Origin of the sequence: Pseudomonas sp. ANT_H12B (genome assembly GCF_008369325.1) — a bacterium.
In the GTDB taxonomy this organism is placed as follows: domain Bacteria; phylum Pseudomonadota; class Gammaproteobacteria; order Pseudomonadales; family Pseudomonadaceae; genus Aquipseudomonas.
In genome coordinates, this window is the sequence record NZ_VOBI01000029.1 from 1 (window position 1) to 45,170 (window position 45,170).

Genomic DNA, 45,170 nt, shown 5'->3' on the forward strand with positions numbered 1-45,170 from the left:
ACACCTCTTTTACACCGCTTTCGACCGAGAAGATCGAATCGTTAAAAGAGCCAAACAACCTCGCTCTTTCAACTCCTTCTGGGCTTCGATGACCTGAAGCAACTCGCTGTCGAAAACTGCGTAACTCATTGTTTACCAAGGAGTTTTCCGTTTCGACTGCGCCGGAAGTGGGGCGAATTATAGACTTCCAGAATCTGCCGTCAACCCTTAATTACGCCTTTCTATCAATAACTTGCAGAAAGCCGGAAAGCAGGCCGATTCCCTCTTATATAGGAGAGCAAAATCACTCCTGCTATATAGAAGGAGCCTTCAGAGCACCCCAGCCTCTTTGAAAGCAGCCACCGCATCAGGATCCAGACCCAATACCCGTTGCAGGACCTCCAACGTATGCTCACCCAATAAAGGAGGTGCATTGCGGTACTCCACAGGTGTCTCCGACAGACGAATCGGACTTGCCACCTGCGGCACCATTCCAGCCAAGGCATGGGGCAACTCGATCGCCAACCCACGCGCCTTGACCTGAGGATCCGCAAACATCTGAGCCAGATCATTGATCGGCCCGCATGGCACACCAGCCTGCTCCAACTGTGTCACCCACTCGGCAGTCGTCTTGAATACCGTCGCCTGGCGAATCAACGGAACCAGCACCGCCCGGTTTGCCACCCGCAGCTTGTTGGTTGCAAATCGCGGATCATCCGCCCACTGGGGCTGACCAGCCACTTCAGCAAACTTGCGAAACTGCCCGTCATTACCCACGGTGAGGATGAAGTCTCCATCCGCCGTAGGAAAGTCCTGATAAGGCACGATATTCGGATGAGCATTACCCAGGCGCTTCGGAGCATTGCCCGTAGTCAGATAGTTCATCGCCTGATTGGCCAGACAAGCCACTTGAACATCCAGCAGTGCCATATCGATATGCTGACCGCCACCGTCATGATCCCGATGCGCAAGCGCCGCAAGGATCGCCACGGTCGAATAGAGCCCGGTCAAGATGTCCGTCAGCGCCACGCCGACTTTCACCGGCCCTGCGCCTTCGTCGCCTTCAGGTCGCCCAGTCAGACTCATCAAGCCGCCAAGCCCCTGGATCATGAAGTCATAACCCGCACGCTTGGCGTAAGGACCGGTCTGACCAAACCCGGTGATCGAGCAATAGATCAGATTCGGATTGATTGCCTTCAGTGACCCGTAGTCCAGTCCGTAAGCCGCCAGACCACCGACCTTGAAATTCTCAATCAGGATGTCCGACTTGGCCGCCAAATCACGTACCAGCTTCTGCCCCTCCGGGCGCGTGAAGTCGATGGTCACCGATTGCTTGTTGCGATTGGCCGACAAGTAGTAGGCCGCCTCGCTGGTATTCTCGCCATAGGCGTCTTTAAGGAAGGGAGGCCCCCAGGCGCGCGTGTCATCGCCATTACCCGGGCGCTCGACCTTGATCACTTCAGCGCCAAGGTCCGCCAGGATCTGCCCGGCCCAAGGCCCGGCCAGCACTCGCGATAAATCCAGTACCCGTAGATGCGAAAGCGCGCCCATGGCCGTTCTCCTATTAATAGAACGCCTGGATGCCGGTCTGCGCGCGACCGAGGATCAGCGCGTGGACGTCATGCGTACCTTCATAAGTATTCACCACTTCCAGATTGACCAGGTGGCGAGCGACACCGAATTCATCGGAGATGCCGTTGCCACCCAACATGTCGCGAGCCATGCGTGCAATGTCCAGAGACTTGCCGCAGGAGTTGCGCTTCATCATCGAAGTAATCTCGACGGCAGCCGTGCCTTCATCCTTCATACGACCCAGACGCAGGCAGCCTTGCAGCGCCATGGTGATTTCAGTCTGCATGTCGGCCAGTTTCTTCTGGATCAGCTGAGTGGCCGCCAATGGGCGACCGAACTGCTTGCGATCCAGGGTGTACTGGCGAGCGGTATGCCAGCAGAACTCGGCAGCACCCAGTGCCCCCCAGGAAATGCCATAACGTGCGGAGTTGAGGCAGGTGAACGGGCCTTTCAGACCCCGCACATCAGGGAAAATGTTTTCTTCAGGGACAAACACGTTGTCCATGACGATCTCGCCAGTGATCGACGCTCGCAGGCCGACCTTGCCGTGAATCGCCGGAGCGCTCAGACCTTTCCAGCCTTTCTCCAGAACGAATCCGCGAATGTCGCCCGCATCGTCTTTACCCCAAACCACGAACACATCGGCGATCGGGCTGTTGGTGATCCACATTTTGCTGCCGGTGAGGCTGTAGCCGCCTTCCACTTTGCGTGCACGAGTAATCATCGCGCCCGGGTCGGAACCATGGTCAGGCTCGGTCAGACCAAAGCAACCGATCCATTCGCCCGAGGCCAGTTTCGGCAAGTATTTCTGCTTCTGGGCTTCGGTACCGAATTCGTTGATCGGCACCATGACCAGCGACGACTGCACGCTCATCATCGAGCGATAACCGGAGTCGACACGCTCAACTTCACGGGCGATCAGACCGTAACTGACATAGTTGAGGCCGCTGCCACCGTACTGCTCAGGGATAGTGGCGCCCAACAGGCCCACTTCACCCATTTCGCGGAAGATCGCAGGATCTGTCTTCTCATGGCGGAAAGCTTCGAGAACACGCGGCGCGAGCTTCTGCTGAGCGAACTGCGCAGCAGTGTCACGAATCATGCGTTCTTCTTCGGTGAGCTGTTGATCCAGCAGCAGGGGATCGATCCAGTTGAAGCTAGCTTTACCGCCCATGAGTGAGTCCTCTCGAATCGGGTCAAATAACGTGGGTTGATCCTAGGCCGGGTTCGGCGTCGCGGCAAACGAGGATTTTGCATACTGTTGTGCTAATTTCTCACTCCGAAACGTCATGAAACTGGTTTTACGCAATGCATTAGTGAGGTTGACGTACATGCGCAGGAAGATACCCAGCACAACCGCCTTGATCAGCTTCGAAGCCGCAGCACGCCACGAGAGCTTTACCAAGGCGGCTCACGAACTTTCGTTGACCCAAGGGGCTATTTGCCGACAGATCGCCAGCCTTGAGGAGTTCCTCGGCGTGGAACTGTTCCGACGCTCGCGCCGCGGGGTCAAATTGACGGAAGCCGGACTTTCCTACAGCCGTCGGGTAGCCACGCAGCTTGATGCGGTTGAGCGGGACACCTTGTCTGTGATGGGCCAGCAGGGCGCCAACGTCATCGAACTTGCCGTGGTTCCGACCTTCGGCACTCAATGGCTGCTGCCACGGCTCAAGGACTTCCAGCAAAAACACCCGGAAGTGACGGTTAACCTCACCAACCGTACGCGACCCTTCCTCTTTGCCGACACCGACTTCGATGCTGCTATCTACTTCGGTGACGCGGACTGGTCAGGTACCGAATCCCACAGACTGATGGGCGAAAATCCGATGCCGGTGTGCAGCCCCAGCCTACTGGGGAAAAAGACGCATCTGACGCCCGGTGAAATCGCCGAACTATCCCTCCTACAACAGACCACCCGCCCTTATGCCTGGCGCCAATGGTTCAACTCCCAGAACCTTAATATTCCGCGAGACATGACAGGACCGCGCTACGAGCTATTCTCCATGCTTGCCCAAGCGGCCATGCACGACATGGGTATTGCACTGATTCCGCCGTTTTTGATTCAACGTGAACTGGCCGAGAGGCGCCTGGTGATCGCCAATCCCCAAGCACTCTCCAGCATCAAGGCGTATTACCTGATGATTCCCGAGCGAAAGGTCGAATCGGCGTCTTTAAAGGCATTTCGCGATTGGTTGGTCAATCAGGCACAAAGCTACAACCTAGAAGGATAAAGGCTTTGACCAACTATCTGACCTCGTAGTCAGAAAAACCAAAGACCTACAGATATAAATATTTGTCGCATTTTGCAAACTGTACGAAAAAGCAGTACAAACGTCCCAGAAGTGCCTGACTACGTGGCCTTGAGCCTTCATTTGCAGGAGATATCTCCTCATTCACGGTAGCGATGTGCAAATTTGTTCAATTTCCACCTGACCCCTTACAAGACACAGCCTGCAAGGGATTGAACCGGCCAGTTGCGACATTCGGTCACGGGGTGACTTGTAGTTAATTTTCCGTCACCCGTCATAATCCCTTGAAGGGCACTAAGTTCGCCTGCAAAATGCCGCGCCCCGCCCTGATTTGGCGGGATCGTGCTGATCGGCCGCCCCAGTTGCACCATCCGAAGTGCCTGGGTTTACTCAATAAGATCACGCAGGAGATTTGACGTGCACATTGGTGTTCCTCTCGAAACCCAGACGGGTGAAACACGGGTTGCTGCAACCCCGGAAACCATCAAGAAGCTGATCGGCCAGGGTCATAAGGTCACTGTGCAAAGCGGCGCCGGCATTAATGCCAGCGTTGTCGACAGTGCCTATGAAGCGGCAGGCGCAACCATTGGCAGCGCCAACGATGCGTTTGGTGCCGAGCTGATTCTCAAGGTGGTCGCACCCAGCGACAGCGAGCTGGCTCTGATCAAGAGCGGCGCCGTTGTAGTGGGCATGCTCAACCCGTTCAGCAATGAAACCATTGCCAAGCTGGCTGAGTGCGGTATTACCGCGTTTGCGCTGGAAGCCGCACCGCGCACCTCCCGCGCCCAGAGCCTGGACGTGCTGTCGTCACAGGCGAACATCGCCGGCTATAAAGCTGTGCTGCTGGCCGCGCACCACTATCCGCGCTTCATGCCAATGCTGATGACCGCCGCGGGTACCGTGAAAGCGGCGCGTGTGCTGATTCTTGGCGCCGGCGTAGCCGGTTTGCAGGCGATCGCCACGGCGAAACGTCTGGGGGCAGTTATCGAAGCATCTGACGTACGTCCTGCGGTAAAAGAGCAGATTGAGTCCCTCGGCGCCAAGTTCGTCGACGTACCGTACGAAACCGATGAAGAGCGCGAATGCGCCGTCGGTGTCGGCGGTTACGCGCGACCAATGCCAGCCAGCTGGATGCAACGTCAGGCCTTGGCCGTGCACGAACGCGCCAAGCAGGCCGACATTGTCATCACCACTGCACTGATTCCGGGCCGCAAGGCGCCGACGTTGTTAAGCGCGGAAACCGTGGCGCAGATGAAACCAGGCTCGGTGGTCATCGACCTCGCGGCAGCCCAGGGCGGCAACTGCCCGCTGACCGTGGCTGATCAGGTCGTCGTCGAAAATGGCGTGACCATCTGCGGCCCGACCAATCTGGCCGGCGCAGTCGCTGCAGATGCGTCGGCACTGTACGCCCGCAACCTGCTGGACTTCCTGAAGCTGGTCTTCAACAAAGAAGGCCAGTTCGAAGTGAACCTAGAAGACGACATCGTCGCCGCGTGCCTGATGTGCCGCGACGGCCAAGTCATCCGCAAAAACGCCTAAGCAGGGATTCAGACGATGGAAGAGCTTATCTCCCCCGGTATCTACAACCTGATCATCTTCGTGCTGGCGATTTATGTCGGTTATCACGTGGTCTGGAACGTTACACCTGCACTGCACACGCCGTTGATGGCGGTGACCAACGCGATCTCGGCAATCGTGATCGTCGGCGCCATGCTGGCGGCGGCTTTGACCGTGACGCCACTGGGCAAGACCATGGGCACCCTGGCGGTGGCTCTGGCGGCAGTGAACGTATTTGGTGGCTTCCTGGTTACCCGCAGGATGCTTGAGATGTTCAAGAAAAAAGCCCCGAAAGCCGTAAAAGAAGAGGCGCCTAAGTAATGAGCATGAACCTTGTAACGACGCTCTACTTGATCGCGTCGATCTGCTTCATCCAGGCTCTCAAGGGCCTGTCGCACCCGACCACGTCGCGGCGCGGCAACGTATACGGCATGCTCGGCATGGCGTTGGCGATCCTCACCACCGTCGGCCTCATCTATAAGCTGGGCGCTGAGCTGGCCACGGCTGGCATTGGCTACGTCATCGTCGGTCTGTTGGTTGGCGGCACCGCCGGTTCGATCATGGCCAAGCGTGTCGAAATGACCAAGATGCCAGAACTGGTCGCCTTCATGCACAGCATGATCGGGATGGCTGCGGTGTTTATTGCCATCGCTGCTGTCGTTGAGCCGCAATCGCTGGGTATCGTCAAGCAACTGGGCGACGCGATTCCAGCGGGCAACCGTCTGGAGCTGTTCCTCGGCGCTGCGATCGGTGCGATCACCTTCTCCGGTTCGGTGATCGCTTTCGGCAAGCTCTCGGGCAAGTACAAGTTTCGCCTCTTCCAGGGCGCACCGGTACAGTTCGGCGGCCAGCACAAACTGAACCTGGTGTTGGGTCTGGCGACGCTGGCTCTGGGTATCACTTTCATGCTGACCGGCAACCTCAGCGCCTTCGCCCTAATGCTGGCCCTGGCCTTCGTGCTGGGTGTGCTGATCATCATCCCGATCGGCGGTGCCGACATGCCGGTGGTTGTGTCGATGCTCAACAGCTACTCCGGCTGGGCAGCGGCAGGTATCGGTTTCTCGCTGAACAACTCGATGCTGATCATCGCGGGCTCCCTGGTGGGTTCGTCCGGTGCGATCCTCTCGTACATCATGTGCAAGGCGATGAACCGTTCGTTCTTCAACGTATTGCTCGGTGGTTTCGGCAACACAACAGACGCGGCAGGCCCTGCTGGCTCGAAAGAAGCCCGTCCGGTGAAATCCGGTTCGGCTGACGATGCGACGTTCCTGCTGACCAACGCCGACACCGTGATCATTGTTCCGGGTTATGGCCTGGCGGTGGCACGCGCCCAACACTCACTGATGGAGCTGGCGGAGAAGCTGACTCACCGGGGAGTCACTGTGAAGTTTGCGATCCACCCGGTCGCCGGTCGGATGCCAGGGCACATGAACGTCCTGCTGGCCGAAGCCGAAGTGCCTTACGAGCAAGTGTTCGAGATGGATGACATCAACTCCGAGTTCGGCCAGGCCGACGTGGTGCTGGTGCTCGGCGCCAACGACGTGGTCAACCCGGCCGCGAAGAACGACCCGAAATCGCCGATTGCCGGCATGCCGATCCTCGAGGCTTATAAAGCCAAGACCGTGATCGTCAACAAGCGCTCGATGGCCAGTGGCTATGCCGGTCTGGACAACGAACTGTTCTACCTGGACAAAACCATGATGGTCTTCGGGGACGCCAAGAAAGTTATCGAAGACATGGTCAAAGCCATCGAGTAAAACCTGCTCCAGCGCAATACCCAAAACCTCAGCCTTTAGTAGGCTGGGGTTTTTTATTGTCAGTCAAAACCCGACCAAAGGCTCTAAATCAGGGGTCTGCATTCGACCATGGTAGCGGGAGGAATTTTTTTGAAATCACTAGACTGCGTACCTTGCTTCCGTTGCCCGAGATAACAATCCATGTACCGTGATCGTATTCGCTTGCCTTCGTTGTTGGATAAGGTGATGAGCGCCGCTGACGCTGCCGCTCTGATTGAGGACGGCATGACCGTCGGCATGAGCGGTTTCACCCGCGCCGGCGAAGCCAAAGCCGTGCCCCACGCATTGGCCGAACGCGCCAAAATCACCCCGCTGAAAATCACCCTGATGACCGGCGCAAGCCTGGGCAACGACCTTGATAAACAACTCACCGAAGCCGGCGTACTGTCGCGGCGCATGCCGTTCCAGGTCGACAGCACCCTGCGCAAGGCGATTAACGCTGGCGAAGTCATGTTCATCGACCAGCATTTGTCGGAAACCGTGGAGTCGCTGCGCAACCAGCAACTCAAGCTGCCGGACATCGCGGTTATCGAAGCTGTAGCGATCACCGAGCAGGGCCACATCGTACCGACCACCTCGGTAGGCAACTCGGCCAGTTTCGCGATTTTCGCCAAACAGGTGATCGTCGAGATCAACCTGGCGCACAACCCGAATCTTGAAGGGCTGCACGACATCTATATCCCGACTTACCGCCCGACCCGCACACCGATTCCACTGGTGAAGGTCGATGATCGCATCGGCAGCAGTGCCATCCCGATCCCGCCGGAAAAGATCGTCGCGATCGTGATTACCAATCAATCCGACTCGCCGTCCACCGTGTTGCCGCCGGACGTTGATACTCAGGCCATCGCCGATCACCTGATCGACTTCTTCAAGCAGGAAGTGGCCGCCGGGCGCATGACCAACAAGCTCGGTCCGCTGCAAGCCGGTATCGGTACCATCGCCAACTCGGTGATGTGCGGCCTGATCGATTCGCCCTTCGAAGACCTGACGATGTACTCCGAGGTGCTTCAGGATTCGACCTTCGACCTGATCGACGCCGGCAAGCTGAGCTTTGCTTCTGGCAGTTCAATCACTTTGTCGAGCCGTCGCAATACCGATGTTTTTGGCAACCTTGAGCATTACAAGGACAAACTGGTGCTGCGCCCTCAGGAAATTACCAACCATCCCGAAGTGGTCCGCCGCCTGGGCATCATCGGCATCAACACCGCGCTAGAGTTCGACCTGTACGGCAACGTCAATTCCACCCACGTCTGCGGCACGCGGATGATGAACGGTATCGGAGGGTCGGGCGACTTTGCGCGCAATGCGCATTTGGCGGTTTTCGTGACCAAGTCGATCGCCAAGGGCGGCGCGATCTCCAGCGTGGTGCCGATGGTCAGCCATGTCGACCACACCGAGCATGATGTGGACATCCTCGTCACCGAGATCGGTCTGGCCGACCTGCGTGGTCTGGCGCCGCGAGAGCGGGCTCGAGTCATCATCGACAACTGCGTGCACCCGGACTATCGCCAAGCCCTGGATGACTACTTCACCGCCGCTTGCGCAATTGGCGGACACACACCGCATATCCTGCGTGATGCCTTGAGTTGGCACATCAACCTGGAGGAGACCGGGCGAATGATCGCGGTGTAATTGGTACAGATAGCAGCTGACGCAAACACAGTTTCGTCAGCTTGCTATTGCCAGACCCAAACCTGAACAAAACTGTACTGCTGTACCGGTCGTCTCCTACCGTAATCTCCTACTCCTTTAACCAAATTGATCAAAATTGCACCGTATTAGTGCGAACAAGTACAGTTGCCTCAATTTCGACCAGTACACCACCATTTAACAGTTAACTGGTCCCTCACAATACAGGTGAACTGTATCTACAGAGACTAGCCAAACGAGAGGATCATTGGCATCAGTTAAACCACTACCTAATCCCGCCACAAGCGGAAGGATGTCAACCATGGAACGTACACTCAGTTCCGAGCTGTTTTTCGAAGACAACGCTGTTAAAACCCAGGCTTCCACGCCTTTTCGCGTTCTCGCCAACCTGATGTTGTGGCAGCGCCGCATCTCCAGCCGCCATCAACTGGCTCGCCTGGATTCGCGTCTGCTGGCTGACGCCGGGATTAGCGAAGCACAACGCTACGAAGAGCTGAGCAAGCCGTTCTGGCGCTAAGTAGCGTCGCTGGCTCTGACCTGCAGGGTCCACCGCCAGCAACCCGAATTGAACAAACAAAACCCGTCGTGGGAAACCACGACGGGTTTTGTCGTTGTGGGCCAGAAAATTCTGGCACACAGAACAGATAGCGATAGACCGTTACAGTTTCTTTTAAATCAAAACTGAACCAGTACAATTTTAGACGGTGTGCGTGTTTTAGCAGGGCGGACGAGATCACTATTAAATCCCGACCTGCAAAAAAATGGCTGCTCCCATGAATCAATTACGGGATCTCTCTGTTACTACCCCACAAGCGAAACCGCGTTTGCGCTGGTTTCGTGAACTGTCAAGAAGTCTGGCCACCAGCCAGGAGAGGGCCAGAACCCGGCGATTACTGGGTCAACTCAATGAGCACCAGCTCTCAGACCTGAGCATCAGTCTCGCCGATCGTCTCAACGAATTGGATAAACCGTTCTGGCGCTAGCTTCGTGCTTTAACAGTCGGGCCTGTTCGAACCGATACACTCAGGCCTAATATCCAGATAGAACGTGGCGCACGCTGCGTGACTGGCGTCTGATTCTCCAGACACGCGCCACCTCTCAATCGGTTTTTCCAAAGGAGTTACACCATGTCCCGTCTTCGTCTTCGTCTGCTCAGCGCTGCAGCCCTGCTTGCCGTGGCTGCCAATTCCCACGCCTCCAGCTTCATCGTGACCACTGATGCCGTCGTCGGCGCACTGAAGGCCACATCCGATGCGACCTCCGATGTCACTTCTTCCTTTCGCGATGACAAGATCGTGCGGGCTGCCCGTGACGACGCCGCCAGCTTCGTTGCCAGCGAAGGTTCCATCCGTGGTGTGAAACTGGAAAGTGCCCTCGACCACATTCGCCACCAGGCACCTCAGTTGAACGCGACTGATGCACAACTCGCGCAAGCCATACTGACTATCTAAGCGTCACCACTGACGCGGGACACGCCAGCCGTGTCCCAATGTTTCGGCGCTGGCTCTAGACCGAGCGTTGCGCTAGCCTTGCGACTCGCCTTCAGCTTTCGAGTCTCATGCGTTTTCTTTCAAATCTGTTGATCTCTCCGCTTTTCGTGACAGCCTGCTGGGTGGGCTCGGTCCATGCCTATGACGCCTTTAATCTGTCTACACAAGGCATCGTGGCTACCGGCTACGCCACAAGCATGGTGACCTCCGCGCCCTTCGACCGTAAGCTGCTAGTCGCGGCACGAGATGACGCTGCGGCGTTCATCGCCAGTGACGGCCAACTGAGAGGAGCGCAGCTGGAGTCAGCCCTGGTTTATCTACGCCAGGCACGGCCAAAACTTCATGCAAGTGACCTTGAACTGGCGCAGGCAATTCTCGTCCAATAGTTATCCTTGTTCTTGCGGAGTCGTTCCATGCGTAGCCCACTGATTGCTGCCGCCCTTGGTCTGCTGTTGTTGGCTGACGTGGCCCAGGCGCACACCCTGGTCGCCACCAGTAACATCATCATCAATGCCACCCAGCGCACACTTGATTTCACTTCCGATACCACCACATCCATCCGTGATTCGAAGATCATCCGTGAAGCCCACGATGATGCGGCGAGTTTCGTTGCCAGTGATGGCGACATTCGTGGCGCTCACCTGGAAGCTGCCTTCAATACATTGCGCATCCGCGTGCCGGAAGCTCGCGACGCCAGTGATCAGGTACTCGCCGAAGCCATCCTCGCACTGTGAGGTTGCTAATCGCCTGGCTGCTGGCCGGAATTGTGTTGCTGCTTGGCAACACGGCTCAGGCTGGCCTGCAACTAAAGCTCAAGACTGAAGGCCTGAGCCCCGCGCAGCAGCAAGCCAGTCAGGCGCTGCTCGATGAAGCGATACAGTTGCTGCCGCCGCGATTTATCGAGAAGCTCGACCGACGCATCGACGTCGGCTGGACCGACGACATGCCGAGCAACGCCTATGGCCAGGCGTCATTGGTGTCGGAACTTGATCTGAACCGTAATCTGCTCGCCAGCCTCACCGACGGCACAGCCGCGACCAAGAAGACTTATCGCCCCCACGGCACCGTGCGCCGGGAAATGCTTGCCACGGTGTTGCACGAACTCACCCACATCTATGACCGCTCGCGTCTTTGGCCAAACGCTGAGCGCACGCTGATTCAGCGCTGCACCCAACGCAATAGCAGCTCGGGGTTGATCGGCATTCCGGATCAATGCCGCGGCCAGACCGAACGCCGTTTTACTCTCAGCGATGACCCGCGCCTGCTGGACCTTGCCGGCTGGCCGCAATACGTTGGCCGACGTGGCGAACGTGAACAGTACAATCGGCAAGTCGCCCGCAGCCCGGACATTTACGAGACGAGCAGTCCCAAGGAATTCGTCGCGGTCAACATGGAGTATTTCCTCCTCGACCCAAGCTATGCCTGCCGCCGCCCTGCGCTGTACCGCTACTACAAAGAACATTTCGGCTGGGCGCCTGCTGCCAAAGACGCGTGCGGCAAATCCTTCGCGTTCCTCAATGCCGGCAACGACTTTGCCAAAACGCCCTTGGGGCAGATCGATCCGGAACGGGTTTATGCCGTCGACTATCTGCTGGCCGAAGCCAACCAGAACTGGGTCAGCCGCTGGGGTCACAGCATGTTGCGGCTGGTAATCTGTGCACCCGGCCGACCACGTGGGCCGGATTGCCGCCTGGATCTGGAGCAGCATCTGGTGTTGTCCTACCGCGCCTTCGTTGGTGACGTACAGCTGTCGAGCTGGGATGGTCTGGTGGGTAAATATCCGTCACGCCTGTTTGTCCTTCCGCTCGCTCAGGTGATCGATGAATACACCAAGACTGAACTGCGCAGCCTGGCTTCGGTACCACTGAACCTGTCACACAGCGAAATCGAAGACGTGGTGGAACACGCCGCCGAAATGCACTGGAGTTACGACGGCAACTACTTCTTCCTGTCCAACAACTGCGCTGTAGAAGGCCTGAAATTACTGCGCAGCAGCACCAACAATGCGCAGTTGGTCGGGCTGGACAGCATCATGCCCAACGGTTTGCTGGAAGTGCTCAAGGGGCGCGGACTGGCGGACACCAGCGTGCTGGACGATCCCCGCGAAGCGTTGCGCCTGGGCTATCGCTTCGACTCCTTCCGCGATCGCTATCAAGCGATGTTCGAAGTGCTGAAAAAGCACTTGCCGATCAAACAGGAAAAGGTCGAAGACTGGCTGTCATTGAAAGCTGAAGAGCGCCGAAAATGGATTGACCAGGCTGATTTGCGCACCAGCGCGGCGTTGCTGCTGCTGGAGCAGGCTAGCTTCCGTCAACAGTTGGTGTTGGCCCAGGACGAAGTGAAACAGCGCTATCTGGGCGCTCGGGAATTGAAAAACGGCGGCATGGACAAGGCTAATGCAACCTTGCAACAGATTCTAGCCAATAGCGGCTTCCTCAGCCGTCCGGCGGAGTTGCTCGGCACCGGTGGTTATGGACTGCCGCAGCCGAATGAATGGCAGCGTCTGGAGTCGGAAACCAGCCTGCGGCAGAAACAGCTTCAGGCATTGACCGGGGATCTGGACAAGGAAGTGAGAGCACTGCTCGAACCGAGCCGGGCGGCCGAGATGGCCGCCAATGAAGCCAACCTGAAGCAGGTCGGCGAGCATCTGAGAAAATTGCACAAGGCCGCGGGCGGGTTGGAATTGCCGTAAACAAAAGGCTTCGCGGCTGATCCGCGAAGCCTTTAATGCCTAGGCGTTAATCAAAGCACTCCTTCGAGAACGTCGTAAACGATTCCGGTGCCTACGGCGATCAGCACAATATCGCCACCTGCACGGCGCTATTCGTAACCCGGGTAATACGGCAGCCGGCCCAGCGCGCGGTTGTCCAGGCGCTCGCCGTAATAGCCGTGAGGCAACGGCCGTCCACGAACCAGATGAACACCTGGAGGTGGCGAAGCACCGCGTACGAAGTAGCCCTGGTTATCGTGAATAGTCTGACGCACAGGGCCAAAGTCCCGTGGCGGTGGCCAGCCGCGATGATTGTTCTGCGGACCACGGTGATCATCGCCACGATTGTTACCGTGGTTATCGTAATGCCCCTGCTGCGGGCCGCCGCGGTCGTGATCATCGCGCTGATCGGCGCTGGCGTGCAGCATGGGAGTAGCACTGAGCATCAGCGCACCCAGACTGGCAATCAGACGTTTCGGCATTTTCATCAGGTCTTCGCTCACTGCACATACAGCAAAAAGGGCTTCAGAACGTAGTCCTGAAGCCCTCGGTCTTGCTGTTTAGTCTGTGTTGCGAGGCTCTGATTCCTCTGTATCAGGAACTTTACCTTCAGCTGACGCGGGCTTTACGCACGCCGTCGGCCAGTGCTGCGCAGAGGCTGAGCACGCCATCAACAGCCTGGTCTGGTGTCGAAGCGTTAGCGATGTGATCGATCAGTGCCGACCCCACCACAACACCGTCTGCCAGACGAGCAATCGACGCCGCTTGTTCCGGGGTACGAATGCCGAAACCGATGCTGATCGGCAAATCGGTATGGCGACGTAAACGGGCGACGGCTTCTTCGACGTGTTCCAGAGTCGCCGCGCCCGCACCGGTCACACCGGCAACAGACACGTAGTAGACGAAGCCGGAGCTGCCGTTCAAAACGGTCGGCAGGCGCACATCATCGGTGGTCGGTGTGGTCAGACGGATAAAATCGAGGCCTGCTGCCTGGGCCGGGTCGCACAGCTCGCCGTTATGCTCGGGTGGCAGGTCGACCACGATCAAACCGTCAACGCCGGCCTCTTTGGCGTCGGCAATGAAACGCGGCACGCCATACATGTGAATCGGGTTGAAGTAACCCATCAGCACCAGCGGCGTCTCGGTATTGCCTTCACGGAACTCGCGAACCATTTGCAGGGTTTTCGCCAGGTTCTGCTTGGCGCCAAGGGCGCGGATGTTGGCCAACTGGATGGCCGGGCCATCGGCCATTGGATCGGTGAAGGGCATGCCCAACTCGATTACATCGGCGCCAGCGCCTGGCAAGCCTTTAAGGATTGCCAGGGAAGTGTCATAGCTCGGGTCGCCAGCGGTCACGAAGGTCACCAGAGCGGCACGATTCTGTTCCTTGAGTTCGGCAAAACGCGTTTGCAGGCGGCTCATCAGTGTTTCTCCTGCTTCGATTGTTCCATGTGGTGCATCACGGTTTGCATGTCTTTGTCGCCACGGCCGGACAGGTTCACCACCATCAAGTGATCTTTGGGCAGGGTCGGTGCGCGCTTGAACACTTCGGCCAGGGCGTGGGCGCTTTCCAGTGCAGGAATAATTCCTTCCAGGCGGCAGCATTTGTGGAACGCGTCGAGGGCTTCGTCGTCGGTCACCGAGGTGTACTGAACGCGACCGATGTCATGCAACCAGGCGTGTTCCGGGCCGATACCTGGATAGTCGAGACCGGCGGAAATCGAATGGGCGTCAATGATCTGGCCATCGTCGTCCTGCAACAGGAAGGTGCGGTTGCCGTGCAGCACGCCGGGTACGCCGCCGTTCAGGCTGGCAGCGTGCTTGCCGGTTTCGATACCGTAACCGGCCGCTTCAACACCGATGATCTCGACACTTTTGTCATCGAGGAACGGGTGGAACAGGCCCATGGCATTGGAACCACCACCGATGCATGCCACCAAGCTATCCGGCAGTCGGCCTTCCTGGGCTTGCAGTTGGTCACGGGTTTCTTTGCCGATGACGGCCTGGAAGTCGCGGACCATCGCAGGATAAGGGTGCGGACCGGCCACTGTGCCGATCAGGTAGAAGGTGCTGTCGACGTTGGTCACCCAATCGCGCAGGGCTTCGTTCATCGCATCTTTGAGGGTGCCGGTACCGGCCACGACCGGGATCACTTCAGCGCCCAACAGCTTCATGCGAAACACGTTCGCCTGCTGACGTTCGATGTCGGTGGTGCCCATGTAGATCACGCAATCGAGCCCGAAACGCGCAGCCACGGTGGCGGTCGCCACGCCGTGCATGCCGGCGCCGGTCTCGGCGATGATGCGTTTCTTGCCCATGCGCCGCGCCAGCAGGATCTGGCCGATGCAGTTGTTGATCTTGTGCGCGCCGGTATGGTTCAGCTCTTCGCGCTTGAGGTAAATCTTCGCACCACCGCAGAATTCGGTCAGACGTTCGGCGTAATACAGAGGGCTTGGACGTCCGACGTAGTCGCGCTGGAAGTAGGCCAATTCTTCTTTGAACGCCGGATCTTCCTTGGCCAGTTCGTATTCACGGGCCAGGTCGAGGATCAACGGCATCAGGGTTTCGGCGACGTAGCGGCCGCCGAACGCGCCGAACAGGCCGTTGGCGTCGGGGCCGTTGCGCAGATTAGTCTGGGTCATGGGTCGCTCCAGTAGGATTCGTGAGATGACAATGGGGCTTACTCTACCCCTGACGCCCTGGACTGAAAACCGATAAGATCGCTGCAACCTGTCAGGAAAACTCACAGATATCATGCGCCACGACCTACCCCCGCTGAACGCCCTTCGAGCCTTCGAAGCCACTGCCCGCCTGAACAGCGTCAGTCAGGCCGCCGAACAGCTGTACGTCACCCATGGTGCGGTGAGCCGGCAACTGAAGGTGCTCGAAGAACATCTGGGCGTGAGCTTGTTCATCAAGGATGGACGCGGCCTTAAACTCACAGATGCCGGCATTCGATTGCGGGATGTCAGCGGCGAGGCGTTCGAGCGCTTACGCACGGTTTGCGCAGAGTTGACCCAAAGTATTGCCGACGCGCCATTTGTACTCGGCTGCTCAGGCAGCTTGCTGGCACGCTGGTTCATACCGCGCTTGGGACGGCTGAATACCGACCTGCCAGACCTGCGCTTGCATCTCTCGGCCGGGGAAGGCGATCTCGATCCGCGTCGGCCGGGGCTCGACGCCTTGCTGGTGTTTGCGGAACCGCCTTGGCCAGCGGACATGCAAGTCTACGAATTGGCCAGCGAACGGATCGGCCCGGTCATGAGCCCGCGATTCGCCGGCCACGAAAGGTTGCTGGACGCACCGGCAAGCGCGCTATTAAGCGAGCCATTGCTACACACCACGTCGCGCCCGCAGGCCTGGCCGAGTTGGGCACAGCAAAGCGGACTGGACGCCAAGGCGTTGAAGTACGGTCAGGGTTTCGAGCATTTGTATTATTTGCTGGAGGCGGCAGTGGCCGGCTTGGGTGTGGCGATTGCCCCAGAACCGCTGGTGGCCGAGGACTTGAAGGCCGGTCGCCTCGTTGCGCCCTGGGGTTTCAGTGAAACCCCGGCGCAACTGGCGTTGTGGCTACCCAAGCGCGCCGCGGACGGGCGGGCTCGGCAACTGGCGCAATGGCTCAAAAACGAGCTGCGCCAGTCGGATTAGTCACCCCGTTTGAATAGCAGGTAGGCCGCGAGAAGACCCAACGCACCAACAGCGACACCGGCTGTAGTCCAAGGGTGTTCCTGGGCGTAGTCGCGAGTCGCGATCCCGGTTTCACGGGTTTTTACTTTAACTTCTTCGTAAGCATCGCTGAGCAAATGGCGCGAGTGTTTCAGCGCGTTCTCGGCGTTGCTTTTCAAGGCTTTCAGGGTTTTACGCGACTCGTCCGAAGCATCGTCCTTAAGGTTTTCCAAAGATTTCAGCAGACTCTCGATCTCGGCTTCCATGCTTTGCAATGAGGCTTTACGTAAAGAGGTGTTGGCCATGGTGGCTCTCCTGCATTGATTGAGTTGCGTGTGTTGGTTGGGACTTCAGGGGTTCGAGAAAGTGCAGTAAATCTGAACCTCGACCTCGCAATGGCCATCACAAGTAATACGAAAAATCACTGCTAGGCTGTATTTCACACCCTGAGGAGAACGCCCATGTCTGACCATCACACCTACAAGAAAGTCGAGCTGGTCGGCTCGTCCGCCAGCAGCATTGAAGACGCCATCAACAACGCTCTGGCCGAAGCCAATAAAAGCATCAAGCACCTGGAATGGTTTGAAGTGACCGAAACCCGCGGGCACATCAAGGACGGCAAGGCTGCACATTTCCAGGTGACGCTCAAGGTCGGGTTCAGGATTGCCACCAGCTGAGTTTGCGGTAGTCTTCTGAACTTGCGCGCTGGCCGAGCGCCATAGGGAATGGCAAAACGCCACATCACCACATCCGGCTGATCGCTGGGTGCCCCTATTGATCCGACCAGGGAATGCGACCGATGAAGAATTTTATTTTGGCGGTAGGCTTGATGAGCCTTGCAGGTATAGCCTTTGCTCACGGCAAGCCATGCGAGGAGCTGAAAGCCGATATCGCCGCGAAGCTGGATGCCAAAGGTATTTCCAATTATTCACTGGAAATCGTAGATAAAGGCACTGCTGCTGACGGGAAAGTCGTCGGTACCTGTGAAAAAGGCACCAAGCAAATCGTCTACAAGCAGGGATGACCTCCCTCGAAAATGAAAAAGCCGACGCAATGACGTCGGCTTTTTTGCGCTCGTTTTTTGAATGTCAGCCCTTCATGACCTGCGCCAGCAGTTCATAGGAATGCACGCGATCGGCATGTTCGTACAGGTCGCAGGTGAAAATCAGCTCGTCTGCCTGGGTCTGCTCGATCAGCACTTCCAGTTTGGCGCGGATTTTCTGCGGACTGCCGACCATGGCCAAGCCAAGGAAATCGCCGACCGCCTCTTTCTCATGCGGCAGCCACAAGCCGTCCATGGTTTTCACCGGAGGACGTTGCACCAGGCTCTGGCCACGCATCAGGGCAAGAATCCGTTGGTAGACCGAAGTTGCCAGATAATCGGCCTGCTCGTCAGTGTCGGCGGCCACCAGCGGCACGCCGAGCATGACGTAGGGCTTATCCAGTACCGCGGAAGGCTTGAAGTGATTGCGATAGACGCGAATGGCCTCATGCATGAAGCGCGGTGCGAAATGTGAAGCGAAGGCGTAGGGCAAACCGCGCTCACCGGCCAGTTGTGCACTGAACAGGCTGGAGCCCAGCAGCCAGACCGGGACCTGGGTGCCGGTGCCCGGCATCGCGATGATCCGTTGATCGGGCGTGCGCGGGCCGAGGTAGCGCATCAGTTCGGCCACATCTTCCGGGAACTCGTCGGCACTGCCGGAGCGTTCACGGCGCAGCGCACGAGCGGTCATCTGATCGGAACCGGGGGCGCGCCCCAGTCCCAGATCAATCCGCCCCGGATAAAGGCTTTCGAGGGTGCCGAACTGCTCGGCGATCACCAGCGGCGCGTGGTTGGGTAGCATTACGCCCCCCGAACCGACTCGAATGGTCGAGGTGCCGCCGGCCAGGTAGCCCAGCAGTACCGAGGTTGCCGAACTGGCAATGCCGTCCATGTTGTGGTGCTCGGCAACCCAAAAGCGGTTGTAGCCGAGTTTTTCGACGTGCTGCGCCAGGTCCAGAGAGTTGCGCAGGGACTGGGCCGCGCTGCCGTTCTCCCTTACGGGCACCAGATCGAGGGTCGAGAATTTGATATCGGACAGTCGTTTCATAAACCTGCTCCTCCAATTGGGTACGCAGGTTTTTTCTCGCAAACGAAAACCTGCCGAATCTATAAGCGTGTTTCATGCAATGAGGGCATATACCCGAGTTTCAATAGCAAAGGCAAAATTCCTACCGAATTTGAAGAAAGATCAGATGAGGTGAACTTTGCAGCGCGGTCTATCCTCAGAACCCTAGCAACCGAAAACTACGAAGGCGCGACGCTTCGCGCCGGATCTTGAGGAGGCAGACATGGCTATCACGAAGAAAGCATCGGCTCATTGGGAAGGTGATCTGAAAACCGGCATCGGCTCGATTTCCACGGAAACCGGTGTCCTCAGAGAAGCGCCCTACGGCTTCAAGGCCCGTTTCGAAGGCGGCAAGGGCACCAATCCGGAAGAGCTGATCGGCGCGGCCCATGCGGGTTGTTTCTCCATGGCGTTTTCAATGATTCTCGGCGATGCCGGCCTCACGGCTGACAGCATCGATACCAATGCCGAAGTCACCCTGGACCAGGTGGAAGGCGGTTTTGCGATCACGGCGGTGAAATTGATCCTCAAGGCGAAAATCCCTGGGGCGACACAAGCGCAGTTCGAAGAACTGAGCAATAAAGCCAAAGAAGGCTGCCCGGTTTCCAAAGTGCTGAATGCGAAGATCAGCCTGGATGCGACGTTGGTCAGCTGATATCGGGTTGTGGCGCCACCCGATAAAAGATCGCAGCTCTCGATGGCTGCGATCTTTTTTGACCTGAAACAAAACCTGGCTGGCGGAACTGTGGTCGAATAAATGACGGCAGCAAAAACGCATTACCGTGCGCGCTGCCTCAAAGGAGCTTCAACCATGAAACGTTTTGCCTTGGCGATTATCTGTTGCGCGCTTACCACGTCGGTCCTGGCGGCACCGAAATCCTGCGAAGAACTCAAAGCCGAGATTGAAGCCAAGATCCAGGCCAATAACGTCTCGTCCTACACCCTGGAGATCGTCACCAATGATGAAGTGCACGATCAGAATATGGTCGTTGGCTCGTGCGAAAACGGCACCAAGAAAATCATCTATCAGAAAAACGACCGCTGATTCGCTTCACATGACGCAATAGACCTGCCGATCTTCGGCAACGATTTCACGCTTGGCGTTGTAAAGCCGGGCGCTAGGGGTGAACGCCATAGAACGGGCTTCCAGCCGATAACGCTGGCCGGCTTCGAAATGATCGTACTTGATGGTCAGGTAGCATAACCGCTCCGAGGGGTCGGTCATCAGGCCCGAGCCCCCACCCGCCACTTCAAAGTCGAATCGAACGATCAGCTCATGGCTACCGGGGGTGACCTGGAAGTAACGCCCGTCGCGCATTCGCTGGTTGTCCAGTCGTTCAGCCATCAGCAATTTATCGCCGGGGAATGGCGTAGAGAAGTCGACCCAGGCCATCTGCGGATTGACCGCCGGCAACGGGGTCTGGCAGCCGGAAACGGCGATTGCAGCCAGTAACAGCACTAACCTGCGCATGATGAAATCCCTAAGGGATGGGCTTTCAGCATAGCGCCGATCAGGTGCGTTGGCAGCCTGCCGGTGTGCCTTGGCCAATCACTTTTCGCTGTTGGTCATAAAGCTTTGCCCACGGCCGAAAGCCGATATTCCCCGCTTGCAGCTGATACCGCTCGCCGGCGTTGAAATCTTTGAATTTCACGTTCATCTGACAGTCACGCCAAAGCGGTTCGGCGTCGGGGCCGATGTTGGTCGGTGCGACCGGGAATTGGTAACGAACCGTCAGTTCATGACTGCCAGGCTGAACCTCGAAATAGCGCTTGTCGGTAGAGGCCTTGTCATCGACTTCCAGCGCTTGCAGCGCGGTGTCTTCCTGCTTCGAATCCAGATCGATCCATGCTTGCGCCGGATCAGGATTGGGCATTCCAATTCCAGCACAGCCGGCCAGCATCAGCAGGCCTCCCGTCAGCATCAACTTGCGCATAGCGGAGCTCCAGTCAGGCGGGATAGTCTTGCGGGCAGACTTTCCAGGGATGATTCATTTTGATCAGGCCGCTTCCAAGCCTTGGGTTACTTGATCGCGTTTTACGCATTTTGTTTCCGGGCGTGTTGTTTTTGTTACTCAACGGTTGCGCCAGCGTCAGCTATTACGGCCAATTGGCCAGTGGTCAGCTGCAATTGCTGCGGGCACGGGTGCCTGTTTCCACAGTGATTGCCGATCCGGGCCGCGATCAACAATTGCGTGCGCACCTGACTCAATCGCAAAAGGCCCGGACATTCGCCAGCCAACATCTGCACTTGCCGGATAACCAGAGCTATCGCCTGTACGCCGACATTGGCCGGCCGTTCGTAGTCTGGAACGTTTTCGTCACGCCGGAATTTTCCCTGACGCCGCAAAACCATTGCTTCCCCGTCGCCGGTTGCGTTGCCTATCGCGGCTATTACAGCCAGAGCGCAGCCCGTGGCGAGGCGGCATTGCAGCGTCTGCAAGGTATGGATGTGTCGATTGGCGGCGTCGAGGCCTATTCGACGCTCGGTTGGTTCAACGATCCGATTATCAGTTCGATGATGAACTGGGGTGACGAACGATTGGCCACGCTGATCTTCCATGAGCTCGCCCATCAACGCTTTTATGTGAAGGACGACACCGAATTCAACGAATCTTTCGCCACCTTCGTCGAGCAGGAAGGCACGCGCCAATGGCGCGCAGTCCGCAGTCTTGCGCCGGAAAACGGCGCTCAGGCGCAGCAACGCGATCAGTTCGTCCAGTTGGTTCTCAATGCCCGCACACGACTTGAACGGCTTTACACCCTGCCGCTGCCGGCTGACCAGATGCGCCAGCGCAAGGCCGCTGAGTTCGAGCGGTTACGAGGTGAATACCGGCTGCTGCGCGACAGCCAGTGGACAGGGGACAAACGCTATGACGCGTGGATAAATGCCCCCATGAACAACGCGCGGCTGCTCCCGTTTGGTTTGTATGACCAGTGGGTGCCGGCATTTGCCACGCTGTTCAAGCAGGTGGGTGGGGATTGGTTGGCGTTTTATGCGGCAGTCGAGAAGCTGGGTGCGTTGCCGGTTGGCGAGCGCAAGGTGGCGTTGAAGGCTTTGGCAGGATCATAAAACTTCGGTGGCTGAACGGGCCTCTTCGCGGGCTTGCCCGCGAATGGATTTGATCAGCGCTGCAAAAACGCCTGATGCATCTCATCCAGTGTTTCAAAGTGATAGGCCGGCGCTTCTGCGCTCAATTCTTCCCGGCTGCCAAAACCATAGCCGACCGCCGCCGCATCCAGCCCATTACTGCGCGCACCGATCAAGTCGTGTTTGCGATCGCCAATCATCAGGGTGTTGGTCGGGTCCAGACCTTCTTCGGCCATCAGATGGGCGATCAGCTCGACTTTGTTGGTGCGGGTGCCGTCCAGTTCGCTGCCGTAGATCACCTTGAAGTGTTTGGCGAAGTCGAAGTGCCGGGCGATTTCCCTGGCAAAAATCCACGGCTTGGACGTCGCTATATAGAGCTGTCGTCCTTGCCCGCCAAGGGTTTCCAACAGCGGGGTGACACCGTCGAATACGCGGTTCTCGTAAAGGCCGGTGACCTTGAAGCGTTCGCGGTAGAAGTTGACCGCCTCCCAGGCCTTGGGCTCGTCGAAGTCATAGAACTGCATGAATGCCTGCAACAACGGCGGGCCGATGAAGTGTTCCAGTTTGGTCAGGTCAGGCTCATCGATACCCAGTTTGCTCAGGGCGAACTGAATCGAACGGGTGATCCCTTCACGCGGGTCGGTCAGGGTGCCATCGAGGTCGAACAAAACGGTTTGGTAATGCATGAAAATTCCTGAGCAATAGCGGGACGCGTTATTAGGGGCTTAGAGCTGGTCGTAGCCTTCGGCCAGATGCAGGTCCTTGAGCTTCACGTAGTTCGCCGCGCTGTAGGTGAAAAAGGCTTTTTCCTTGTCAGTCAACAGCCGGACTTGTTTCACCGGACTACCGACATAAAGAAAACCGCTTTCCAGACGCTTGCCCGGCGGCACCAGGCTTCCCGCGCCGATGATCACCTCGTCCTCGACCACGGCGCCGTCCATGACGATACTGCCCATGCCGATCAGAACCCGGCTGCCCACCGAGCAACCGTGGAGCATGACTTTATGGGCGATGGTCACGTCATCCCCGATCACACAGGGAAAGCCATCAGGATTGAATGGCCCGGCATGAGTGATGTGCAGCACACAGCCGTCCTGCACGCTGGTGCGCGCACCGATGCGGATGCGGTGCATGTCGCCACGGATCACCGTCAGCGGCCAGACCGAGCTGTCTTCGCCGATTTCGACGTCGCCGATCACCACCGCCGAGCCGTCGACAAAAGCGCCTTTGCCGAGCAACGGCATGTGGTTCTGATACTTGCGAAGGGTCACGATAGGGTTTCTCTCTGTTGCTGATAGCTGCGGTGAGCGTCGATTGTAATTAAGATGGCTCCATGTTTCTTCCAGCCAAGGTGCCAACCGTGAGCGTGAACAACCCTCTTTTGCAATCCTACGACCTGCCGCCGTTCTCGGCGATCCGTGCCGAACACGTGCAACCGGCCATTGACCGGATCCTGGCTGACAACCGTGCCGCCATTATCGAGATCCTCAAAACCGAGGGCAAACAACCGACCTGGGCCGGCCTGGTGCTGGCGATGGACGAACTCAATGACCGTCTGGGCGCTGCCTGGAGCCCGGTCAGCCACCTGAATGCCGTGTGCAACAGCGCCGAACTGCGTGAAGCTTACGAGTCCTGCCTTCCAGCCTTGAGCGCCTACTCCACCGAGCTTGGCCAAAACCGCGAATTGTTCGAGGCCTTCGAAGCCCTCGCCAACAGCCCGGAAGCCGCCGGTTTCGACGTGGCGCAGAAAACTATCCTGGAACACTCCCTGCGTGACTTCCGTTTGTCGGGTATTGACCTGTCGCAAGACGAGCAGAAGCGTTACGCCGAGGTGCAGAGCAAATTGTCGGAGCTGGGCAGTCGCTTCTCCAACCAGTTGCTCGACGCGACTCAGGCCTGGACCAAGCACGTTACCGATGAAGCCACCCTGGCAGGCCTGACCGATTCGGCCAAGGCGCAAATGGCCGCCGCTGCCCAGGCCAAGGACCTGGACGGTTGGCTGATCACCCTGGAGTTCCCAAGCTACTACGCGGTAATGACCTACGCCCAGGACCGTGACCTGCGCGAAGAAGTTTACGCCGCCTACTGCACCCGTGCGTCGGATCAGGGCCCGAATGCCGGTCAGAACGACAATGGCCCGGTCATGGAAGAAATCCTCGACCTGCGTCAGGAGCTTGCCAAGCTGCTCGGTTTCGCCAGTTTCTCCGAGCTGAGCCTGGCCACTAAAATGGCCGAATCGAGCGACCAGGTACTCAGCTTCCTGCGCGATCTGGCCAAGCGCAGCAAACCGTTCGCCGCACAAGATCTGGAACAGCTCAAAGCCTACGCCGCCGAACAAGGCTGCCCGGACCTGCAAAGCTGGGACAGCGGTTTCTACGGTGAAAAGCTTCGCGAACAGCGTTACAGCGTTGCTCAAGAAGCCCTTCGTGCTTACTTCCCGATCGACAAAGTACTGGGCGGTCTGTTCGCCATCGTTCAACGCCTGTACGGCATCGAGATCGCCGAACAGAAAGGCTTCGACACCTGGCACCCGGATGTTCGCCTGTTCGAGATCAAGGAAAACGGCCAGCACGTCGGTCGCTTCTTCTTCGATCTCTACGCCCGCGCCAACAAGCGCGGCGGTGCGTGGATGGACGGCGCTCGCGACCGTCGTCGCACCGCTGAAGGCGTACTGCAAAGCCCGGTGGCCAATCTGGTGTGCAACTTCACCCCGGCGGACAGCGGCAAGCCTGCCCTGCTGACCCACGACGAAGTGACCACCCTGTTCCACGAATTCGGCCACGGCCTGCATCACCTGCTGACCCGCGTCGAGCACGCCGGTGTATCCGGCATCAACGGCGTGGCCTGGGATGCGGTCGAGCTGCCAAGCCAGTTCATGGAAAACTGGTGCTGGGAGCCGGAAGGTCTGGCGCTGATCTCCGGCCACTACGAAAGCGGTGAACCGCTGCCCCAGGACCTGCTGGAGAAAATGCTTGCCGCGAAGAACTTCCAGTCCGGTCTGATGATGGTCCGTCAACTGGAGTTCTCGCTGTTCGACTTCGATTTGCACGCCACTCACGGCGACGGTCGCAGCGTGCTGCAAGTGCTCGAAGGCGTGCGCGACGAGGTCTCGGTCATGCGTCCACCGGCCTACAACCGTTTCCCTAACAGCTTCGCGCACATCTTCGCTGGCGGTTACGCTGCGGGTTACTACAGCTACAAATGGGCTGAAGTGCTGTCAGCGGATGCTTTCTCGAAATTTGAAGAAGAAGGCGTGCTCAACGCCGACACCGGTCGAGCGTTCCGCGAGGCAATCCTGGCGCGCGGCGGTTCCCAGGAACCCATGGTGCTGTTCGTCGACTTCCGCGGACGTCCGCCGTCGATTGACGCACTCTTGCGTCACAGCGGCCTGAATGAGGTCGCGGCAGCATGAGTGAGGGTCCTGTGATTACCAAAAGACGCTTTATCGCCGGGGCGGTCTGCCCGGCATGCAGCGAGCCGGACAAGTTGATGATGTGGAACGAAGACGAAGTCCCGCATCGCGAGTGCGTAGCCTGCGGTTACTCCGATACGCTGAATGAGCAAGGCTTGTCAGTGCCCAAGGAATTGGGCACACGGGTTAACATTTCAGCGCTTAAAGTGCCGGACGCCAAGGTTCAGCCCGTGCAGTTTTTCCCGAACCCTAAGTTGAAGAAAAAACCTGACGAGCAGCACTGACCCGCAAAAACCGCCTTCCACTGCGCAATGCAGTGGAAGGTATTGCTACTCGACATGAGCCGACTGAAACCAACTCTTCATCGAACACGCCGCGAACGGGCTCGTGCTGCAATCGCCGCTAGCAGCGCAGTGCGAAGCTTGTCGACATCGGCCTGCATCATGTAACGCACACCGTCCCTGAAGTGGGTGCTGTCACCAAAGCCACCCTGGGTCATTTCGTTCAAAGCGTCTTCCTTGCTCCGCCCCTGCACAACGACCCGATACATCGCCGCCATCAGGCCGGTGCGGTCTGAACCATGTTTGCAGTGCATCAGCACCGGGCCTTTGGCTTCCGCAGTCTGGATGGCACGAAGGACCGTGAGTACCTCAGCGTCGTCCACATGGTTGGTGCGATAAGGCAACTGTACCTGTGCGATACCGGGGGCGGACAACCAGCGTGAATCCGATTCGGGCAGAAACGTGATCACCGTTCACACCTTGAGTTTTTCCAGCAACTGCGCCGCTCCACTGTCCGGCAGCGCGCTGCGGTACAACGTACCGGATCTACGGCCGGGATAAAGGAAAACTCCATCACCAGAACCAATCATCGGTTGTCAGTAGAAAGCGAGGCCAAATTGAGTAATAGCGCCTACGTCCTTCTCATCAATATCGTTATCTAAAGTGACCGCCAGATCAAACACGGATCATAATCAAGCTTGTTGAGTTCTTCTGACCCGTTACTTAGATGCAATATCAGGTTGTGACGTTGATATAAAGCCCGGCAGCGCCATCTTGCACTAACCTTATAATTACGGCTTGACGATATCCGCATAAGCTTTGGCCAGGGCGAGCAACTTTGCCTTGTCGTTGCCATCGATGTCGCCATCACCATCAACGTCTCGGGCATGGCCAATGCTGAAAGATCGCCCACCATCGTAGGACGAGGCAGTGTAAATAACGGAGTCCAGCAGACGCTCCGTCGGAACATCGTTTGCATCCAGACTTGATTCCTTTAAAGCGAACTGCATGGAGACCAATACTTCATTCGGGTCGACTATGGTAGGCCCAAGTTTTTGCAGAAAAATACCACGGCGATTGAAAAACGACATTATTAAATCCTTTTAAGTAAAATCCATGTTTAGTTTTACAGCGACTCAGACAATACAGATAAATATAACTTTCAATCCATTACTTATATGTAACGCTCAATTGCAAAGTTGCTGAGCATTAGACTTCATCTCATTAATTTGACCGTAATGTCGGCATCGACGTGAAAAGCGCCAAACGGCACTGGCACATCGGTGCGCGCCGAGATACTGTATGAACATACAGCTTCGTAGGCTTTCCCCATGAACACACCATTACCTCCACGCGGCCGTGGCACCGCGACCAACCCGCACAACCGCTTCGCGCCGAACCGTTCGGTGGCGGAGGACGACGGCTGGTATCAGGAAGCCCCTCTGACCCAGGGCACAGAAGTACGCATCGAAACGGCGAAAACCATCATCACCCGCAATAACTCCCCGGATTTGCCCTTCGATCGTTCGATCAACCCCTATCGCGGCTGCGAGCACGGCTGGGTTTACTCAACAATTCGCACCGATACAAATCAATCTACTGTCGCTTGGGAAAGGGTTTCAAGCAAGACTACTAACCCCATTATTCCAAACGCGGTTAATCGGGAAATATCCACGCTGTGGGGGGCGCTTGAGGCTACCCCTGACTCGGAGAGGGTAGAATCTCTAAAACGCCTCAGAGGGTTGAAAACCGCCTACAAATGACGGTTTCTGAGAGCATTTTCCCTTATGCTTCTGCCTTCATAGCTCGCTGCACTGTACTCAGTGACACACCAAGGCTTTCAGCCGTTTTCCTGAAGCTCAAGCCACTCCCTACAGCAGCACGTATCTGGGAATCATTAATCGATTTAGCGCGACCTTTGTAAACGCCGGCATTCTTCGCCTTGGCGATACCTTCGCGTTGACGTTCTTTAATCATCGAACGCTCAAACTCAGCGACTGCGCCCATCATCTGGAGCATGAGGTTCTGATACTTATCATCAGCACCAGTGAAGGTTAATTTCTCTTTGTAGAATTGGACGGCTACCCCCTTCGCAGTGAGGTCCTCTATCAAACCTAAGAGGTCAGACAGGCTACGTGCCAGCCTGTCAATTGAGTGGACGTATACGGTGTCACCCTTACGAACGAAGCGCAGCATTTCTTGCAGAGCAGGACGCTCAGTGGTGGCGCCGCTTACCTTGTCAGTGAATGTCTCGTCTAACGTCAACCCGTCCAACTGACGAGCTGTGTTCTGATCAACTGATGAAACCCGGACGTAACCTACATTAGCCATTTCCATTCCCCTGTATTCATTTGCCTCTAGATGTAGTCATTGTCAGCGTGTTCACTACTCAATGCAACCCTATTGAATACACTTTTAAGGTCTTGAGCGTATTCACCGACGAGTGGTCTCTAGGGTGTAGTCAAAAGAACACGGCCGCAGTTCTCCTTGCTGAACACGGACTAGAGTGGCAATCTGCTTTCACTGGATAAATTCGAGGGAATGAAATGGCTGGCTCACAATGTCCGCACTGCGAACAGAAAACCTTTTACAACGAAGGTGCGGTGTCTCAATGCACGAAATGCGGTACCACTGGTTGGGGGTGGAATCGGGCTGTGAATCCCGGTTCGGGTAAAGGTTTCAAATGCCCAAATTGCGAGTGGAACACTCTCCATCAAGTCGTTGAATTAAACAAGAGTCACGCGGTTCGACGTTGCTCAACATGTGACTACAGCCTTGTTGTCCCTTTCACACCATCTTAATCTGGCGGTACTTTCGCATTTGATATCAATCTACCGATGCCCCAAGGAGATGAACATTGAAGGATGGAATTATTAGGCTCAATGATTACCTTTGCTACTTTGCCATTGTGGCCGTTGCGTTCGCGGGTTACACAATCTACGGCGAATGGGGTGCAATAGGTGGATTTATAGCCGGGGCCGTCATGGCTGGCTTCTGGCTCGTCCTGAGTGGGATTTATGATGAGCTGAAGAAAATCACCTCCTCTAAAGGACTTTAAAGCAACTGGTTAAGCTCTAGAGGTTTGGCTTATGACCCACTCAACCAAATTACCTACTATTGAAAGGTCGGCCAAAGAGTTTGCTTACATACTTATGGTGAAGGCCTCTAGGCTATGTTAAAATTTTGATGCTTCGGTAGTTTAAAATACGGACAAATTTAAACAATTTTAGCTTTAGGATATTAAAATGAAGATGCTTGATAGGGAAAGTTTTATCCAAGAGCTAGGCATCCCGCTTACTAAGGCTCGTGATTTTTCACTTTACGATGGGGCTCCTTACGAATGTGTTTGCGGGCAGTGGCACTCATTTAACCAATTCACAGGAAGAGCTTTTGGTTCTACCGGGGCCAGCGCCAAGTTTTTGGTAGAATGCCCAAACAATAAAAATGCAGCCACAATAATTAAGACTAAAAATAAATACATTATACTTTTTGATAAATTCATATCCATTGCTGGCCATGTCGATGGCCGGCAGTAAATTAATTATCTTTTTTACTGCTCGTTTTCAAGTGTGGCTGCTGAGATCAATGGCCTTACCGGTGCCCGTGCATAATTCACGGCTCGAAGCCATTTATCCGCAGTGATACAGCTTACAACCCCAAGTATTGGGGTTTTCGCGTCAATGCAAGAAGTTAGGTTACTTACTGGCTTCGTGCGTATCCTTAATCAGGCGCATCTTCCGCAAATTTAAATACTATTAAGCATCGTAAATCGATTAACTTTATCCTTCTTGAAATAACCACTCAAGTTATGCGGCTTCTGATTCATTATTGCACTTATAGTTGACTCTATTTTTTCTGGCGTTAACGCCCTGCTTCTTGCCTCACCGGGAAATCTTAATTCCATAAACTTCTTATAGTCTTCAAGCTGCTGTTCGGCGTACATAGTAATGTAGGCATGCAACCCTCTCTTTGCGCTTAGATTTACTTTTAATAATATTGGTTGCTTGTACTTCCTTCTAAGAAACCTCTTTATCTTTGCTGCTTGGTTTAGGAAATGCTCAGGCTCTATCCCGTCTGGAAAAAAGAAAGAATATTGGTATTTGAAATCGTAAAGATCAAATAGGGAACAAAGTCTTCTTCTTGTTTTATCTATGCTGGCTTCAGTCAATTTAACACTCCTTTTTTATCGAACATCTCTTCCTATACTGATACCTGAGAAAACCAGGGCCACTTTGTGCTGAATAACTGGCTCTACACCTTGCTTTTAAAGGCCTGCAACAGAACTGAAGGCTCTTAAAAAAGACGACAAATAGCGATTTCAGTGTCCTACTTGTGCGGCAGAAAGTCAACGTGGATTTTAACAGTCACGGCCATGCGCAAAAGCTAAATACTTAAGGGCGAGGAGCACCATTGCTTAACTAAATCCAATGTCTTCATTCGAGTGAATTAACAATATCGACAAGTACACTAACCCATATCACTTTAGAAAAGGATCTGGAGACTGCCACACCAGTCGTTCGCTTTTGAGTTCTTCCGGCATCTCTATCGATTTATGATTTTTGTGTGGCTTTTTCTTCGGCAAGAGGGAAAACACCACATCCTCGTAGATCGGCTTCACTAGATAAAAAGTAGGCGAGGACATGCCAGCCCGACGCAGGCGTGCTTTGATACTCTTGATAATCAACACCTGCTTATCTTTACTGATCCATGTGTGGTGACCGTAATCATCGCCAGTGCGTTTATCTTTCGGCTGCGGGACGTATGCAACCACCGGGCTGATTCTGTTCGCCAAAGCGGGTATAGGCTGCGTCTCTAACTTGCGTGTGGGGAAGTGAAGTTCAAGCTTAAGGAATATCCCCCGCAGGTATCTGTTCAGCCGCTGTCGGTCGGTGCGGGCTTGTTCACTGTCAGATGTCAGCATTGATTCAAAGGAGTCGGCATTGCTGTCTGTCAGAGCAAATGCCCCATCCAAGCTGGCAAGCTCTTGCTTGATACGATGAATGTCAGCTTTTGCAGTGGCAATTGCTTTCCGGGTTTCAGTCAGCAGGCTGACATAGGTTTCAGCTTTGTCCTCGTCATCTTCAGCAGCGTGTTTCTTCTTCAACCCGTCTGCCCTGACTTCCAATCTGGTCAGTTTTGCAACGGCAACAGTTTCTTCTTTCTTCAGCGCCTTCAGCACATCTGAACCAGCGGCTATGTAGTCGCGGATCGCAGTCCAATGCTCAAATTTAAATAATACACGGCGAAGGAATTCCCCACGAATCGACCTAATCTGATCATCAACACAGCCACCAGTCATCGATGCCGTGCAATAGTAGAACTCTTTACCACTCCTGAGCATGAACCGTGTACTACCGCCACATTCTGCACAGACTAGAAGGTTGCGGAAAATATTGAGGTTGGTTGCATCCTGCCTGCCTGAAAACGGTTTTCGACTCTTGAGTATCGTCTGTACTTCTTCAAACGTAGCTGGAGGGATTACCAGCGGGTAGTAATGTTCCACAACCTGTCCTGTGGGGACGTTTTTGCCGTGCTCCTTGCTGAATTCCACCGGGGAGTGTTCGCCTAGCAGGCGTCGATTGCGTAACAGGTATTGGATCTGGTGCGTTTTATAGCTGGTGCCAAATTGAGCGTTGAGGCGTCTTCCTGTTTCTGCCACACCGTAGGTTTGAGCGAGAGAGAACATGGTTTCAATGTGTAGGCAAATATCATCAAGCTTGCACCACGCCCCATCCTTCACTACCAGCCATTGAGGACTTTTCTTTGTGGCTATCGCACCTTCAGCCATAGCCTTGTGTTTAGCCCGCCATGACGCCTTCGACATATCCGATTTGCGTAAACTTTCTGAGTGAGCCCTTTCAAACTGGACAATTGCCCGGATGAAACTGTTGCTGGTGAGATCGTCATAAACTGTATCTTCATCTAATACGGCAATCTTGATACCGGATCGGATCAGGTCAGAAAATATCTCTATAGACGCATCCAGCACCTGACGTGAAAGCCGATCCCAGTTTTCAATTAGAAGGTAGCTTCCATTGGGGATTTCCCCATCACGCACCCGCTGAAGAAATACCGATAGCTGACCTTTTTTAGCGTTAGCTCCACGGAAACTACTGATACCGTGATCCTCAAGTCTGGTATCAACCGTGAGGTTATGCTTGCTGACAAAGGATTCAATCCGTTCAGATTGGCGAACGTCGGAATTACCATCCGCCTGTTTCTGGCTGGAAAAGCGAACGTATGGAAAGCATAGAGGCACGGTGGCAAGCTCAGTAACCTATCGGTACGTATAATCTAGCACGGCTGCATCTATTGTTACGCACGGCCCAGTCACGCTTATTGGGACATGTCGCCGGGGCTGGATTTCGAAACCAAGCTGATTGCCAAGACCAACGCTGCCGATGTGCTGGAAGAACAGCTGTCCAAGCGCGGTTATCAGTGCGCGCCGATCAACCTGGGGTCCAACACCGATCCGTATCAGCCGATCGAACGCGAACACAAGATCACCCGCAAGACCCTCGAAGTGCTGCTGCGTTACCGTCACCCGGTGACCATCATCACCAAGGGTTCGCTGATTCTTCGCGATCTGGACCTGCTGGTCGAACTCGCCGAGCAAAGGCTGGTGGCGGTGATGATCAGCCTGACCACCCTCGACGATGAACTCAAGCGCATTCTCGAACCGCGCGCCGCTGCACCCAAGGCTCGTTTGCGAGCGATACGCGTGATGCGTGAAGCCGGCATTCCGGTGGGGGTTCTGTGTTCGCCGATGATTCCGATGATCAACGACAGCGAACTCGAAAGCCTGCTCAACGAGGCTCATGCCGCCGGTGCGCAAAGTGCGGCATACATGATGTTGCGCCTCCCCCTGGAAGTAGCACCGCTGTTCGAAGAATGGCTGGCGGCCCACTATCCTCAGCGTGCCGCTCATGTGTTGAGCCTGATTCGCCAGAGCCGTGGCGGCGAGCTCTACGACAGTCGGTTTGGCGCGCGGATGCGTGGTGAGGGGCCGTTTGCCGATCTGGTGGCACAACGCTTTGTCAAATCGATCAAACGGTTGGGGCTTAATCATCGCGAAGGTTTTAATCTGGACTGTGAAGCCTTCTGTCCGCCAGGTCGCCAGATGTCGTTGATTTGAGGACAATTGGCCTATGGTTGAGTAGTGGGAAAAGCACTTGGGCATTACGCTGGTCACGTTTTTAATGACCTGGAACACACGTCCTAGAGCGCTTGATTCAGTTTGAGTTAAGTTTCGGCAGATACCTTGTTCATCGAGTGACTGACGGGTCGAGAACTTCGACCTGGATGTTTTTTAAACAGCCACTGGCTTCACACCGGACAAAACGGGAAAATTCCCTGATTCCGCCAAAGAGGATGAATCATGAGTGACAAGGATAAACAGCCGTTGGCTGCGTCGGCTTCAGCCCAACCGGAGGCGGAAACCGCCGATGCAGCGCTGCAGCATATCGTTGACGGCTTTTTGCATTTTCATCACGAGGTTTTTCCACAGCAGGAAGAACTCTTCAAGAAACTCGCCACGGCCCAAAGCCCCAGAGCGATGTTCATCGCCTGCGCCGATTCGCGCATCGTTCCTGAACTGATCACCCAAAGCGCCCCCGGCGATTTGTTCGTCACCCGTAACGTCGGCAACGTTGTGCCGCCTTATGGGCAAATGAATGGCGGTGTTTCCACGGCAATCGAATACGCCGTTCTGGCCCTCGGCGTGCAGCACATCATCATCTGCGGGCACTCTGACTGTGGCGCGATGCGCGCAGTGCTCAACCCGCAAAGCCTGGAAAAAATGCCGACGGTCAAAGCCTGGTTGCGTCATGCCGAAGTGGCAAAAACCATGGTCCAGGAAAACTGCCACTGCGCTGACGAAAACGAAAGCATGCACGTCCTCACCGAGGAGAATGTGATCGCCCAGCTGCAGCATTTGCGCACGCACCCGTCGGTAGCCTCGCGCATGGCCAATGGTCAGTTGTTTATCCATGGCTGGATCTACAACATCGAAACCAGCGAAATCAGAGCTTACGACGCGGACAAGGGTTGTTTCCTGCCGCTCGATGGCAGCCTTCCGATTCCGGTGGCGACGCCCAAAGCGCGCTTCTAAATCCTCCTAAATCCCGTGTGGTTTAGCCGAGGCTGCTGATCAAGCAGCCCGGCTTTTCCACGCCTGAAGAAAACTTCGGGAGAATCACCATGCGTGCTGCGCAATTAAAAGCTGTTCTGCCACGGGAGCTGCTGGCTTCGGTGGTTGTGTTTCTCGTCGCCCTGCCCTTGTGTATGGGTATTGCCATTGCTTCGGGACTGCCTCCCTCCAAAGGTCTGATCACCGGGATCATCGGTGGCTTGGTAGTGGGCTGGATTGCCGGTTCGCCACTGCAAGTCAGCGGCCCGGCAGCGGGTTTGGCTGTTCTGGTGTTCGAACTGGTCCGCCAGCATGGTGTCGCTATGCTCGGGCCAATCCTGCTGCTGGCCGGTTTTCTGCAGTTGGTGGCCGGGCGCTTGAAACTCGGGTGCTGGTTTCGGGTGACGGCGCCAGCGGTGGTCTATGGCATGCTCGCCGGGATTGGCGTATTGATCGTGCTATCACAGGTTCATGTGATGCTCGACGCCGTACCCAAACCTTCCGGGCTGGATAACCTCTCAGCCTTCCCGGCCGCTGTAGCCCAGGCTTTGCCGTCATTTGGCTGGCAGGCAGGTCTGCTCGGCCTATCGACCATCGTCGTGATGTACCTGTGGGAAAAATTCCGCCCGCAGTCCCTGCGTTTTGTTCCCGGTGCCTTGCTCGGTGTCGGTCTGGCAACGGTCGCCAGCCTGGGACTCGCGCTGCAAGTCAAACGCGTGGAAGTACCGGCGAATCTGGCGGAGGCCATTGATTGGCTGAAACCGGCGGACTTGCTCAACCTGGCAGACCCCACTCTGCTGATCGCCGCGTTCGCCGTGGCCTTCATCGCCAGTGCCGAAACCCTGCTCTCGGCTGCCGCGGTGGATCGTATGCACAGCGGCCAGCGCTCCGACTTCGACCGGGAACTGTCGGCTCAAGGGGTGGGGAATATGCTCTGCGGCTTGCTTGGCGCACTGCCAATGACCGGTGTGATCGTGCGCAGTTCGGCCAACGTTCAGGCCGGCGCGACCACGCGACTGTCGACGATCTTTCATGGTCTGTGGCTGTTGGCATTCGTCCTGTTGCTGTCTAGCGTGCTGCAAAGCATTCCGGTAGCGAGCCTGGCGGGTGTGCTGGTTTACACCGGCTTCAAACTGGTCGACCTGAAAGCCTTTCGTGGCCTGGGTCGTTATGGCCGGATGCCGATGTTCACTTACGCAGCAACCGCTCTGGCGATCATCTTCACCGACTTGCTGACCGGCGTGCTGATCGGTTTCGGTCTGACCCTGGCCAAACTGGCCTGGAAAGCGTCGCGGCTGAAAATCAGCCTGATCGATCTGCCCAAGGACGGCGAAATGGAACTGCGATTGATTGGCGCAGCAACCTTCCTCAAGGTGCCGGCGCTGACCCAGGTACTGGGGACCATTCCGGCAGGCACGACGGTGCATGTGCCGCTCAATAACCTGAGCTACATCGATCACTCCTGTCTGGAGTTGCTTGAAGAATGGGGTCGGGCCAATGCGGCCAAGGGTTCGAAACTGCTGATTGAGGCGCGAGGGTTGAAGCGCAGGCTTGAAGGTCGTTTACGAACCACCACCGGCGTCGGTTCGGCTGCATAGAAAACAGCGAGCTTGCTCGCGATGGCGATTGGTCATTCAACATTCATGTCGACTGACACACCGCGATCGCGAGCAAGCTCGCTCCCACAGGGGGATTGTGTCGGGGCTGAAAATCAAGCCGCCGGCTGATCCAGCTCCAGACCTACACCCAACTGACGCGACAGGCACGGCCAGCGCTTCCATGCAGCGCCGGTGTCCGGGCTGTTGAGTTTCTCACGGTAGGCTTCTACCGATTCCAGCGCGAAACTTTCTTCATTGAGCATTTCGTCGACAGCGTGATGCACCGCCTCATCCAGTTGGTTAGCGAACGCCTCACCGATCAGTTGGTGAGCAATCAGGTTGGCAACAGTCATGTCCAGTGGGATCAGCGGCTGGCCAAAATGCTTGATGTACAGGTCATTGACCTCTTCGACCAGTCGGTGCGCCAGATAGGCTTCGTCCAGCAGGCTGTCCAGACCAACGTGACCGGTCATGATCGCCGGGGGCTGGAGGAAGAACTGCTCGGCGATTTTCAGCACCGGTTTGATCTGTGTTTCGATACCCGCTTCCCTGGCGACTTCATTGGCTGCATCCAGCAGGTCCGGCACTTGTTCTATATACGCGGCCACAAAACGCGTCATCACGCCGTTGGCGTCGACATCCGGCAATTGGATGGCAGAGTGAAGGTGTGGCAGTTGGGTTTCCAGCTGACGAGTCAGCAGGCCGGTTTCGGCTTCGTGTTGTTGGGCTTTTTGGATCTGCTCGCGCAATGCGGCGGTGTTCATGAAAACTCCAGGATACAAAGGCAATGAAATAGGGAAGACATAACTTAGCTGGCTTATGAAAAATGCTAAGACGCATTTGTCATAATTGTTTCATCCTTGAGACGCCTCCGTTATATCGGTTTGCCACCACTCGTCTGCATCCTTCTCCATTCGTGACCTGGAACGCAAGTCCAAGCTGTTTCAGTTGATTTACGCCATCACATTGCGAGGTGGCAGTCGCTGGCTATACTCGGGTGGGAATGGAGTTAGCTGATGACGCCCGACTGCACACGCAGCAAGGCTCGGTGATTCAAGTTCGTAGTCTGAAAAAGCCGCTCCCTTGCCGCAGGTGAAAGCCGGCGGGATAACAAGAACGATAAGGGGAACCCGCAATGATGCGACATCCACACGTCTGGATGGGCCTCCTGTTGTGGTCGATTTTCAGTCAGGCGCAAGCCGCCTGGACTGTAAATATGGCGCCTGGAGCGACTGAAATCAGTCACGCAGTATTTGACCTGCACATGACCATTTTCTGGATCTGTGTAGTGATCGGCATCATCGTCTTCGGCGCCATGTTCTGGTCGATGATGGTCCACCGCCGCTCTACCGGGCAGGTGGCCGCAAAATTTCATGAAAGCACCACCGTCGAAATCCTCTGGACCATCGTGCCCTTCCTGATTCTGGTGGCCATGGCGGTTCCCGCGACTGCAACCCTGATCAAGATGTACGACGCCAGTGAGCCGGATATCGATATCCAGGTCACCGGCTATCAGTGGAAGTGGCACTACAAATACCTGGGTCAGGACGTTGAGTTCTTCAGCAACCTGACCACGCCCGCCGACCAGATCCACAACAAGGAAACCAAGGGCGAGCACTACCTGCTTGAAGTCGACAAGCCACTGGTGCTGCCAATCGGCGCCAAGGTGCGCTTCCTGGTGACTTCCGCCGACGTCATCCACTCCTGGTGGGTGCCGGCCTTTGCGGTCAAGCGCGATGCGATTCCGGGGTTCGTCAACGAAGCCTGGACCCGCATCGACAAGCCCGGCATCTACCGCGGTCAATGCGCCGAATTGTGCGGCAAGGACCACGGCTTCATGCCGATCGTGGTCGAGGTCAAGGAAAAGGCCGATTACGAAAAATGGCTGGGCGAGCGCAAGGCTGAAGCCCTGCAGCTTAAAGAGCTGACCAGCAAGGAATGGACCCTCGACGAGCTCAAAGAGCGCGGCGACAAGGTCTATCACACCACTTGCGTGGCCTGTCACCAGGCCGAAGGCCAGGGCCTGCCGCCGATGTTCCCGGCGCTCAAAGGCTCGAAAATCGCCACCGGACCGAAAGATGCGCACTTGAGCATTGTCTTCCACGGCAAGCCCGGCACCTCCATGGCGGCGTTCGGCAAGCAACTCTCGGAAGTCGACATCGCAGCGGTCGTGACCTACGAACGTAACGCCTGGGGCAATGACAAGGGCGACATGGTCACCCCTAAAGAAGTGCTTGAGCTGAAACAGGCGGAAAGCAAATGACCCGGTCTATTGCGCACGTAAGGAACCGGTCGGGGCACTGCGCCCTGGCCTGCCCAGCCCACCTGTTTGCAGGAGACAGGACATGACTGCTGTCGTCGATGACCATGTTCATACCGGCACCGCCCATGCCCACGGGCCCGCCAAAGGCCTGATGCGCTGGGTGCTGACCACCAACCACAAGGATATCGGCACGCTGTACCTGTGGTTCGCGTTCTCGATGTTCTTGCTCGGCGGCTCGTTCGCGATGGTGATTCGCGCCGAGCTGTTCCAGCCCGGGCTGCAAATCGTCCAGCCGGAATTCTTCAACCAGATGACCACCATGCATGGCCTGGTGATGGTTTTCGGGGCGGTGATGCCGGCCTTCGTCGGCCTCGCCAACTGGATGATCCCGTTGATGATCGGCGCGCCGGACATGGCCCTGCCACGGATGAACAACTTCAGCTTCTGGCTATTGCCGGCGGCGTTCATCCTGCTGGTGTCGACCCTGTTCACCCCCGGTGGCGGACCGAACTTCGGCTGGACGTTCTACGCTCCGCTGTCGACGACCTACGCACCGGAAAGCGTGACGTTCTTCATCTTCGCCATCCACTTGATGGGGATCAGTTCGATCATGGGTGCGATCAACGTGATCGCGACCATCCTCAACCTGCGCGCCCCCGGCATGACGCTGATGAAAATGCCGCTGTTCGTCTGGACCTGGCTGATCACCGCGTTCCTGCTGATCGCGGTGATGCCGGTACTGGCGGGTTGCGTGACGATGATGCTGATGGACATCCACTTCGGCACCAGTTTCTTCAGTGCCGCCGGTGGCGGTGACCCGGTGCTGTTCCAGCACGTGTTCTGGTTCTTCGGTCACCCCGAGGTGTACATCATGATCCTGCCGGCCTTCGGGGCCGTCAGCTCGATCATCCCGGCCTTTTCGCGCAAGCCACTGTTCGGCTACACCTCGATGGTCTACGCCACGGCGAGCATCGCGTTCCTGTCGTTCATCGTCTGGGCACACCACATGTTCGTGGTCGGCATTCCGCTGGTGGGCGAGTTGTTCTTCATGTATGCCACGCTGCTGATCGCGGTGCCCACCGGCGTTAAGGTGTTCAACTGGGCGAGCACCATGTGGCAAGGCTCGCTGACCTTTGAGACACCGATGCTGTTTGCGGTGGCGTTCGTGATCCTGTTCTCCATTGGCGGTTTCTCCGGGCTGATGCTGGCCATCGCCCCGGCGGACTTCCAGTATCAAGACACCTACTTCGTGGTCGCGCACTTCCACTACGTACTGGTGCCGGGGGCGATCTTCGGGATCTTCGCTTCGGCCTACTACTGGCTGCCGAAATGGACTGGCCACATGTACGACGAAACCCTCGGCAAGCTGCACTTCTGGCTGTCGTTCATCGGCATGAACATGGCCTTCTTTCCGATGCACTTCGTGGGGCTGGCGGGGATGCCGCGGCGGATTCCGGACTACAACCTGCAATTCGCCGACTTCAATATGGTGTCGTCGATCGGCGCGTTCATGTTCGGCGCCACGCAGATCTTCTTCCTGTTTATCGTGATCAAGACCATTCGCGGCGGCGAGCCAGCACCGGCCAAACCGTGGGATGGGGCTGAAGGCCTGGAATGGAGTGTTCCGTCACCGGCGCCATATCACACGTTCACTACACCGCCGGAAGTGAAATGAACCCCCTCGGCCTTGCAGGAATTCTTGTGGGAGCTGGCTTGCCTGCGATGCATGCGACGCGGTGTGTCAGACATATTGCCATCGCGGGCAAGCCCACTCCCACAGGGCTCTGCGTGGAGGGCTTGAATCATGGCTGATTCGATTTCGATGAAAAAACTGGTCACCCGCCTGTTGCTGGTGGTGGTGGCGATGTTTGTCTTCGGGTTTGCCCTGGTGCCGATCTACGACGTGATGTGCAAGGCGTTCGGCATCAACGGCAAGACCGGCGGGCAGTATGAGGGCGAGCAAACGGTCGACACCTCGCGGCAGGTTCGCGTGCAGTTTCTGTCGACCAACGCCGCCGACATGTCCTGGGATTTCTATCCCAAGGCCGATGAACTGACCGCCAACCCGGGGGCGGTGAACGAGATGATTTTCATCGCCCATAACCCGACCGATCGCCCGATGAGCGCCCAGGCAGTGCCGAGTATCGCGCCCAGCAATGCGGCAGCGTACTTCCACAAGACCGAATGTTTCTGCTTTACCCAGCAAGTGCTTCAGCCCGGTGAACGGATCGAGATGCCGGTACGTTTCATCGTTGACCGTGACATGCCCAAGGATGTGAAGCACCTGACGCTGTCCTACACGCTGTTCGACATCACCGCCCGACATCCACCGGTGGCCGTAAATACTGGCGGCTGAGCGTGCCCGATAAGGAGAACAATAAATGGCAACTCATGAACACTATTACGTACCGGCCCAGAGCAAATGGCCGATCATCGCCACCGTCGGCATGTTCGTCACGGTGTTCGGCCTGGCCACCTGGTTCAACGATCTGAAGGCCGCGCGACCAGAATCCCACGGCCCGCTGATCTTTTTCGTCGGCAGCCTGCTGCTGGCCTACATGCTGTTTGGCTGGTTCGGTACGGTGATCAAGGAAAGTCGTCAGGGGCTGTACAGCGCGCAGATGGATCGTTCGTTCCGCTGGGGCATGAGCTGGTTCATTTTCTCGGAGGTGATGTTCTTCATCGCCTTCTTCGGCGCGCTGTTTTATGTGCGCAACGTCACTGGCCCCTCACTGGGCGGTGAAGGCGCCAAAGGCATCGCGCATATGCTGTGGCCGAACTTCGAATTCGTCTGGCCGCTGCTGAACAACCCGGACCCGAAACTCTTCCCGGCACCCAAGGACGTCATCAGTCCATGGGGCCTGCCGCTGCTCAATACCGTGCTGCTGGTGAGTTCCAGCGTCACCGTGACCATTGCCCACCACGCATTGAAAAAGGGCCATCGCGGCGCACTGAAAATCTGGCTGGCGATCACTGTATTGCTCGGTTGTGCATTTCTGGGTTTCCAGGCTGAAGAATACATCCACGCCTATCAGGAACTGGGCCTGACCCTGGGTTCGGGGATCTACGGTGCGACCTTCTTCATGCTCACCGGTTTCCACGGCGCCCACGTGACCATGGGCACCATCATCCTGTTCGTGATGCTGATGCGGGTCATGCGCGGGCACTTCGATAACGAACATCAGTTCGGCTTCGAGGCGGCGAGTTGGTATTGGCACTTCGTGGACGTGGTGTGGATCGGGCTGTTTGTTTTCGTCTACGTGCTCTGAGGCTTTTGACGTAAAGAGTTACCAAGGCACATGCGACACCAACTGGCCGCTGAAAAAACCCCAGGCAATCAAGCCGACGGTGATGGCGGCCAGGGCAACACGAACACTCAAGGCAATGACGAGGCGGTTCGAGCTGCTGTCGTCCTTGACCAGAAAAAACAGGCCGCTGAACAGGCTGACAACCGTGGCAATCAGCATCAGGACGATGGCTGCTTTGAGCATGGTGAGACTCCGGGGGATAGGCGATGCACTTGAGTATAGCTATCGCGACTACCGACTTTCTGGCGACGCCATGAAGCGCTTTCGGCCGGGTGTCGTGCCGACCCTGGTGGTTGCGCTTTTGCTGCCGCTGCTGGTGTCGCTCGGGTTCTGGCAATTGAGCCGGGGCGCGGAGAAAAGCGCGCTGCTGCAAAGCTATACCGAACGCCGTGCCGCCGAACCAATGGCCAGCACTGAGCTGCAACACACTGAGGATCCGGCCTTTCGCCGCGTTCGTCTGCACGGCCAGTTTGATGGCGCCCACAGCCTATTGCTGGATAACCGTCAGCGTAACGGCAAGGTCGGCGTCGAGTTGCTGCAACCGTTTCAGGATCAGGCGACCGGGCGCTGGCTGCTGGTCAATCGCGGCTGGCTGCCGTGGCCGGATCGGCGCACACCGCCGCAATTCAAAACACCTACTGAAGCCTTGAGTCTCGACGCCTGGGTCTACGTCTCTCCTGGTGCCACCTTCCAGCTCCACGCCGACCCGAGCACCACGACCTGGCCTCAGTTGGTGACAGCGGTTGAGCCGGCGAAGCTCTGGACGACCCTCGGCCGCGAAGGTTTTACCTACGAATTACGTGCACAAAGCGGTCCCGCGAGCTACCAGGCCGATTGGCCCGTGGTGGCCATGGGGCCGGAAAAACACCTGGCTTATGCCGTGCAGTGGTTCGCGATGTCGATCGCACTGTTCGGCCTTTATCTCTATCTCGGCTGGCATAACGCAAAGGAGAAACACCATGGGAGCGGCCATGAATCCACCCAGCATGTCTGAGGCGAAAACACCCGTGAATCGACGCAAAGGTCGCTTGCAGTTGCTGCTGATCCTGCTTGGGGTGATCGGTCCGATGATCCTCGCCACCGGCATGTACAAATTGCAGTTCTGGGTGCCGGAGGGCCGCAGTTATCACGGCGAACTGATCGGTAACGGCCAGACTCGCGCTGACCTTGGTGTGCAGGCGCAGGAAGATCGTTGGCAATTGCTGGTCACAGCGCCCAAGGAGTGTTCGGTGGACTGCCAGCAGCTGGTTTACCTGGCGCGGCAGATCCAGATCGGCCTCGGTCGCGATGCATCCCGCGCCAGCCATGCACTGGCCGCCGCGCAACCGCTGAGCAGCGAGTACGACGCCAAGCTGACTCGCGAATACCCGCAGCTGCAACGCTACCCAATGGACCTGACTACCTTCAGTAAGACTACCGGCGACAAGACTGCGCCGCAGCTGTGGATCATCGACCCTCACGGCAATCTGGTGCTGCGCTACGACCCGACGGTCAAGGGCAAGGACCTGCTCAACGACCTGCGTCATCTGCTGAAACTGTCGAACATCGGATAAGGGCATCGTCATGGCCAAACCTGGATTTCGCCTCGCGCTGTTTGCCACCTTGCTGGCACTGATTGTGGTGTTGCTCGGCGCCTACACTCGCCTGACCCACGCCGGCCTCGGCTGCCCGGACTGGCCGGGTTGCTACGGATTTATCAGCGTGCCGAAAAGCGAAGCCCAACTGGCCCATGCCGAATTGCATTTCCCCGATGCACCAGTTGAGGCCCACAAGGGCTGGAACGAGATGGTCCACCGCTATTTCGCCGGCGCCCTCGGGTTGCTGATCTCAGTGTTGGCCGGTCGTGCGTGGGTTCATCGTCGTCATCCGGGGCAACCGGTGAAATTGCCGTTGTTTCTGCTGGCGGTGGTCATTGCCCAAGCGGCCTTCGGCATGTGGACGGTGACGCTCAAGCTCTGGCCGCAAGTGGTCACCGGGCATTTACTCGGTGGTTTTGCGACGTTGAGCCTGTTGTTTCTGCTGACTTTGCGATTGTCCGGCGTGTTGCCGGCGCTGACCGTGCCACGACGTTTGCAGTACTGGGCGATTGCCGGGTTGTTGCTGGTGATCGGGCAAATCGCCCTCGGTGGCTGGGTCAGTTCCAACTATGCGGCGGTGGCCTGCATCGATTTTCCGACCTGCCACGGGCAATGGCTGCCGCCCGCTGACTTCGCTAACGGCTTTCACCTGACCCAACACATCGGTCCGAACTACCTCGGCGGGCAACTGGACAGCGATGCCCGCACGGCGATTCATCTGACTCACCGTATCGGCGCGTTGCTGGTGACGCTCGTACTGCTCGGTCTGGCGTGGCAACTGAAAGTCGTCGGCATGACTCGCCTGGCGGGGCTGGTGCTGATCGCTCTCGCCGCACAAATCACACTGGGCATCAGCAACGTCATGTTCCATTTGCCGCTGCCGGTGGCCGTCGCTCATAACGCCGGGGGCGCGGCGCTGCTATTGACGATGGTACTGGTCAATTATCACGCGCGAACCAGTCTGGTTCGGGTCAAGCAACAATCCCCTGCGCGCTGGCGGTTCAGCCCGCGCAAACACTCAGCCGGGCCCATAACAATAAAAGGAGAGATGCCATGGCGACTCTGATCGGCGCACGTCACAGTCAGGCGATCTGGCGTGACTATCTGGAGCTGACCAAGCCGAAAGTGGTGGTGCTGATGCTCATCACCTCACTGGTCGGCATGTTCCTCGCGACCCGGGCCGGGGTGCCGTGGACGGTGCTGGTGTTCGGCAACCTGGGGATCGCCTTGTGCGCCGGCGGCGCGGCGGCGGTTAACCACGTAGTGGACCGGCGGATCGATGCAGTCATGGCCCGCACTCACAAGCGGCCATTGGCTGAAGGTCGGGTGTCACCGGCCGCGGCGCTGACGTTTGCGTTGGTGCTGGCCGTGCTCGGCCAAGCCATTCTGTTGGCCTTCACCAATCCCTTGACCGCTTGGCTGACCCTCGCCTCACTGCTCGGTTACGCCGTGGTTTACACCGGGTTCCTGAAACGTGCGACACCACAGAACATTGTCATCGGAGGCCTGGCCGGTGCCGCCCCGCCGCTGCTGGGATGGACCGCCGCCACCGGGCATGTCAGCGCCGAACCACTGTTGCTGGTGCTGATCATCTTCGCCTGGACCCCGCCACACTTCTGGGCGCTGGCCATTCACCGCAAAGAAGAATACGCCAAGGCCGATATTCCAATGCTGCCGGTCACCCATGGCGAGCACTACACCAAAGTCCACATCCTGCTTTACACCTTCGCACTGCTGGCCGTCAGCCTGATGCCCTATGTGATCCACATGAGCGGCATGCTCTACCTTATTTGCGCACTGGGACTTGGCGCGAGGTTTCTGCAATGGGCCGTGGTGCTGTACCGTGGCACTCGGCCGCACGCGGCGATTAACACCTTCAAGTACTCTATTTACTACTTGTTCCTGCTGTTTATCGCGCTGCTCGTTGACCACTACTTACTGTTGAACCTATGACTCGAACTCAGAAAACCATCTTCATCCTCGCCGCCCTGATCGCGCTGGTTCTGGGCCTGACCATCAACAAAGTGCTGTCCGGCAAGGGCCAGGGCGATCCAACGGCGCTGATCGACGCAGGGATCATCCTGCTGCCGCAAAGCCGTAACCTGCCAGACGTGACGATGACCGATGAGAACGGCAAGCCCGTCGCGGTCAACGAGTTGAAAGACAAATGGTCGTTGTTGTTCTTCGGCTATACCTTCTGCCCGGACATCTGCCCGACCACCCTCGCCCAACTGCGGCAGATCAAGAGCGAGCTGCCGCCGGAGGCTGTGGACAAGTTGCAGATTGTTCTGGTCAGCGTCGACCCGAATCGCGATACGCCCCAGCAACTCAAGCAGTACCTGGGCTACTTCGATCCGCAGTTCAAAGGGCTGACGGCTTCGTCGGTGGAAGACATCCAGAAACTCGCCAACGCGGTGAGCATTCCGTTCATTCCGGCAGACACCAGCAAGCCGAACTACACCGTCGATCACAGCGGCAACCTGGCGGTGATCGGGCCGGACGGCACTCAGCGCGGTTTCATTCGGGCACCGCTGAACAACCAGAAACTGGTGGCACAGTTGCCGGTGATGCTCAACCGCAAGTGACACTGCAAAAACCTGTGGGAGCGAGCCTGAACTGGCCTAATAATTCCGGACACCTCTTAAGGGCGATATGATTTCGCCAATTTGGAGGTTCCATGAAAGAAAGAAGAGTCTTTTCCCGCGAGTTCAAACATCGTGCAGCCAGCATGGTGA

48 protein-coding genes and 4 pseudogenes are annotated in these 45,170 nt (G+C 56.8%); 34 read left to right on the forward strand and 18 right to left on the reverse strand.

The window, feature by feature from the left end:
* Positions 1-309 precede the first annotated feature (309 nt).
* Together FQ185_RS28305 and FQ185_RS28310 are read right to left on the reverse strand one after the other, a co-directional pair.
* Positions 310-1,530: a CaiB/BaiF CoA-transferase family protein gene (locus FQ185_RS28305; protein WP_149420313.1), complete on the reverse strand. Its 1,221-nt coding sequence runs from the start codon at positions 1,528-1,530 to the stop codon at positions 310-312.
* A gap of 13 nt (positions 1,531-1,543) precedes the next feature.
* On the reverse strand, positions 1,544-2,725 hold the full coding sequence (locus FQ185_RS28310; protein WP_149420314.1) for an acyl-CoA dehydrogenase: 1,182 nt from the start codon (positions 2,723-2,725) through the stop codon (positions 1,544-1,546).
* A gap of 157 nt (positions 2,726-2,882) precedes the next feature.
* On the opposite strand from FQ185_RS28310, the gene FQ185_RS28315 reads away from it, so the two are divergent.
* The 11 genes from FQ185_RS28315 to FQ185_RS28365 all read left to right on the forward strand — a co-directional run bounded on the left by FQ185_RS28315 (position 2,883) and on the right by FQ185_RS28365 (position 12,988).
* On the forward strand, positions 2,883-3,782 hold the full coding sequence (locus FQ185_RS28315) for a LysR family transcriptional regulator (RefSeq protein WP_149420356.1): 900 nt from the start codon (positions 2,883-2,885) through the stop codon (positions 3,780-3,782).
* Between the two features lie 435 nt (positions 3,783-4,217).
* Positions 4,218-5,339 (forward strand): Re/Si-specific NAD(P)(+) transhydrogenase subunit alpha, encoded by a 1,122-nt coding sequence (locus tag FQ185_RS28320; RefSeq protein WP_149420315.1) that lies wholly within the window; start codon positions 4,218-4,220, stop codon positions 5,337-5,339.
* A gap of 15 nt (positions 5,340-5,354) precedes the next feature.
* Positions 5,355-5,678: an NAD(P) transhydrogenase subunit alpha gene (locus tag FQ185_RS28325; RefSeq protein WP_003187010.1), complete on the forward strand. Its 324-nt coding sequence runs from the start codon at positions 5,355-5,357 to the stop codon at positions 5,676-5,678.
* Positions 5,678-7,114: an NAD(P)(+) transhydrogenase (Re/Si-specific) subunit beta gene (locus FQ185_RS28330; protein WP_149420316.1), complete on the forward strand. Its 1,437-nt coding sequence runs from the start codon at positions 5,678-5,680 to the stop codon at positions 7,112-7,114. Before FQ185_RS28325 ends, FQ185_RS28330 begins: the two co-directional genes overlap by 1 nt.
* A 180-nt stretch (positions 7,115-7,294) precedes the next feature.
* The gene (locus tag FQ185_RS28335) at positions 7,295-8,788 is read left to right on the forward strand and encodes an acetyl-CoA hydrolase/transferase family protein (protein ID WP_149420317.1); all 1,494 of its coding nucleotides are present in this window, start codon (positions 7,295-7,297) and stop codon (positions 8,786-8,788) included.
* Between the two features lie 319 nt (positions 8,789-9,107).
* On the forward strand, positions 9,108-9,323 hold the full coding sequence (locus FQ185_RS28340; protein ID WP_111448093.1) for a DUF1127 domain-containing protein: 216 nt from the start codon (positions 9,108-9,110) through the stop codon (positions 9,321-9,323).
* 256 nt (positions 9,324-9,579) lie between these two features.
* Positions 9,580-9,789 carry a DUF1127 domain-containing protein gene (locus FQ185_RS30780; protein WP_149420318.1) on the forward strand — a complete coding sequence of 70 codons (210 nt, stop codon included), beginning with the start codon at positions 9,580-9,582 and terminating at the stop codon, positions 9,787-9,789.
* A 144-nt stretch (positions 9,790-9,933) separates the two neighbouring features.
* On the forward strand, positions 9,934-10,257 hold the full coding sequence (locus tag FQ185_RS28350) for a DUF2388 domain-containing protein (protein WP_149420319.1): 324 nt from the start codon (positions 9,934-9,936) through the stop codon (positions 10,255-10,257).
* A 107-nt stretch (positions 10,258-10,364) separates the two neighbouring features.
* Complete coding sequence (locus tag FQ185_RS28355) at positions 10,365-10,682, forward strand: DUF2388 domain-containing protein (RefSeq protein WP_149420320.1); 318 nt, start codon at positions 10,365-10,367, stop codon at positions 10,680-10,682.
* 27 nt (positions 10,683-10,709) lie between these two features.
* On the forward strand, positions 10,710-11,030 hold the full coding sequence (locus FQ185_RS28360; protein WP_149420321.1) for a DUF2388 domain-containing protein: 321 nt from the start codon (positions 10,710-10,712) through the stop codon (positions 11,028-11,030).
* Entirely contained in the window at positions 11,027-12,988 is a 1,962-nt protein-coding gene (locus tag FQ185_RS28365; RefSeq protein WP_149420322.1) for a DUF4105 domain-containing protein, read from the forward strand. The genes FQ185_RS28360 and FQ185_RS28365 overlap by 4 nt, the downstream gene beginning before the upstream one ends.
* Before the next feature lie 50 nt (positions 12,989-13,038).
* Here the strand turns inward: FQ185_RS28365 and FQ185_RS28370 are convergent.
* The 3 genes and pseudogenes from FQ185_RS28370 to trpB form a co-directional block, all read right to left on the reverse strand.
* Positions 13,039-13,494: pseudogene (locus tag FQ185_RS28370) on the reverse strand (anti-virulence regulator CigR family protein).
* A gap of 121 nt (positions 13,495-13,615) precedes the next feature.
* Positions 13,616-14,428 (reverse strand): tryptophan synthase subunit alpha, encoded by an 813-nt coding sequence (trpA, locus tag FQ185_RS28375; protein ID WP_149420323.1) that lies wholly within the window; start codon positions 14,426-14,428, stop codon positions 13,616-13,618.
* On the reverse strand, positions 14,428-15,648 hold the full coding sequence (trpB, locus tag FQ185_RS28380; RefSeq protein ID WP_149420324.1) for a tryptophan synthase subunit beta: 1,221 nt from the start codon (positions 15,646-15,648) through the stop codon (positions 14,428-14,430). The genes trpA and trpB overlap by 1 nt, the downstream gene beginning before the upstream one ends.
* A gap of 112 nt (positions 15,649-15,760) precedes the next feature.
* Between trpB and FQ185_RS28385 the strand changes: the two genes are divergently transcribed.
* Positions 15,761-16,654: a LysR family transcriptional regulator gene (locus FQ185_RS28385; RefSeq protein WP_149420325.1), complete on the forward strand. Its 894-nt coding sequence runs from the start codon at positions 15,761-15,763 to the stop codon at positions 16,652-16,654.
* Here the strand turns inward: FQ185_RS28385 and FQ185_RS28390 are convergent.
* Complete coding sequence (locus tag FQ185_RS28390; RefSeq protein ID WP_008152522.1) at positions 16,651-16,977, reverse strand: YqjD family protein; 327 nt, start codon at positions 16,975-16,977, stop codon at positions 16,651-16,653. The two genes, FQ185_RS28385 and FQ185_RS28390, sit on opposite strands and share 4 nt — an antisense overlap.
* Before the next feature lie 156 nt (positions 16,978-17,133).
* Here FQ185_RS28390 and FQ185_RS28395 point away from each other — a divergent pair, with 156 nt between their 5' ends.
* Complete coding sequence (locus FQ185_RS28395; protein WP_149420326.1) at positions 17,134-17,349, forward strand: dodecin; 216 nt, start codon at positions 17,134-17,136, stop codon at positions 17,347-17,349.
* Positions 17,350-17,471: 122 nt separating this feature from the next.
* Positions 17,472-17,696 carry a DUF1161 domain-containing protein gene (locus tag FQ185_RS28400; protein WP_149420327.1) on the forward strand — a complete coding sequence of 75 codons (225 nt, stop codon included), beginning with the start codon at positions 17,472-17,474 and terminating at the stop codon, positions 17,694-17,696.
* A gap of 64 nt (positions 17,697-17,760) precedes the next feature.
* Here the strand turns inward: FQ185_RS28400 and FQ185_RS28405 are convergent, their stop codons facing one another.
* Positions 17,761-18,762, reverse strand: a complete 1,002-nt coding sequence (locus FQ185_RS28405) for an LLM class flavin-dependent oxidoreductase (protein WP_149420328.1) — start codon at positions 18,760-18,762, stop codon at positions 17,761-17,763.
* Between the two features lie 241 nt (positions 18,763-19,003).
* Here FQ185_RS28405 and FQ185_RS28410 point away from each other — a divergent pair, with 241 nt between their 5' ends.
* Positions 19,004-19,435, forward strand: a complete 432-nt coding sequence (locus FQ185_RS28410) for an OsmC family protein (RefSeq protein ID WP_149420329.1) — start codon at positions 19,004-19,006, stop codon at positions 19,433-19,435.
* A 156-nt stretch (positions 19,436-19,591) separates the two neighbouring features.
* Complete coding sequence (locus FQ185_RS28415) at positions 19,592-19,825, forward strand: DUF1161 domain-containing protein (RefSeq protein ID WP_149420330.1); 234 nt, start codon at positions 19,592-19,594, stop codon at positions 19,823-19,825.
* A 6-nt stretch (positions 19,826-19,831) separates the two neighbouring features.
* On the opposite strand, the gene FQ185_RS28420 is transcribed toward FQ185_RS28415, so the two are convergent.
* Together FQ185_RS28420 and FQ185_RS28425 are read right to left on the reverse strand one after the other, a co-directional pair.
* Positions 19,832-20,251, reverse strand: a complete 420-nt coding sequence (locus FQ185_RS28420; RefSeq protein ID WP_149420331.1) for a hypothetical protein — start codon at positions 20,249-20,251, stop codon at positions 19,832-19,834.
* 40 nt (positions 20,252-20,291) lie between these two features.
* Positions 20,292-20,714: a hypothetical protein gene (locus FQ185_RS28425; RefSeq protein WP_149420332.1), complete on the reverse strand. Its 423-nt coding sequence runs from the start codon at positions 20,712-20,714 to the stop codon at positions 20,292-20,294.
* 59 nt (positions 20,715-20,773) lie between these two features.
* Here FQ185_RS28425 and FQ185_RS28430 point away from each other — a divergent pair, with 59 nt between their 5' ends.
* Positions 20,774-21,850 carry an aminopeptidase gene (locus FQ185_RS28430; RefSeq protein WP_149420333.1) on the forward strand — a complete coding sequence of 359 codons (1,077 nt, stop codon included), beginning with the start codon at positions 20,774-20,776 and terminating at the stop codon, positions 21,848-21,850.
* A gap of 53 nt (positions 21,851-21,903) precedes the next feature.
* On the opposite strand, the gene FQ185_RS28435 is transcribed toward FQ185_RS28430, so the two are convergent.
* Positions 21,904-22,554 (reverse strand): HAD family hydrolase, encoded by a 651-nt coding sequence (locus FQ185_RS28435; protein WP_149420334.1) that lies wholly within the window; start codon positions 22,552-22,554, stop codon positions 21,904-21,906.
* Positions 22,555-22,593: 39 nt separating this feature from the next.
* Positions 22,594-23,139, reverse strand: a complete 546-nt coding sequence (locus tag FQ185_RS28440; RefSeq protein WP_149420335.1) for a gamma carbonic anhydrase family protein — start codon at positions 23,137-23,139, stop codon at positions 22,594-22,596.
* A gap of 62 nt (positions 23,140-23,201) precedes the next feature.
* On the opposite strand from FQ185_RS28440, the gene prlC reads away from it, so the two are divergent.
* Positions 23,202-25,280, forward strand: coding sequence for an oligopeptidase A (gene prlC, locus FQ185_RS28445; RefSeq protein WP_178113620.1), 2,079 nt, complete (start codon positions 23,202-23,204; stop codon positions 25,278-25,280).
* Positions 25,277-25,564, forward strand: coding sequence for a YheV family putative zinc ribbon protein (locus FQ185_RS28450; RefSeq protein ID WP_149420337.1), 288 nt, complete (start codon positions 25,277-25,279; stop codon positions 25,562-25,564). The genes prlC and FQ185_RS28450 overlap by 4 nt, the downstream gene beginning before the upstream one ends.
* A gap of 45 nt (positions 25,565-25,609) precedes the next feature.
* Here FQ185_RS28450 and FQ185_RS28455 read toward each other — a convergent pair.
* Both FQ185_RS28455 and FQ185_RS28460 read right to left on the reverse strand, forming a co-directional pair.
* Positions 25,610-26,106, reverse strand: a pseudogene (locus FQ185_RS28455) (tyrosine-protein phosphatase); the annotation flags it as partial.
* Positions 26,107-26,352: 246 nt separating this feature from the next.
* Positions 26,353-26,652 (reverse strand): hypothetical protein, encoded by a 300-nt coding sequence (locus FQ185_RS28460; protein WP_149420338.1) that lies wholly within the window; start codon positions 26,650-26,652, stop codon positions 26,353-26,355.
* 240 nt (positions 26,653-26,892) lie between these two features.
* Between FQ185_RS28460 and FQ185_RS28465 the strand changes: the two are divergent.
* Positions 26,893-27,141 (forward strand): annotated as a pseudogene (locus tag FQ185_RS28465) (radical SAM protein); the annotation flags it as partial.
* A gap of 205 nt (positions 27,142-27,346) precedes the next feature.
* On the opposite strand, the gene FQ185_RS28470 reads toward FQ185_RS28465, so the two are convergent.
* Positions 27,347-27,898, reverse strand: a complete 552-nt coding sequence (locus FQ185_RS28470; RefSeq protein ID WP_371926706.1) for a recombinase family protein — start codon at positions 27,896-27,898, stop codon at positions 27,347-27,349.
* 520 nt (positions 27,899-28,418) lie between these two features.
* Here FQ185_RS28470 and FQ185_RS28475 point away from each other — a divergent pair.
* Positions 28,419-28,619 (forward strand): hypothetical protein, encoded by a 201-nt coding sequence (locus FQ185_RS28475; RefSeq protein WP_149420340.1) that lies wholly within the window; start codon positions 28,419-28,421, stop codon positions 28,617-28,619.
* A gap of 187 nt (positions 28,620-28,806) precedes the next feature.
* Entirely contained in the window at positions 28,807-29,097 is a 291-nt protein-coding gene (locus tag FQ185_RS28480; protein WP_149420341.1) for a hypothetical protein, read from the forward strand.
* Between the two features lie 209 nt (positions 29,098-29,306).
* Here the strand turns inward: FQ185_RS28480 and FQ185_RS28485 are convergent, their stop codons facing one another.
* Both FQ185_RS28485 and FQ185_RS28490 read right to left on the reverse strand, forming a co-directional pair.
* The gene (locus FQ185_RS28485; protein WP_149420342.1) at positions 29,307-29,729 is read right to left on the reverse strand and encodes a hypothetical protein; all 423 of its coding nucleotides are present in this window, start codon (positions 29,727-29,729) and stop codon (positions 29,307-29,309) included.
* A gap of 309 nt (positions 29,730-30,038) precedes the next feature.
* Positions 30,039-31,820, reverse strand: a complete 1,782-nt coding sequence (locus FQ185_RS28490; RefSeq protein WP_149420343.1) for a recombinase family protein — start codon at positions 31,818-31,820, stop codon at positions 30,039-30,041.
* A 39-nt stretch (positions 31,821-31,859) separates the two neighbouring features.
* On the opposite strand from FQ185_RS28490, the pseudogene FQ185_RS28495 reads away from it, so the two are divergent.
* The 3 genes and pseudogenes from FQ185_RS28495 to FQ185_RS28505 form a co-directional block, all read left to right on the forward strand.
* Positions 31,860-32,696 (forward strand): annotated as a pseudogene (locus FQ185_RS28495) (PA0069 family radical SAM protein); the annotation flags it as partial.
* 243 nt (positions 32,697-32,939) lie between these two features.
* Complete coding sequence (locus FQ185_RS28500; RefSeq protein WP_149420344.1) at positions 32,940-33,671, forward strand: carbonic anhydrase; 732 nt, start codon at positions 32,940-32,942, stop codon at positions 33,669-33,671.
* Positions 33,672-33,760: 89 nt separating this feature from the next.
* Positions 33,761-35,287, forward strand: coding sequence for a SulP family inorganic anion transporter (locus FQ185_RS28505; RefSeq protein ID WP_149420345.1), 1,527 nt, complete (start codon positions 33,761-33,763; stop codon positions 35,285-35,287).
* Positions 35,288-35,400: 113 nt separating this feature from the next.
* Here FQ185_RS28505 and FQ185_RS28515 read toward each other — a convergent pair whose 3' ends face one another.
* Positions 35,401-36,051 (reverse strand): hypothetical protein, encoded by a 651-nt coding sequence (locus FQ185_RS28515; protein WP_149420347.1) that lies wholly within the window; start codon positions 36,049-36,051, stop codon positions 35,401-35,403.
* Positions 36,052-36,422: 371 nt separating this feature from the next.
* Between FQ185_RS28515 and coxB the strand changes: the two genes are divergently transcribed.
* The 4 genes from coxB (at position 36,423) to FQ185_RS28535 (ending at position 40,819) form a co-directional block, all read left to right on the forward strand.
* Positions 36,423-37,550, forward strand: a complete 1,128-nt coding sequence (gene coxB, locus FQ185_RS28520; RefSeq protein ID WP_149420348.1) for a cytochrome c oxidase subunit II — start codon at positions 36,423-36,425, stop codon at positions 37,548-37,550.
* 82 nt (positions 37,551-37,632) lie between these two features.
* Entirely contained in the window at positions 37,633-39,225 is a 1,593-nt protein-coding gene (gene ctaD / locus FQ185_RS28525) for a cytochrome c oxidase subunit I (RefSeq protein ID WP_149420349.1), read from the forward strand.
* Positions 39,226-39,354: 129 nt separating this feature from the next.
* Positions 39,355-39,906, forward strand: a complete 552-nt coding sequence (locus FQ185_RS28530; protein ID WP_149420350.1) for a cytochrome c oxidase assembly protein — start codon at positions 39,355-39,357, stop codon at positions 39,904-39,906.
* A 25-nt stretch (positions 39,907-39,931) separates the two neighbouring features.
* Positions 39,932-40,819, forward strand: coding sequence for a cytochrome c oxidase subunit 3 (locus FQ185_RS28535; RefSeq protein WP_149420351.1), 888 nt, complete (start codon positions 39,932-39,934; stop codon positions 40,817-40,819).
* An 18-nt stretch (positions 40,820-40,837) separates the two neighbouring features.
* Here FQ185_RS28535 and FQ185_RS28540 read toward each other — a convergent pair whose 3' ends face one another.
* Complete coding sequence (locus tag FQ185_RS28540) at positions 40,838-41,041, reverse strand: twin transmembrane helix small protein (protein ID WP_008152470.1); 204 nt, start codon at positions 41,039-41,041, stop codon at positions 40,838-40,840.
* Positions 41,042-41,111: 70 nt separating this feature from the next.
* On the opposite strand from FQ185_RS28540, the gene FQ185_RS28545 reads away from it, so the two are divergent.
* Genes FQ185_RS28545 through FQ185_RS28565 form a run of 5 tightly spaced genes read left to right on the forward strand, consistent with a single transcriptional unit; the run spans position 41,112 to position 45,020 of the window.
* Positions 41,112-41,852 (forward strand): SURF1 family protein, encoded by a 741-nt coding sequence (locus FQ185_RS28545; protein WP_149420352.1) that lies wholly within the window; start codon positions 41,112-41,114, stop codon positions 41,850-41,852.
* Positions 41,818-42,411 (forward strand): hypothetical protein, encoded by a 594-nt coding sequence (locus FQ185_RS28550; RefSeq protein WP_149420353.1) that lies wholly within the window; start codon positions 41,818-41,820, stop codon positions 42,409-42,411. The genes FQ185_RS28545 and FQ185_RS28550 overlap by 35 nt, the downstream gene beginning before the upstream one ends.
* 10 nt (positions 42,412-42,421) lie before the next feature.
* Positions 42,422-43,501 carry a heme A synthase gene (locus tag FQ185_RS28555; RefSeq protein ID WP_149420354.1) on the forward strand — a complete coding sequence of 360 codons (1,080 nt, stop codon included), beginning with the start codon at positions 42,422-42,424 and terminating at the stop codon, positions 43,499-43,501.
* Entirely contained in the window at positions 43,489-44,388 is a 900-nt protein-coding gene (gene cyoE, locus FQ185_RS28560) for a heme o synthase (RefSeq protein WP_134421173.1), read from the forward strand. The genes FQ185_RS28555 and cyoE overlap by 13 nt, the downstream gene beginning before the upstream one ends.
* Positions 44,385-45,020, forward strand: coding sequence for an SCO family protein (locus tag FQ185_RS28565; protein ID WP_149420355.1), 636 nt, complete (start codon positions 44,385-44,387; stop codon positions 45,018-45,020). The genes cyoE and FQ185_RS28565 overlap by 4 nt, the downstream gene beginning before the upstream one ends.
* Positions 45,021-45,170 lie beyond the last annotated feature (150 nt).

Excerpts from the sequence above, each read along its gene's own strand:
- FQ185_RS28545 (WP_149420352.1), top strand. The coding sequence starts at position 41,112 with ATGAAGCGCTTTCGGCCGGGTGTCGTGCCGACCCTGGTGGTTGCGCTT.
- FQ185_RS28425 (WP_149420332.1), bottom strand. The coding sequence starts at position 20,714 with ATGCGCAAGTTGATGCTGACGGGAGGCCTGCTGATGCTGGCCGGCTGT.
- FQ185_RS30780 (WP_149420318.1), top strand. The coding sequence starts at position 9,580 with ATGAATCAATTACGGGATCTCTCTGTTACTACCCCACAAGCGAAACCG.
- FQ185_RS28505 (WP_149420345.1), top strand. The coding sequence starts at position 33,761 with ATGCGTGCTGCGCAATTAAAAGCTGTTCTGCCACGGGAGCTGCTGGCT.
- FQ185_RS28315 (WP_149420356.1), top strand. The coding sequence starts at position 2,883 with ATGCGCAGGAAGATACCCAGCACAACCGCCTTGATCAGCTTCGAAGCC.
- FQ185_RS28530 (WP_149420350.1), top strand. The coding sequence starts at position 39,355 with ATGGCTGATTCGATTTCGATGAAAAAACTGGTCACCCGCCTGTTGCTG.
- FQ185_RS28435 (WP_149420334.1), bottom strand. The coding sequence starts at position 22,554 with ATGCATTACCAAACCGTTTTGTTCGACCTCGATGGCACCCTGACCGAC.
- FQ185_RS28500 (WP_149420344.1), top strand. The coding sequence starts at position 32,940 with ATGAGTGACAAGGATAAACAGCCGTTGGCTGCGTCGGCTTCAGCCCAA.
- FQ185_RS28355 (WP_149420320.1), top strand. The coding sequence starts at position 10,365 with ATGCGTTTTCTTTCAAATCTGTTGATCTCTCCGCTTTTCGTGACAGCC.
- prlC (WP_178113620.1), top strand. The coding sequence starts at position 23,202 with ATGTTTCTTCCAGCCAAGGTGCCAACCGTGAGCGTGAACAACCCTCTT.
- FQ185_RS28410 (WP_149420329.1), top strand. The coding sequence starts at position 19,004 with ATGGCTATCACGAAGAAAGCATCGGCTCATTGGGAAGGTGATCTGAAA.
- FQ185_RS28535 (WP_149420351.1), top strand. The coding sequence starts at position 39,932 with ATGGCAACTCATGAACACTATTACGTACCGGCCCAGAGCAAATGGCCG.
- FQ185_RS28385 (WP_149420325.1), top strand. The coding sequence starts at position 15,761 with ATGCGCCACGACCTACCCCCGCTGAACGCCCTTCGAGCCTTCGAAGCC.
- FQ185_RS28330 (WP_149420316.1), top strand. The coding sequence starts at position 5,678 with ATGAGCATGAACCTTGTAACGACGCTCTACTTGATCGCGTCGATCTGC.
- FQ185_RS28350 (WP_149420319.1), top strand. The coding sequence starts at position 9,934 with ATGTCCCGTCTTCGTCTTCGTCTGCTCAGCGCTGCAGCCCTGCTTGCC.
- FQ185_RS28390 (WP_008152522.1), bottom strand. The coding sequence starts at position 16,977 with ATGGCCAACACCTCTTTACGTAAAGCCTCATTGCAAAGCATGGAAGCC.
- FQ185_RS28565 (WP_149420355.1), top strand. The coding sequence starts at position 44,385 with ATGACTCGAACTCAGAAAACCATCTTCATCCTCGCCGCCCTGATCGCG.
- FQ185_RS28340 (WP_111448093.1), top strand. The coding sequence starts at position 9,108 with ATGGAACGTACACTCAGTTCCGAGCTGTTTTTCGAAGACAACGCTGTT.
- FQ185_RS28335 (WP_149420317.1), top strand. The coding sequence starts at position 7,295 with ATGTACCGTGATCGTATTCGCTTGCCTTCGTTGTTGGATAAGGTGATG.
- FQ185_RS28515 (WP_149420347.1), bottom strand. The coding sequence starts at position 36,051 with ATGAACACCGCCGCATTGCGCGAGCAGATCCAAAAAGCCCAACAACAC.
- FQ185_RS28555 (WP_149420354.1), top strand. The coding sequence starts at position 42,422 with ATGGCCAAACCTGGATTTCGCCTCGCGCTGTTTGCCACCTTGCTGGCA.
- FQ185_RS28395 (WP_149420326.1), top strand. The coding sequence starts at position 17,134 with ATGTCTGACCATCACACCTACAAGAAAGTCGAGCTGGTCGGCTCGTCC.
- ctaD (WP_149420349.1), top strand. The coding sequence starts at position 37,633 with ATGACTGCTGTCGTCGATGACCATGTTCATACCGGCACCGCCCATGCC.
- FQ185_RS28420 (WP_149420331.1), bottom strand. The coding sequence starts at position 20,251 with ATGCGCAGGTTAGTGCTGTTACTGGCTGCAATCGCCGTTTCCGGCTGC.
- FQ185_RS28540 (WP_008152470.1), bottom strand. The coding sequence starts at position 41,041 with ATGCTCAAAGCAGCCATCGTCCTGATGCTGATTGCCACGGTTGTCAGC.
- FQ185_RS28460 (WP_149420338.1), bottom strand. The coding sequence starts at position 26,652 with ATGTCGTTTTTCAATCGCCGTGGTATTTTTCTGCAAAAACTTGGGCCT.
- FQ185_RS28325 (WP_003187010.1), top strand. The coding sequence starts at position 5,355 with ATGGAAGAGCTTATCTCCCCCGGTATCTACAACCTGATCATCTTCGTG.
- FQ185_RS28305 (WP_149420313.1), bottom strand. The coding sequence starts at position 1,530 with ATGGGCGCGCTTTCGCATCTACGGGTACTGGATTTATCGCGAGTGCTG.
- FQ185_RS28360 (WP_149420321.1), top strand. The coding sequence starts at position 10,710 with ATGCGTAGCCCACTGATTGCTGCCGCCCTTGGTCTGCTGTTGTTGGCT.
- FQ185_RS28310 (WP_149420314.1), bottom strand. The coding sequence starts at position 2,725 with ATGGGCGGTAAAGCTAGCTTCAACTGGATCGATCCCCTGCTGCTGGAT.
- FQ185_RS28415 (WP_149420330.1), top strand. The coding sequence starts at position 19,592 with ATGAAACGTTTTGCCTTGGCGATTATCTGTTGCGCGCTTACCACGTCG.
- FQ185_RS28450 (WP_149420337.1), top strand. The coding sequence starts at position 25,277 with ATGAGTGAGGGTCCTGTGATTACCAAAAGACGCTTTATCGCCGGGGCG.
- trpB (WP_149420324.1), bottom strand. The coding sequence starts at position 15,648 with ATGACCCAGACTAATCTGCGCAACGGCCCCGACGCCAACGGCCTGTTC.
- cyoE (WP_134421173.1), top strand. The coding sequence starts at position 43,489 with ATGGCGACTCTGATCGGCGCACGTCACAGTCAGGCGATCTGGCGTGAC.
- FQ185_RS28550 (WP_149420353.1), top strand. The coding sequence starts at position 41,818 with ATGGGAGCGGCCATGAATCCACCCAGCATGTCTGAGGCGAAAACACCC.
- FQ185_RS28405 (WP_149420328.1), bottom strand. The coding sequence starts at position 18,762 with ATGAAACGACTGTCCGATATCAAATTCTCGACCCTCGATCTGGTGCCC.
- FQ185_RS28480 (WP_149420341.1), top strand. The coding sequence starts at position 28,807 with ATGAAGATGCTTGATAGGGAAAGTTTTATCCAAGAGCTAGGCATCCCG.
- FQ185_RS28400 (WP_149420327.1), top strand. The coding sequence starts at position 17,472 with ATGAAGAATTTTATTTTGGCGGTAGGCTTGATGAGCCTTGCAGGTATA.
- trpA (WP_149420323.1), bottom strand. The coding sequence starts at position 14,428 with ATGAGCCGCCTGCAAACGCGTTTTGCCGAACTCAAGGAACAGAATCGT.
- coxB (WP_149420348.1), top strand. The coding sequence starts at position 36,423 with ATGATGCGACATCCACACGTCTGGATGGGCCTCCTGTTGTGGTCGATT.
- FQ185_RS28470 (WP_371926706.1), bottom strand. The coding sequence starts at position 27,898 with ATGGAAATGGCTAATGTAGGTTACGTCCGGGTTTCATCAGTTGATCAG.